Origin of the sequence: Vibrio sp. THAF64, assembly GCF_009363455.1 — a bacterium.
GTDB lineage: Bacteria > Pseudomonadota > Gammaproteobacteria > Enterobacterales > Vibrionaceae > Vibrio > Vibrio coralliilyticus.
This window is the reverse complement of sequence record NZ_CP045356.1, coordinates 173014-230684: the sequence shown is the minus strand read 5'-3', so window position 1 is coordinate 230684 and position 57671 is coordinate 173014. Positions and strand designations below refer to the sequence as shown.

Annotated in this window: 56 protein-coding genes (2 of these 56 only partly in view); 30 read left to right on the top strand and 26 right to left on the bottom strand. The window is 43.0% G+C overall.

The genetic code is table 11. From position 1 onward, the window contains the following. The 5 genes from FIU99_RS17570 to FIU99_RS17550 all read left to right on the top strand — a co-directional run. Positions 1-548: the 3' portion of a GNAT family N-acetyltransferase gene (locus tag FIU99_RS17570; RefSeq protein ID WP_006960936.1), read on the top strand. It extends 13 nt beyond the left edge of the window; the window shows 548 of its 561 coding nt (coding positions 14-561); the start codon falls outside the window, past its left edge; it ends in the stop codon at positions 546-548. A gap of 102 nt (positions 549-650) precedes the next feature. Continuing rightward, entirely contained in the window at positions 651-1769 is a 1119-nt protein-coding gene (locus FIU99_RS17565) for an efflux RND transporter periplasmic adaptor subunit (protein WP_006960937.1), read from the top strand. 10 nt (positions 1770-1779) lie between these two features. After that, positions 1780-4932 carry an efflux RND transporter permease subunit gene (locus FIU99_RS17560; RefSeq protein ID WP_006960938.1) on the top strand — a complete coding sequence of 1051 codons (3153 nt, stop codon included), beginning with the start codon at positions 1780-1782 and terminating at the stop codon, positions 4930-4932. A gap of 60 nt (positions 4933-4992) precedes the next feature. Beyond that, entirely contained in the window at positions 4993-5388 is a 396-nt protein-coding gene (locus FIU99_RS17555; RefSeq protein ID WP_006960939.1) for a VOC family protein, read from the top strand. A 9-nt stretch (positions 5389-5397) separates the two neighbouring features. Next, positions 5398-5616, top strand: coding sequence for a hypothetical protein (locus FIU99_RS17550; protein ID WP_006960940.1), 219 nt, complete (start codon positions 5398-5400; stop codon positions 5614-5616). A gap of 34 nt (positions 5617-5650) precedes the next feature. Here FIU99_RS17550 and FIU99_RS17545 read toward each other — a convergent pair whose 3' ends face one another. After that, complete coding sequence (locus FIU99_RS17545; RefSeq protein ID WP_006960941.1) at positions 5651-6958, bottom strand: D-serine ammonia-lyase; 1308 nt, start codon at positions 6956-6958, stop codon at positions 5651-5653. Positions 6959-7131: 173 nt separating this feature from the next. On the opposite strand from FIU99_RS17545, the gene dsdC reads away from it, so the two are divergent. Then, positions 7132-8073 carry a DNA-binding transcriptional regulator DsdC gene (gene dsdC, locus FIU99_RS17540; RefSeq protein WP_006960942.1) on the top strand — a complete coding sequence of 314 codons (942 nt, stop codon included), beginning with the start codon at positions 7132-7134 and terminating at the stop codon, positions 8071-8073. A 43-nt stretch (positions 8074-8116) separates the two neighbouring features. Here the strand turns inward: dsdC and FIU99_RS17535 are convergent, their stop codons facing one another. Further along, complete coding sequence (locus FIU99_RS17535) at positions 8117-9880, bottom strand: methyl-accepting chemotaxis protein (protein ID WP_031342383.1); 1764 nt, start codon at positions 9878-9880, stop codon at positions 8117-8119. Between the two features lie 139 nt (positions 9881-10019). Between FIU99_RS17535 and FIU99_RS17530 the strand changes: the two genes are divergently transcribed. Beyond that, complete coding sequence (locus tag FIU99_RS17530; protein WP_152472433.1) at positions 10020-10625, top strand: beta-phosphoglucomutase family hydrolase; 606 nt, start codon at positions 10020-10022, stop codon at positions 10623-10625. Between the two features lie 36 nt (positions 10626-10661). Here FIU99_RS17530 and FIU99_RS17525 read toward each other — a convergent pair whose 3' ends face one another. Continuing rightward, positions 10662-11966: an inosine/guanosine kinase gene (locus FIU99_RS17525; protein WP_152472432.1), complete on the bottom strand. Its 1305-nt coding sequence runs from the start codon at positions 11964-11966 to the stop codon at positions 10662-10664. A gap of 111 nt (positions 11967-12077) precedes the next feature. Beyond that, entirely contained in the window at positions 12078-12548 is a 471-nt protein-coding gene (locus FIU99_RS17520; protein ID WP_039952093.1) for a CreA family protein, read from the bottom strand. 147 nt (positions 12549-12695) lie between these two features. Here FIU99_RS17520 and FIU99_RS17515 point away from each other — a divergent pair, with 147 nt between their 5' ends. Together FIU99_RS17515 and FIU99_RS17510 are read left to right on the top strand one after the other, a co-directional pair. Next, positions 12696-13196 carry a hypothetical protein gene (locus FIU99_RS17515; protein ID WP_006960947.1) on the top strand — a complete coding sequence of 167 codons (501 nt, stop codon included), beginning with the start codon at positions 12696-12698 and terminating at the stop codon, positions 13194-13196. Between the two features lie 256 nt (positions 13197-13452). Beyond that, positions 13453-14100: an HAD-IA family hydrolase gene (locus FIU99_RS17510; protein WP_006960948.1), complete on the top strand. Its 648-nt coding sequence runs from the start codon at positions 13453-13455 to the stop codon at positions 14098-14100. A gap of 3 nt (positions 14101-14103) precedes the next feature. Here the strand turns inward: FIU99_RS17510 and FIU99_RS17505 are convergent, their stop codons facing one another. The 4 genes from FIU99_RS17505 to FIU99_RS17490 form a co-directional block, all read right to left on the bottom strand. Continuing rightward, positions 14104-14301, bottom strand: a complete 198-nt coding sequence (locus FIU99_RS17505) for a hypothetical protein (protein ID WP_006960949.1) — start codon at positions 14299-14301, stop codon at positions 14104-14106. 277 nt (positions 14302-14578) lie between these two features. Next, positions 14579-15205, bottom strand: a complete 627-nt coding sequence (locus FIU99_RS17500; RefSeq protein WP_006960950.1) for a bifunctional 4-hydroxy-2-oxoglutarate aldolase/2-dehydro-3-deoxy-phosphogluconate aldolase — start codon at positions 15203-15205, stop codon at positions 14579-14581. A 12-nt stretch (positions 15206-15217) separates the two neighbouring features. Beyond that, positions 15218-16168 carry a sugar kinase gene (locus FIU99_RS17495; RefSeq protein WP_006960951.1) on the bottom strand — a complete coding sequence of 317 codons (951 nt, stop codon included), beginning with the start codon at positions 16166-16168 and terminating at the stop codon, positions 15218-15220. 72 nt (positions 16169-16240) lie between these two features. Then, positions 16241-17680, bottom strand: coding sequence for a PTS transporter subunit EIIC (locus tag FIU99_RS17490; RefSeq protein WP_152472431.1), 1440 nt, complete (start codon positions 17678-17680; stop codon positions 16241-16243). Between the two features lie 264 nt (positions 17681-17944). On the opposite strand from FIU99_RS17490, the gene FIU99_RS17485 reads away from it, so the two are divergent. Continuing rightward, positions 17945-19144: an enolase C-terminal domain-like protein gene (locus tag FIU99_RS17485; RefSeq protein WP_152472430.1), complete on the top strand. Its 1200-nt coding sequence runs from the start codon at positions 17945-17947 to the stop codon at positions 19142-19144. A 13-nt stretch (positions 19145-19157) separates the two neighbouring features. Here the strand turns inward: FIU99_RS17485 and FIU99_RS17480 are convergent, their stop codons facing one another. The 3 genes from FIU99_RS17480 to torT all read right to left on the bottom strand — a co-directional run bounded on the left by FIU99_RS17480 (position 19158) and on the right by torT (position 21427). Beyond that, positions 19158-19871 (bottom strand): GntR family transcriptional regulator, encoded by a 714-nt coding sequence (locus FIU99_RS17480; protein WP_006960954.1) that lies wholly within the window; start codon positions 19869-19871, stop codon positions 19158-19160. Positions 19872-19983: 112 nt separating this feature from the next. Further along, a complete protein-coding gene (locus FIU99_RS17475; RefSeq protein WP_006960955.1) occupies positions 19984-20439 on the bottom strand; it encodes a methylglyoxal synthase in 456 nt (151 codons plus the stop codon). A 22-nt stretch (positions 20440-20461) separates the two neighbouring features. Next, the gene (gene torT / locus FIU99_RS17470; RefSeq protein ID WP_086026963.1) at positions 20462-21427 is read right to left on the bottom strand and encodes a TMAO reductase system periplasmic protein TorT; all 966 of its coding nucleotides are present in this window, start codon (positions 21425-21427) and stop codon (positions 20462-20464) included. 116 nt (positions 21428-21543) lie between these two features. Between torT and torS the strand changes: the two genes are divergently transcribed. Further along, complete coding sequence (gene torS, locus FIU99_RS17465; RefSeq protein WP_006960964.1) at positions 21544-24420, top strand: TMAO reductase system sensor histidine kinase/response regulator TorS; 2877 nt, start codon at positions 21544-21546, stop codon at positions 24418-24420. A gap of 8 nt (positions 24421-24428) precedes the next feature. Next, entirely contained in the window at positions 24429-24953 is a 525-nt protein-coding gene (locus FIU99_RS17460) for a GNAT family N-acetyltransferase (RefSeq protein WP_039952094.1), read from the top strand. A 3-nt stretch (positions 24954-24956) separates the two neighbouring features. Here FIU99_RS17460 and FIU99_RS17455 read toward each other — a convergent pair whose 3' ends face one another. Together FIU99_RS17455 and FIU99_RS17450 are read right to left on the bottom strand one after the other, a co-directional pair. Next, a complete protein-coding gene (locus FIU99_RS17455) occupies positions 24957-25586 on the bottom strand; it encodes a lysoplasmalogenase (RefSeq protein WP_006960966.1) in 630 nt (209 codons plus the stop codon). Positions 25587-25653: 67 nt separating this feature from the next. Further along, positions 25654-26802, bottom strand: a complete 1149-nt coding sequence (locus tag FIU99_RS17450; protein WP_006960967.1) for an iron-containing alcohol dehydrogenase — start codon at positions 26800-26802, stop codon at positions 25654-25656. Positions 26803-26989: 187 nt separating this feature from the next. Here FIU99_RS17450 and FIU99_RS17445 point away from each other — a divergent pair, with 187 nt between their 5' ends. Then, a complete protein-coding gene (locus tag FIU99_RS17445; protein ID WP_006960968.1) occupies positions 26990-27877 on the top strand; it encodes an AraC family transcriptional regulator N-terminal domain-containing protein in 888 nt (295 codons plus the stop codon). Between the two features lie 186 nt (positions 27878-28063). Here the strand turns inward: FIU99_RS17445 and glgC are convergent, their stop codons facing one another. From glgC to fruB, 5 genes are all read right to left on the bottom strand, one after another. After that, positions 28064-29281 carry a glucose-1-phosphate adenylyltransferase gene (gene glgC, locus FIU99_RS17440; protein ID WP_006960969.1) on the bottom strand — a complete coding sequence of 406 codons (1218 nt, stop codon included), beginning with the start codon at positions 29279-29281 and terminating at the stop codon, positions 28064-28066. Positions 29282-29436: 155 nt separating this feature from the next. Beyond that, positions 29437-31338, bottom strand: a complete 1902-nt coding sequence (locus FIU99_RS17435) for a diguanylate cyclase (RefSeq protein ID WP_152472429.1) — start codon at positions 31336-31338, stop codon at positions 29437-29439. Positions 31339-31564: 226 nt separating this feature from the next. After that, on the bottom strand, positions 31565-33301 hold the full coding sequence (fruA, locus tag FIU99_RS17430; RefSeq protein ID WP_006960971.1) for a PTS fructose transporter subunit IIBC: 1737 nt from the start codon (positions 33299-33301) through the stop codon (positions 31565-31567). Between the two features lie 17 nt (positions 33302-33318). Next, positions 33319-34269, bottom strand: a complete 951-nt coding sequence (gene pfkB, locus FIU99_RS17425) for a 1-phosphofructokinase (protein ID WP_006960972.1) — start codon at positions 34267-34269, stop codon at positions 33319-33321. Positions 34270-34278: 9 nt separating this feature from the next. Continuing rightward, positions 34279-35415 carry a fused PTS fructose transporter subunit IIA/HPr protein gene (gene fruB, locus FIU99_RS17420; RefSeq protein WP_006960973.1) on the bottom strand — a complete coding sequence of 379 codons (1137 nt, stop codon included), beginning with the start codon at positions 35413-35415 and terminating at the stop codon, positions 34279-34281. A 264-nt stretch (positions 35416-35679) separates the two neighbouring features. On the opposite strand from fruB, the gene cra reads away from it, so the two are divergent. Next, a complete protein-coding gene (cra, locus tag FIU99_RS17415; protein ID WP_152472428.1) occupies positions 35680-36660 on the top strand; it encodes a catabolite repressor/activator in 981 nt (326 codons plus the stop codon). Between the two features lie 45 nt (positions 36661-36705). Here the strand turns inward: cra and FIU99_RS17410 are convergent, their stop codons facing one another. Both FIU99_RS17410 and FIU99_RS17405 read right to left on the bottom strand, forming a co-directional pair. Beyond that, on the bottom strand, positions 36706-37224 hold the full coding sequence (locus FIU99_RS17410) for a hypothetical protein (RefSeq protein ID WP_006960975.1): 519 nt from the start codon (positions 37222-37224) through the stop codon (positions 36706-36708). Between the two features lie 97 nt (positions 37225-37321). After that, positions 37322-37690: a YgiW/YdeI family stress tolerance OB fold protein gene (locus FIU99_RS17405; RefSeq protein ID WP_006960977.1), complete on the bottom strand. Its 369-nt coding sequence runs from the start codon at positions 37688-37690 to the stop codon at positions 37322-37324. A gap of 170 nt (positions 37691-37860) precedes the next feature. Between FIU99_RS17405 and FIU99_RS17400 the strand changes: the two genes are divergently transcribed. From FIU99_RS17400 to modC, 4 genes are read left to right on the top strand one after another with little or no spacing between them, the layout of a single operon-like run. After that, positions 37861-39324, top strand: a complete 1464-nt coding sequence (locus tag FIU99_RS17400; RefSeq protein WP_006960979.1) for a cobyric acid synthase — start codon at positions 37861-37863, stop codon at positions 39322-39324. Between the two features lie 5 nt (positions 39325-39329). Continuing rightward, on the top strand, positions 39330-40076 hold the full coding sequence (gene modA / locus FIU99_RS17395) for a molybdate ABC transporter substrate-binding protein (RefSeq protein ID WP_039952096.1): 747 nt from the start codon (positions 39330-39332) through the stop codon (positions 40074-40076). 11 nt (positions 40077-40087) lie between these two features. Next, complete coding sequence (gene modB, locus FIU99_RS17390) at positions 40088-40780, top strand: molybdate ABC transporter permease subunit (protein ID WP_039952097.1); 693 nt, start codon at positions 40088-40090, stop codon at positions 40778-40780. Then, a complete protein-coding gene (gene modC, locus FIU99_RS17385) occupies positions 40777-41883 on the top strand; it encodes a molybdenum ABC transporter ATP-binding protein ModC (RefSeq protein WP_006960985.1) in 1107 nt (368 codons plus the stop codon). The genes modB and modC overlap by 4 nt, the downstream gene beginning before the upstream one ends. 39 nt (positions 41884-41922) lie before the next feature. Here the strand turns inward: modC and FIU99_RS17380 are convergent, their stop codons facing one another. Then, entirely contained in the window at positions 41923-42360 is a 438-nt protein-coding gene (locus tag FIU99_RS17380) for a DUF3069 domain-containing protein (RefSeq protein ID WP_006960986.1), read from the bottom strand. Between the two features lie 175 nt (positions 42361-42535). Between FIU99_RS17380 and FIU99_RS17375 the strand changes: the two genes are divergently transcribed. After that, the gene (locus FIU99_RS17375; protein ID WP_006960988.1) at positions 42536-43468 is read left to right on the top strand and encodes a diguanylate cyclase; all 933 of its coding nucleotides are present in this window, start codon (positions 42536-42538) and stop codon (positions 43466-43468) included. Positions 43469-43535: 67 nt separating this feature from the next. Here the strand turns inward: FIU99_RS17375 and FIU99_RS17370 are convergent, their stop codons facing one another. After that, on the bottom strand, positions 43536-44771 hold the full coding sequence (locus tag FIU99_RS17370) for a GGDEF domain-containing protein (RefSeq protein ID WP_006960990.1): 1236 nt from the start codon (positions 44769-44771) through the stop codon (positions 43536-43538). Between the two features lie 221 nt (positions 44772-44992). On the opposite strand from FIU99_RS17370, the gene FIU99_RS17365 reads away from it, so the two are divergent. From FIU99_RS17365 to FIU99_RS17320, 10 genes are all read left to right on the top strand, one after another. Further along, complete coding sequence (locus FIU99_RS17365; protein ID WP_006960991.1) at positions 44993-45364, top strand: late competence development ComFB family protein; 372 nt, start codon at positions 44993-44995, stop codon at positions 45362-45364. Between the two features lie 11 nt (positions 45365-45375). Next, positions 45376-45657 carry an HlyU family transcriptional regulator gene (locus tag FIU99_RS17360; protein ID WP_006960992.1) on the top strand — a complete coding sequence of 94 codons (282 nt, stop codon included), beginning with the start codon at positions 45376-45378 and terminating at the stop codon, positions 45655-45657. A 295-nt stretch (positions 45658-45952) separates the two neighbouring features. Further along, complete coding sequence (pntA, locus tag FIU99_RS17355) at positions 45953-47488, top strand: Re/Si-specific NAD(P)(+) transhydrogenase subunit alpha (protein WP_006960993.1); 1536 nt, start codon at positions 45953-45955, stop codon at positions 47486-47488. 12 nt (positions 47489-47500) lie between these two features. Continuing rightward, positions 47501-48877 carry a Re/Si-specific NAD(P)(+) transhydrogenase subunit beta gene (gene pntB / locus FIU99_RS17350; RefSeq protein ID WP_006960994.1) on the top strand — a complete coding sequence of 459 codons (1377 nt, stop codon included), beginning with the start codon at positions 47501-47503 and terminating at the stop codon, positions 48875-48877. 103 nt (positions 48878-48980) lie between these two features. After that, positions 48981-50480, top strand: coding sequence for a sensor histidine kinase VxrA (gene vxrA, locus FIU99_RS17345; protein WP_006960995.1), 1500 nt, complete (start codon positions 48981-48983; stop codon positions 50478-50480). Beyond that, complete coding sequence (gene vxrB, locus FIU99_RS17340; RefSeq protein WP_006960996.1) at positions 50455-51114, top strand: response regulator transcription factor VxrB; 660 nt, start codon at positions 50455-50457, stop codon at positions 51112-51114. The genes vxrA and vxrB overlap by 26 nt, the downstream gene beginning before the upstream one ends. Further along, positions 51114-51986: a DUF2861 family protein gene (locus FIU99_RS17335; protein WP_006960997.1), complete on the top strand. Its 873-nt coding sequence runs from the start codon at positions 51114-51116 to the stop codon at positions 51984-51986. Before vxrB ends, FIU99_RS17335 begins: the two co-directional genes overlap by 1 nt. Positions 51987-52045: 59 nt before the next feature. Next, positions 52046-53260: a conjugal transfer protein TraF gene (locus FIU99_RS17330; protein ID WP_019274601.1), complete on the top strand. Its 1215-nt coding sequence runs from the start codon at positions 52046-52048 to the stop codon at positions 53258-53260. Between the two features lie 66 nt (positions 53261-53326). Next, a complete protein-coding gene (locus tag FIU99_RS17325; protein WP_006960999.1) occupies positions 53327-53476 on the top strand; it encodes a YoaH family protein in 150 nt (49 codons plus the stop codon). A gap of 556 nt (positions 53477-54032) precedes the next feature. Beyond that, positions 54033-54506: a GNAT family N-acetyltransferase gene (locus tag FIU99_RS17320; RefSeq protein WP_050778631.1), complete on the top strand. Its 474-nt coding sequence runs from the start codon at positions 54033-54035 to the stop codon at positions 54504-54506. 34 nt (positions 54507-54540) lie between these two features. Here FIU99_RS17320 and FIU99_RS17315 read toward each other — a convergent pair whose 3' ends face one another. From FIU99_RS17315 to FIU99_RS17305, 3 genes are all read right to left on the bottom strand, one after another. Continuing rightward, positions 54541-55077 (bottom strand): hypothetical protein, encoded by a 537-nt coding sequence (locus FIU99_RS17315; RefSeq protein WP_080555939.1) that lies wholly within the window; start codon positions 55075-55077, stop codon positions 54541-54543. Between the two features lie 331 nt (positions 55078-55408). Next, on the bottom strand, positions 55409-55720 hold the full coding sequence (yciH, locus tag FIU99_RS17310) for a stress response translation initiation inhibitor YciH (RefSeq protein ID WP_006961002.1): 312 nt from the start codon (positions 55718-55720) through the stop codon (positions 55409-55411). Positions 55721-55726: 6 nt separating this feature from the next. Then, a complete protein-coding gene (locus FIU99_RS17305; protein WP_019277817.1) occupies positions 55727-56098 on the bottom strand; it encodes a DUF3319 domain-containing protein in 372 nt (123 codons plus the stop codon). A 99-nt stretch (positions 56099-56197) separates the two neighbouring features. Here FIU99_RS17305 and FIU99_RS17300 point away from each other — a divergent pair, with 99 nt between their 5' ends. Next, the gene (locus FIU99_RS17300; RefSeq protein WP_006961004.1) at positions 56198-57154 is read left to right on the top strand and encodes a tyrosine-type recombinase/integrase; all 957 of its coding nucleotides are present in this window, start codon (positions 56198-56200) and stop codon (positions 57152-57154) included. On the opposite strand, the gene FIU99_RS17295 is transcribed toward FIU99_RS17300, so the two are convergent. Next, positions 57151-57671, bottom strand: partial view of a D-alanine--D-alanine ligase gene (locus FIU99_RS17295; RefSeq protein ID WP_006961005.1) — the 3' portion only. It continues 469 nt past the right edge of the window; the window shows 521 of its 990 coding nt (coding positions 470-990); its start codon lies off the right edge, out of view — the gene reads right to left on this strand; its stop codon occupies positions 57151-57153. The two genes, FIU99_RS17300 and FIU99_RS17295, sit on opposite strands and share 4 nt — an antisense overlap.

Below are 57671 nucleotides of genomic sequence, written 5' to 3'. Positions count from 1 at the left end.
TAGCTGAATATAGCGACTACGAACGTATAGCCTCTCTACACACTCAAAGCTGGAAGAAATTCTATCAAGGCTTACTTGCCGCTGACTATCTTAAGCACGATGTTCAGGATGAACGACTAGCCATTTGGCAAACACGATTGATCAACCCTCCTTTTAATCAGCACGTTCTTTTGCTTGAAGAAGGTGGTCTGTTGTGTGGCTTTATCTGCGCTTTTGGCAATCACGACTTCGAAAAGGGCACCATCATCGATGCTTTACACATTGACGAGGCCTATCGTGGTAGAGGGTTGGGCGTCAAGCTAATTGCTGAAATGGCAAAGTGGATTGCACAGCATTTCCCCGACAATGGCGTATATTTGGAAGTAATTAAAGATAACCAGCAAGCGGTGAAGTTCTATGATCACATCGGTGGTCAACTTTTGCAGGAGCGAATGTGGAAAGCACCTTGCGGCAGTCAGGTTCCTGAATTGGTTTACGCTTGGAAATCTGGCGCTGATCTGCTCAAACGTATTAGCATTCACACTCAGACAGAAGTCGTAACAGATTGATACACTTAAGTCCGTTCTTCTGATAATTCTCGGACAATACCCACAAGATCGTTAGGTAGTTTGGCGTCAGCCTCTTTCTCAATTTACCTAACGGTCTATTTAATGAAAAAAACGTTATTATTCACCGCGTTATCTGGCGCGTTATTTCTTTCAGGATGTGGAGAGCAAAGTCAGGGACAGAAGAACATACCAGCGTCACTCGTTGTCGCTGAACAAGCCATCGTTATTCCTCATCAACAGAGTAAGTCTTACATTGGACGCGTTGAAGCTGTTGAAGACACGAACATCACCGCTCAGGTCACCGGTTATCTAAAATCGCGACATTTCGAAGAAGGACAGATGGTCGAGAAAGGCCAACTTCTATTCACTATCGAGCCTTCGTCTTTTGAAGCTCAAGTTGCCAGCGCTAAAGCGACATTAGCACAAGCGAAAGCCGAGCTGAAAAAAGCAGAGCTCGATTTCGAACGTGGCAAAAACTTGCTTCCTAAAGGTAGCATTTCTCAATCTGAATTCGACAATCTCAATGCTGCATTACTCGGAGCTCAAGCACAAGTTGAAGCAGGTAATGCTCAACTTAACCTAGCTGAAGTCAACTTATCTTACACCCAAATTCGCGCGCCTTTTGCAGGACGAATCAGTGAAAGCAAGCTGAGCACAGGTGATCTTGTCTCTCCTCAGTCAGGCGTTCTCACCACGTTGGTTAGCTTAGATCCTGTACATACCAGTTTCAGTGTCAGTGAGCGAGAGCGATTAGAAATGGGCATCGACAGAATTAAGGGAGATGGTTCAGCCGGTTCCGTAGAAGTTCAGGTTGTATTAGAAAACGGTCAGCCCTTTGAACATCTGGGGCGTCTCGACTTTCTTGGTAATCGCATAGATTTGAATACAGGCACCATAGCCATGCGTGCAGAAGTACCCAACCCAGAGTACCGACTGCTTCCAGGTCAGCATATTCGCGTTGAACTGAGGGAGAAGCAGTCTACTGACGTTGTCGTTATTCCTCGTCGCGCAGTTCAGACCGATCTGGAAGGTAACTTTGTCATGATCGTTGCCGAAGGCAATATCGCAGAGCGCCGTAATGTCGAATTAGGGCGTCAGATTGAAGAAGGCATCATTGTAACTAGTGGTGTGAACTCTGACGAGCAGGTCATCACGCAGGGACTGCAACGAGTGAGAAATGGTGTTCCAGTACGTTTCAACGAAAAAACAGACGTTGAGTAAAGGAGCTTAAATGTTAAGTCGTTTCTTTATCCAGCGCCCTAAGTTTGCGCTGGTCATCTCCATTATATTAACGCTTGCAGGGGCAATTTCACTTGCCGTTTTACCTGTGGCAGAGTATCCAAGAATCAGTCCTCCTTCTGTCAGTGTTTCCGCTTTTTATACTGGTGCGAGTGCAGAAGCGGTCGAACAGGCCATTGCTGACCCCATAGAAACGTCCGTCAACGGTGTCGAAGATATGATCTATATGTCGTCGAAAAGCGCCAATGATGGATCTTACAACCTAAATGTAACGTTTGACGTTGGTACCGATCCTGATATGGCTCAGGTCAACGTACAAAACCGAGTGGCTCAGATTGAGTCTAAACTTCCACAAGAAGTTCGTATGGTAGGCGTCACGGTCAAAAAACGTTCTCCGGACCTACTGATGGTTCTGAACTTCTATTCACCAAACGGGAAGTATAACGACCAGTTCCTCATTAACTACGTAAACCTGAATCTGAAAGACCAGCTGGCTCGTGTTAAGGGCATCAGTGAAGTAAACGTGCTGGGTGGCGGTGAGTTCGCGATGCGCGTCTGGCTTGATCCTGAAAAGATGGCGAACCTAAACCTGACAACCAGCGATGTTCATTCTGCCCTTGCGGAGCAGAACGTTCAGGTAGCGGCGGGGCGTGTGGGCTCAGCTCCATACAGCAGTGCGCAGGAAGTTCAGTTTAACCTTGTCACTAAAGGCAGGCTAGAAAGTGTCGATGAATTTGAAAACGTTGTACTTCGTGCTAACAGCGATGGCTCGACCATTTACCTCAAAGATGTTGCCCGCGTTGAACTAGGTAAGAAGTTTTACGACGGAACGGGTAAATTCCGAAGCCAAGATGCCTCTATCGTGACATTGTCACTTCAATCTGGCGCTAATGCGTTGGAAAGTGGTAAAGAAGTGATGGAACTGCTTGAAGATCTCAGTGTGAATTTCCCTGAAGGCCTGGCTTATGAAACTAGCTATGACACAACGGTCTTTGTTGCTGAATCCATTAAGGGCGTTGTTAAAACACTGGTAGAAGCGATATTGCTGGTTATTGCGGTCACCTATCTTTTCCTTGGTAGTGCCCGTGCGACGCTGATTCCTGTTATAGCTATCCCGGTATCTTTGATTGGTACATTTGCTTTCATGCAGCTGACCGGTTTTACGATAAATACAGTGACGCTGTTTGGTTTGATACTGGCAATTGGTATCGTGGTGGATGACGCTATTCTTGTCATCGAGAACGTCGATACGACAATGGCCAAAGATCCTTCGATAAGTCCGCGCAAAGCAACTCTGATTGCAATGAAAGAAGTGACGGGGCCTATCATTACCTCGACTCTGGTGCTACTTGCAGTGTTCTTGCCTGTTGCGATGTTGCCTGGGATCACTGGCATCATGTATCGCCAGTTTGCATTGACGATCTGTATTTCTGTGGTCATCTCGTCTATCAACGCCTTAACGCTTTCACCAGCACTTTGTTCGTTAGTGCTGAAGCAAGGAGGTGGAAACACCGCACGTTGGTTCAAGGCGTTTAACGGAGGGCTTGAGCGCGTCACGAATCGCTATGGCCAAGTGGCGGGATATTTGGTTAAGAAATCCCTGTTGCTAGTCGTATTCTTCGTTGTCGCTGTGGCGGCGGTGAGTTTTTTCGCAAAAACAACTTCTACAGCTTTTGTACCTCAAGAAGATAAAGGCATCTTGCTGGTTAACGTCCAATTACCTGACTCTGCGTCTTTATCACGTACAGAAGCAACGACTGCCCAACTGGCTAAGATGATTGAGCAAGAGCCGGGTATTGATGGCATCACAGTAGCAAATGGCTATTCGCTTCTAACCGGCGCGGCTTCGTCGAATGGTGCGACTCTATTTATCAAACTCCATGACTGGGAAACCCGAAACGGATTTGAAGGAGAACACTCAGCATCGGCGATTGCCAACCGAATCAACGGTCGGTCGATGATGCAACTGCCCCAAGCTGTCGTATTCGCGATGGGCCCTCCAGCTGTTCCAGGTATGGGCGCCGCATCGGGTTTCGAGTTTGTACTGGAAGATACATTGGGCCGAAGCCGTAGCGATTTAGCTGTAGTGATGAATCAAGTCATCGAAGAAGCGAACAAGCAACCGGAAATTGCCCGTAGCTTTAGTACGTTCCGAGCGAACGTGCCTCACTACTATGTCGATATTGATCGTGAGAAAGCGCAGCAGTTAGGCATACCACTATCTAGCATCTTCCAAACGCTACAGGGTAACTTGGGCTCCTTGTACGTCAACGACTTTACCATGTTTGGTAAGAACTTCCGTGTAACAATGCAGGCTGATGCTGAACATCGCACCGGAATGGAAGATCTTGAACGTTTCCATGTGCGTTCGTCGGCAGGAGAGATGATTCCCCTCAGTACTTTGGTTAGTTACGAACAGATCTTCGAACCTGACGTAGCTTGGCGATACAATATGTACCGCAGTGCAATTATTCAGGGGCAGCCTGCACCTGGCTATTCAAGTGGTGATGCGCTCGAAGCAATGGAGCGTGTAGCTGCAGAAATATTGCCGCAAGGTTATCAGTATGAATGGACTGGTATGGCATATCAGGAAGTGCTTGCAGGCAACCAAGCGATTTTCGCTTTCGCCTTGGCATTAATATTTATCTACCTGTTCATGGTAGCGCAGTATGAAAGTTGGAGTATTCCACTAGCGATCATTCTTGTAGTTCCGATAGCAACATTGGGCTCATTTTTAGCCTTGAACCTAACAGGAACGCCACTCAACTTGTACGCGCAGATTGGTTTAGTGCTCTTGATAGCTCTCGCAGCCAAGAACGCGATCCTCATTGTTGAGTTTGCGAAAGTTGAGCGTGAGGATAAAGATGCCGCTATTAATGATGCCGCTGTAAAAGGGGGTAAGCTGCGCTTCCGTGCCGTAAATATGACTTCTTGGTCGTTTATTTTGGGTATCTTCCCATTGATATTTGCAGCAGGAGCTGGGCACGTAAGCCAGAACTCATTGGGTATTTCACTGATTGGCGGTTTACTGTGTGTGCTACTTGCAGGAACATTCCTGATTCCTGGCTTCTACGCACTGGTGCAGCGTCAACGTGAGAAAATTCATGGCGGTAGCACTAAACTGATTCCGTTAGATGACGACTAATCGAACTTAATGCGATAATCCCCTCAGCTCTTTAAGCGAGGGGATTTTTTCTAGGACGATATGAAAAGTCAGAAAATTGGTTACATGGCATTGGTGGTGGATGAGTATGATGAAGCCATCGAGTTTTATACTAAAAGGCTTGGTTTTGAGTTAGTTGAAGACACAAATCTAGGCGTAGGTAAGCGGTGGGTCTTGGTTTCTCCACCTGGTTCCGACGGTAGCTGTTTGCTGTTGGCTAAAGCAAGCAATGAAAAGCAACTTTCTAGGGTTGGGAATCAAACGGGTGGGCGAGTCTTCCTATTTCTTCATACCGATGACTTCTGGCGCGACTACAAGGATATGCAGAAAAATGGCATAGAGTTTTGCGAGGAGCCACGAGTAGAAGAATACGGCACTGTCGTTGTGTTTAAAGACCTATATGGAAACAAATGGGATCTTCTTCAATTGAAGAAGTAGGGAGAGGTAATGCGAATTCTATTTGACGTTTTTGGAACCAAGATGTCCGTTGAACGTCGTAATGATGAGTGGATTCTGTATCGAGAATCTGAAACAGGAATGCGAGTAAAAATTTACGACGTTTATATTCCTTCAGAGCTAGCTGAGAATGAGCTGCTCACGTTTCTTGACGACATGTACCATGAACATGCAACCGCTACCCAGACCAAAGTGCTTCGGCTCAAGTAAAAAGCTCTGTTTAACAGAGCTTTTTATGGGTAGTTTATTTAGCCAGATATTTGTCCATTTCCTCAGTCGGCACCATTCCGCCTCCCGTTGCCCAGACCAGATGAGTCGAGTTTTCAAGCTGTTTGTCGGAAAGGTCAAGCCGAGTTAAATATTCTTTATCTTCTGAGACGATAACCGGCCCTTTCATCCCAGCCAATGCAGAGGGCTCAAGCTTAATGTCTTCTGTCTGGTTCAGCCTTCTAAGGTGGGAAAACAAGGTTTCATCTGAAACCGTGTAATAGCCGTCGATCATGCGCTCCATCGCTCTACCTACAAAGCCAGATGCTCTACCAACTGCCAAACCGTCCGCTGCCGTGAAATTATCCAGCCCAATTTCCTGAACTGAAATTTCATCATGTAAGCCGGTATGGACACCTAACATCATGCAAGGTGAGTGTGTGGGCTCGGCAAAAAGACAATGTACGTGATCCCCAAATGCTAGTTTCAGTCCAAAAGCAACACCTCCCGGACCGCCTCCTACGCCACAAGGTAGGTAAACAAACAGGGGGTGGTCTTCATCAACCTGGATGTTCATTTCTTCAAACTGCGCTTTGACCCTCTCGCCAGCAACCGAATATCCGAGAAAAAGTGTTTTTGAGTTTTCATCATCAATAAAAAAGCAGTTCGGGTCTTGTTCTGCTTCAAGGCGCCCCTGCTCAACGGCAACACCATAATCACTATCATATTCTTGAACGATGACACCATGCTCCCGGAGTTTGGCTTTTTTCCACTCCCTAGCATCGGATGACATATGTACAGTGACGTTAAACCCAAGTTTTGCGCTCATAATACCAATGGATAATCCAAGATTACCCGTTGACCCAACTGCGATGCTAAATTGGGAGAAGAACGTTCTTAGCTCAGGAGTATTGAGCTTTTGATAGTTGTCGGCTTTGTTTAACAGCCCATGTTCAAACGCAATTTTTTCCGCGTGGGTCAGAACTTCATAAATCCCACCACGCGCTTTAATAGAACCGGAAATAGGTAGTTGACTGTCCATCTTAAGTAGCAACTGGCCCGCAATTTTGGTGTCGTATTCGGCCTCTAAAGCTGATTTCATCGAAGAAATCTCACAAATTGGTGATTCAATGATGCCTTTGCTGGCTTTGGTCTGAGGGAATACGTGTGCCACAAATGGTGCAAAACGGTTTAAGCGTGAGGACGCATCATCGACATCTGATTTATCCAATCCTACGTACGGAAGGGCAATTTCAGTCGTTGTAACGGAAGGATTGAACCAACTCGTTTCTTTTAGCTTAGTGAGCGTATCAATTAGTGGGTACTGCTCTATAAGATGGCGCATAATCTGTTATTGGCTTAAGAGTGATGGTTTGATTAAACCTTTGTTCAACAAGACTAGCAAATGATCAATAATCACTTATGGTTGAATTTATTTCACTCAAAATAAGAAAGAGTTATCGGTTTAGTTAGTTTAAGATAAAATTATTCACTTTAAGCAAAGCCAACATTAACAGAATGAAGATTGATACAAGCACGCGCATCAATACCCAATTGAACGGAATTCAGCTTTCTAAGCTTTATACATTCGAAGTCGCCGCACGTTTGGGCTCTTTCGCTTTGGCTGCGCATGAGCTTTGTTTAACACCTAGTGCAGTCTCTCATCAGATAAGCAAATTGGAGAATGAGCTAAAGCTTCAGTTGTTTGAACGTCAGCATCGTAAGGTCACGCTGACTGCTGATGGTGAGCAATTATTTACGTCTGTGACGTTAGCCTTGTCTCAATTGAATAGCAGTATTGAACAGGTAAAAAGTGGTCATATTTCGGGTGGTTTGACTATTTATGCTAGACCTTCCTTTGCACATGACTGGTTGGCTCCAAGGTTGCACGATTTCTGCGAACAGTACCCGTCAATCGACATCAAACTAATCACGGGAAACGACACGCTTGATTTAAATCGGCATGGTATTGATCTCGCTATCTACTATAGCAATGTGACCCCAGACGCCAGTTGGAGCTTAAAGCTAAATGAAGAGCATGTGATCCCAGTTTGCTCGCCACATTATGCTAATCAATACGCTCTAAACGATGAGACTCGTGATCTCTCACATTGCACGCTATTGCATGACAATCAGGCATGGCACATTCACTCTCAGCTCGATGAATGGAAATATTGGCATGAACATTACGCTGAGTTTGATATACAAAATTGTCGGTCAGTCGGATTTGATCAGTCGACTCTTGCAGTAAGTGCAGCAAAACATGGGGCAGGGATTGCGATGGGGAGATGGAGTTTGGTGAAGGAAGACATAGAGCGAGGAGACCTTGTGATGCCTTTTCCTAACCGATTGATTAAATCAGGTTATTATTATTACCTTATTGGAGTGCAAAGAACGATATCTGCCAAGCAGAAGTGTTTTGCGGATTGGATCTCCCGCCAGCTACAAATATGCAAATAAAAAAGCGCTTTGTTTAAAAGCGCTTTTTACCTGTTGTCTAATTCTACTTTGATGTTTGGAATTCTGCTACGGCTTGGTCCATCTCACTCGCTTGCAAAGAAACTTTGTCGACTTCATTCAGGCAGTTTTGAGCAGAGTGCATGTTCCCTTCGGAGATGCTATTAAGCTCTGTAATCGACTCACTTACTTGGTTCATAACGATGCCTTGCTCTTCAATCGCAGAAGCTATTCTTTCCGAGTTAGCTTGAATATTGGTCATGTCAGTAATGATCTGACCTAAGCTTTCATCCAATGTTTCTGAAGCTCCTAGTGTTTGTTGTCCTTGCTCGTTACATTGATCTATATTGGTCACAACTGTTGCCATTTGGGTCTGGATAGCGGTGACGACTTTTGTAATTTCTTCAGTAGATTGATGTGTTCTACTTGCAAGCGCGCGAACCTCGTCGGCAACAACCGCAAAGCCTCGTCCTTGTTCACCAGCACGCGCCGCCTCGATAGCAGCATTAAGCGCTAATAAGTTGGTTTGCTCTGCAATACCTTGGATGATATTAACCGCATCACCAATTTTATCTACATGATCGTTTAAGGAGCTGATTGAACCTTGGCTATCAGACAGAATCGACGATAACTGGCCGATGTTTTTAACCGTTTCTTCTACAACTTCTCGGCCATGTTGAGCGTTGACAGAAGCCTGTTGAACGCCTTCGACCGCCACTGCAGTGCTTTCTGAAATTTCATTAATGGTCGATACCATTTCTTGTACAGAAGTCGCCATTGTCGATGTGTGATCAGCTTGTACGTGGAACTGCTCAATAACACTCTGTAACTCGTTGTGCATACTTTGAGTACTTTGTGAAAGTTCAGAAGACTTGGATTGCGTACCAGAAATAAGTGCTTCTAGTTTGTCCAGTAATCGGTTGAAGTAATTACCAATGGATACGAGTTCATTTTTTCCTGAAAGTTGAGAGCGAAGGGCAACATTATTTGAGCGAGCGATTTCCTGAATTATGGAAAGTAGGGCTGCGACTTGTAGGTTAATCGAACGAGAAATTTGGAAGATAAAGCCGAGAATAAACACCACGACAGCAATACTGACGCCTTGTTTGATTAACGTTAGCTCTTTTCTGGTAATTTCACTTTGTTCATCGAGTGCTGCTGCGAATGTTTTAAACTGTGTTTCTACTGCATGGGACAACCCGCGAGCATCTCCGAGTAAACCTTCGTTATATTTGAGACCGATAGTTTTCTTCTGAGCAACAACTTGATTAGCTGCAGCGATTAACTGGCTCGCATTGCCCGGTAATAATTGGGCTTGGACTTCACCCTTAGCAACGTTTTTGTCGAATTCGAACAGGTTAACTAATTGTTCGCTGGATAGTGAAGGTTTGAGTTCTTTCAATTCTGTGTTGTATTTTCCAAGGAGCTTCTCTTCTGGTTTTAGTCCAAGTGCATCAAAAGCATTAACGAGGTTGGTAAACCCACTTTGATACTTCAAGATATCTTGCCTGACCTGGGAGCTTGAAGGCAGATCATTATCATCCAAAACAGGAGCTAGTTCAGACTCGAGATCAAGAAAGATATCCATATTCTTGTTGAACTTATCAAGGTACTTCATGTCCTTCCTAAGAAGGAAATCCTTTTCATTTCTCCTTAGATTAAGAAGGCGAATTTCCAGCTTCGCTACAAGTAGATTAGCGTTATTAAGTTGATTGGTGGTTTGGGCGAAATGAGAGGTTGTTAAGAGTAATGATACAACCCCTAAAATGGCGACTGCACCTAATGAATACAGTTTATTCTTGATATTCATGAGACTACCTGAGTTAATTGAGCGGTTAGTTTTATTTACTTCTTTTTGAAGAGTAGTTGCTATTTATAGATATATCAATTGATCTGGTCTGGCCAGAAAAATATGGATACTAACAATGTTAAAGGTGGGAAATATCAGAATGTTGAAACAATTGGAGCGATATCAAGGTTTAATCTTTGATATGGACGGAACCTTAATAGATACCATGCCGTCACACCTAAAAGCATGGGAGATAACGGCCACTGAATTTGGATTTCCTTTTACACAAGAATGGCTTCATAGCTTAGGTGGTATGCCAAGCTATAAAATAGCGGCGGAAGTCAATAAGAAGCATGGTTTAGCACTGGACCCTATGGCTGTTTCTGCTTTCAAGATGAAGGCGTTCAGTGAGCTGGAGAATTTTGGATTACCTATTGAGTCTACTAACGAAGTTCTCGAGCATTTTTATGGTAAAAAGAAAATCGCGGTAGGAACGGGGAGCCAACGCGAAAGCGCAATGCGGTTACTGTCAGAAAGCCAAATCCTCGATAAGCTGGATACTGTCGTGACGGCGACAGATGTTAAACACCACAAACCGAATCCAGATACGTTTTTGATTGCAGCTCAAGAGCTTAACTTATTGCCAAGTGAATGCGTGGTTTTTGAAGATACAGAGCTAGGTAAACAAGCCGCACACTCAGCGAAAATGGACTGCGTCATGGTAGAAAGCAGTGGGTTGGTTTTCTATCCGTGCCCACAAGAATAAGGAAAGAGCCGCATAAATGCGGCTCTTTTTCGTTTGTTATCTGTCCCAATACGTTTCTTCGAGGCTGTCTTCACGTTCAGGCAGTGCACGTGTTAAACGAGGTGAATGCTGGGTCAACACTTCGTAGCTTACGCGGTTCGCGTACTTACAGATCTGAGACAAAGAAGAATATGTCAGATAAGGCTGATCATGCTTCGATGAGTTTGGCACGTTTACTTGGTGGTGGCTATTAGCCGCCATATCATGTAAAAGTGCCGACAGTGCCGCGTCTCCAGCGCCGTTGGTATTCTTGATTTCTAGTGGTCCACCTAGGTATGGGCCAATATGAGAATATACTTTTACAGGTTTCGCACAGTCGCTTTTACGCATCGCTCGGCTAAATTCGTACTTATTGAACTCTGGAATGTTACCTGGTAGTAGAGGGAGCTCAGTGGTACGCTTGACGGAATCTTCTGTATAGCCCGCCATATATAAACCTACTGGGCCAGACGTACACAATACAAGATCAACCCATTCCAGTGCTTTATCTGCTGCAAGGAGAGGATCTTTTTCATCGGTGAGGGCTTCACCTTCTTCTTCGTTCATTGCAACGATAGAAATGTTTTCTTTAATGTAGTTTTGCCACCATTCCGCATTGCCTTCAATGACCCACTTTGTACCAAGAGTCAGTACAACAGGTACGTTTTTAGATTTAGCAATTTCGATCGCTCGCGCAACGGCTTGCGGCATTGGATCTTCTGGGTTACCACGCATCAGGTATGAAGACACAACTAAAGCGGATGCTTTATCAAATACGTCTTCAGGAATACTATCCGGACGCAGTTTGTTCATGTGACCTTCATTAATAGCAAACGTGCGCTCGCCATTTTCTGATATTAGTGTGTAACAGCGACCGATAGAGCCTTCTACCATTTGGAGATGGTTTAGGTTCATACGAGAAGAAGTACGGCATAGATAGCGGTATGCAAAAGAGCCTACTTCAATATTCTTAGACATTACGCCCAGCAACACAGATTTGCTGTCAGCTAATACTGAGTAGTTGTGAAGTGTGTTACCAATCGTATCACCAGGGTATTGGTGAGTAATGAGTTCACGCTTTACCAGCTCTTCATACAATGCGTCCGCTTTGCTCTCTTCTAAGACCAGAGAATGTCCCTTACTCAAGTCGTACTTAGCTAGGAAGTCATCGTCTACGCGAGCTTCGATATCAACAATTGTTTGGCCAACGCCGACAATGATAGGTCGGTAAAGCTTTGGAGTTTGCTTCATTTGGTTGACAAGTGGATCACGAGCGTGAGTAGGGAAGTAGTGCTTAGATTTGCGCTGTCCAGGAAACTTCATTTTTAGAATGGGGTTGGAAATTTTCGCGCATCATATCACATCAATGTAAGATTGCTTTCATTTTTATTACATAAAAAAGAGCCAAACTGGTACGTTTGGCTCTTTTTTCAACTACTTTTCAGCGGTATGGATGCCATAGGCTTTAGTACCCCATAGTGGCACCGTCGAAAGGCTGTGTTTGAAGCTACCCGATGTCTCTTTAGTAGAATAAGACAGGTACATCAGAGTTTGGTTTTCCGAGTCGAAAATCCGACGAACTTTCATACTTTTAAAGAAAATACTTTTAGACTTTTTAAATACAACTTCGCCATTTTTTGACTTATCAATTGCCGCGATCATTTCCGGTGTGATTTCACCCGTTTGACGACAAGAAATAGAGCTATCACTTGGGTCTGCCAAGCTGAAGTCAGCCTCAATGGAAGCGATATGGCATGTAACCCCCGTAACAACGGGATCTTTGAGGTGATTGAGCTTGATGTCTTTCATGGTGAATAAACCCAGGCTGACATCGCCAACTTCGTTATTGTCACAGGCGGTTAAGCCGAGAGCTAAAAGAGATATGGTCGCAACTTTCCTTAACATGGTGTTATTTGTCCCAATGATGAAATTCCGTTAGTCAATTGAGCTAGTTTGACACAGAAATCGCCAGATATCCTTAAAATACTTGAGACATCAGATCGTTATCGCTAAGCTTCACGGTAATCCCGTTAGAAAGCAGCGTTTACTGATATGAGCAATAGTGCGATTTCGATTGTTGAAACTAAAAACCAATGGCTAAGCCAGCATATTGATGTTGAGTTTCCAACTAAAGAAAGCTTAGCGGGTCGACAGCTATATTTAGCGAAAAGCCAAGATAGTCAGTTTGAAAGATTGGTAGGCCTTCCTGAGCCAAGTACAATATTTTCAGAGCAAGACATCTTTAAAGTCGATTTTCATCGCCTCACCGTCATGTTCTCTCTGCTTCAGTCTAAAAGGTGGGAAGAACAGAATGAGCAAGAGTTAATCGTTGAGTTTTTAAGTCAGATAATTTTCTCTGAACCTTGTGATCTTTATGTCGGTTTTCAAAATGGAGAACCGTCCGCCGCTGCAATCATTACTAAAAATGGCAAAGAGCTCTTAGTTTCTGACGTTGTCAACTTATCTGGTAACAACGATGAGTTTGTAGCTTCCTTGTTAACGCATTCAACGTTAGAAGCAACAAATTGCGAAGCGATATATATTGAGTCTTAACTTCACTTTCCTGTAGCCTCTAGTGTTTTCTAAAAATCTATAATAGCTAACCAGTGTTGCGCCATCTCGCCTAGTCCAGTTCTGAAGCTATTTATGTCATTAGTATTAAATTCATGTAATTAGGGCATAAATTAGTGACAAGCTCGGGGTTTTTACCATGAATTAAGTTACATTTATTTGAAGTGTTAACCCCATCATTTCAATCTCTATAGCGTGGAATAGTATTTTACTTAGTACGTTAAGAAAGGAAGGCGGAATGGGTAAACCTCAAACTCAATGTGTGATATTTGATTGCGACGGTACTCTAGTCGATAGCGAACGGTTGTGCTGTCAGGCTTTATGCGATGTCTTTAATCGTTATGATGTCCACCTGTCGTTAGATATGGCGATAGAGCACTTTGAGGGAGGTAAGCTTGCCGATATTCTTACCGATATGCGAGACCGGCTTGGTCTTTCAGTTTCTCTTGATGAACTTGAGCCAGTTTACCGCGAAGTGCTCGAGCAACTGTTTGAAGCTCACTTGAAGCCAATGGACGGCGTGTTTGATGTCATTAAATACCTTGAAGCAAGGGGAATCGAGTATTGCGTTGCGTCTAATGGCCCAAAAAACAAAATAGAAAAAACATTACGAATCACCGGATTACTGCCTTACTTCAAAGGCAAAATTTTCTCAGCATTTGATACCAATAGTTGGAAACCTGAACCTGATTTAGTGAAGTACAGTGCAATGAATATGGGCTTTACACTTAACGAATGCATCTATGTAGACGATACACCAAAAGGTCTCGAAGCGGGAGTTCGCGCTGGTGTTAAAACCGTCCATTTAGTTGGTCTTAACGATAAAATACATTCGGAAAAAGTTGTGAGGATTAAAGGTCTGAGAGATCTAGAAGCTCTAATCTAACCGTTAAATTGCATATTGATTAACACTGATGTGTTTGGTCAATTTTGGAGTCACAATAGGCTGTGTGACTACTACCTGCTTAATATCTTCGAAAAATGTACCACATTGAGCACATAACATACTGTCTGTTTCTGACAGAAGGTATTCCTCACTACCACATAGCGGGCAACACAGTACTTGTTCGTCTTGGTTTGATTCCATGAATGCTCCCGCAGCAAAAAGGACCAAAATTCTGAGCCCTATTAAGTCTTTTTAGTTATTGTTAATCAGCTTAATAGCTAGATTATCTGTATGCAATGCTATTCTAGTTGAACAATCTCTTGAATATGCTCGGTTTAAGAGATTTTCATTAACTATGAGAGTGAATTCATAAAATTGACCGCGTTGGTCAGCGAATATGGGTAGAACAGGGTTGAAGCTATAGGTATTTGGAAATGGCACGCTCCATAATTGGAGCGTGCAAATGAGTATCAATGCTCTATTTAACTAATTGAACTGCCTCACGTGTAAGTCTGGCGAGCTCATCCCAGTTTTTCTCTTCAACAAGCTTTTTGTCGACCATCCATGTACCACCACAAGCTAAGACCCTTGGAATCGAAAGATAGTCTTGGATATTGTTAGTATTAATACCACCTGTAGGCATAAGGCTTACATCAGAATACGGAGCAAGCAAAGCTTTCACCATGTTCACGCCACCTGAAGCTTCCGCTGGGAAAAACTTCAGTGTCGTAAGGCCCATTTCTAGAGCCGCTTCAATGGTACTTGGGTTATTTACACCCGGTATAATATCGATTCCAATTTCCTGGCAAGCCTTTACGGTATTAGGATTAAATCCTGGTGAGACAATAAAAGTTGCACCTGCTTCCTTAGCGGCAATAGCCTGTTCTCTATTTAATACGGTGCCTGCGCCGATCAGCATCTCGGGTTGAGATTCTCTTAGTAAACGTATTGCTTCAATAGCGGCGTCTGATCGAAACGTAATTTCAGCTGCTGGTAACCCGTTGTCTGCCAGTACTTTTCCTAGAGGGACAATATCTTTTGCATCTTCAATAGCGATTACTGGAATGACTTTGAGTTTTTTTAATTGTTCGTTGATAAGTGACATCGTTTTACCTTATTAAATGAGTGCGAGCTGGGTGTGCTTAGGGTCAATAATAGCTCCCCGATGCTGGATAACAATGCTCGCCAATTTGTTACCCATTTTACATGCTTGTTCTAATTTTGAACCATTTAAATAAGCCGCTAAGAACGCGCCATTGAATGAGTCGCCTGCTGACGTTGTATCAACAACATTCTTAACTGGTGTAGTTGTGATACTCTGGGTTTTCTTACCGTTTTGAGACAAAAGACAGCCTTCGCTCCCAAGTTTTACGACTACGTTTTTAATGCCTTGATCTTTTAATCGCATCATTGTTTCTTCAGAGTTTTTGTCGCCCCACAGAGCTTGTTCATCTTCATAAGTAACAATCGCCGTATCGGTAATAGAATACATCGCGTTATAAGCTGACATTACTGATTGGTTTTGGTCATTTGGCCAAAGTGCAGGGCGGAAATTACTGTCAAAACATAATTCAACGCCCTTTACTTTCAACTCCTTGAGTAAGCAGAGTAATTTATGCCTGTCTTGCTCCGGTAGTATCGCAAGTGTTATACCACTGATATATACCATGTCGACATCAACAAGCTGCGACGCGATAGATTCAAAGTGAGGGTGCTGAATCAGCCAACGCGCCGCAGAGTCATTACGCCAATACATAAATGTACGTTCGCCTTCTTCGTCTAGTTGGATCAAGTAAAGGCCGGGTGTTTTGTTTTCACAGGTCAACACATACTCAGTATTAATCCCTTCTTTCTTCCATGCGTCTACCATACCTTGGCTGATGGAATCGGTACCTACAGCGGTAACGTAAGATACTTTCGCCGATTCGCCTGATGTAAAAGCTCTCTGAGCGCGATTTAGATAGATAGCTGTGTTAAGCGTATCTCCACCATAGGCTTGTTGCATGTTTCCAAATGGTGATCCGTTAAGCTCAATCATACATTCCCCGATAATGGCGATATGTTTCATGTAGGAGTCCTCATATTGAGATAAAGAAAGCCGCAAGTGAGGGACAAGCGGCTTGTTTTCAGGAGATAACGCTTATTTAGCTTCTATTTTCACGAATGCCATCGTTAACGCAAAAGACAGAATAAACACGCCACATACACCGAGAATGGCTTGGATGAAGTTCTGTGTTCCGCCAGACAAGTATGCCGGAAGACTGAAAACAGACGACAAGATATAGCTAGTTAGGTGGGTATCAAGAGTTACTGATATTGCACCAAAGATGCCAGCAGCTAAGCTCGCCATAAACAGGGCCTTAGTATAATTCGTCAATACACCAAACAGAGCTGGCTCGGTGATACCAAGAATAGCGGTTACCCCGGAACTAGCTGTAATTGAAGAGTTTTCTTTAGAAACGAACTTACGCTGCTTGTACCACACCGCAAACGTAGCACCAGCAATAGCAAGGTTACCAAGACACATGATCGGCATGAGCAGGTCTTTACCATAAAGTGCGAAGTTGTTTAAGCTGATTGGCGTCATGCTATGGTGGATACCAAATACTATGGTAATTGGACGCGTAATCCCAAAAACAAAGCCAGTTAAAGTCGGTGAAATTTCTAGTAATGAACTCACGATCCACCCAGCTCCATTGCTCAACCAAATACCTAGAGGTCCAACAAAAGAGAGTGTGAGTGTTGATGTGATAGCAAACGCTAATAGGGGGGTGATAACAGGCTTAGCCGCTGATGGAACAATACTGTCAACAAGTGGTGTAACTTTTGAAAGCAACCATACTGCCAAGATCACAGGAACTATCGCTCCGCCATAGTTTAGCAATTCAATAGGGACAGCCCCTAAAACCGTTAATTCAGTTGGTATGTTTGCTTCTTTTAACGCAGCGGCTTTTTCTATTAGCTTCGGTGACAGCATTGCAGCTGCCACAGCAACAGCGATGTATTCGTTAACACGAAACATTTTCGCGGCCGAGAAAGAGACCAAAATAGGTAGAAAGAAGAATACGGCTACAGAAATAGATCGAAAGAAGAAAACGGTATCGGAGTTTTCTGAGATCACCTCAGTCGCTATAAGGCCTGAAAGTAAACCCATAAGCATACCAGCCCCCGCAATTGCAGGAACAATCGGACCAAAGATGCCTGCTACTATACGCATTGCGCCTTGGAAAAGTTTGCCATCTTCTTTAGTAGAACCAGCGCTATTAGAGTCCGAACTAGGTTGGCTTGTGGGAAGGGCTTTAAACCATTTCTCAACGTCTACGCCAATAATAACCTGAACTTGGCCTTGCTTAATTACTACGCCTTTGACGCCTTGCAGCGACTTCAGTGTGTTTTCCTTCACTAGAGACTCGTCTTTTAGCTTAAAACGCAGGCGAGTCATACAGTGTGTAGAATCAGTTATGTTGGTTGTTCCACCAAGGGATTCAATCAGATACTGTACTTTCTCTTTGATACTACTCGTTTTATTAGGGCCAATATTGCTTGGATCTAATGCACCTACAGATTCATCTATCTTCATATACGACTACCGCTATTAATTAATCTACTTGATTGGGACTCATACTATAGATATTAGTCTGTCTTCCAAATGGCTGAAACTGAGAGTTTTGTCACAATTAAAGTCAAGTTGAATCAAATTCTAATTATTTTTTCCAATTGGTCTGTTTTTCATTGAAAACTATAACAATTAACGAACCAATTATTTTTTTAATAATATTAGGGCTTGAAAACGAAAAATTTAAATTGTTATATAAGGAAAATTCTGAGTAAGAGTCGTTTAATCGTGAACACAACAATTATCACTGATGTAGAATGCATCATTACAAAACCAGATAGACATAATTTAATTACCGTTATAGTTCATACTAATAATGGTACAGTAGGTTATGGGTGTGCAACATTTCAGCAACGTCCTTTAGCTGTTAAGACTATGGTTGATGAATATTTAAAACCATTACTTATAGGTAAAGATGCTAACAATATTGAAGACTTGTGGCAGATGATGATGGTAAATGCATATTGGCGGAATGGCCCTGTGATTAATAACGCGGTATCAGGAGTTGATATGGCCTTATGGGACATTAAAGCCAAGCAAGCAAAAATGCCACTTCACCAATTGTTCGGTGGAAAATCACGTGATGCGATTGCGGTGTACACACATGCAACCAGTGACTCTATGGAAGGTTTATACGAGTCGATCGATAACTATTTGAAACAGGGTTATCGACACATACGTTGCCAGTTAGGCTTTTATGGCGGTGTTCCTGAGGCATTACATACCACACAAAACCCAACTGTTGGTTCATACTATGATCAAGACCAATACGTAGAGAACACTGTCACCATGTTTAAATTACTTCGTGAAAAATATGGAAACCAATTCCATATTCTTCATGATGTGCACGAACGATTATTTCCCAACCAAGCGGTTCAGTTTGCTAAAGACGTAGAAAAATACAAACCCTATTTTATAGAAGATATCCTTCCACCTAATCAAACCGAATGGCTGGATAATATCCGTAGCCAAACATCAGTTTCTCTTGGCCTAGGCGAGTTATTTAACAATCCTGAAGAGTGGAAATCTCTAATTATTAATCGTCGGATAGATTTTATTCGCTGCCACGTATCTCAAATTGGTGGTATTACTCCAGCGTTGAAACTTGGTCACCTATGTCAGACATTTGGAGTAAGGATTGCGTGGCACTGCCCGCCAGACATGACACCTATAGGCGCTGCAGTCAATATGCATCTAAACGTTCATCTACACAATGCTGCTATTCAGGAACATGTCGAATATAAAGAAAATACGCGCAAAGTTTTTCCTGGTGCGAGTGAACCTAAAAATGGCTACCTTTATGCATCTGAGTTGAGCGGCATAGGCGTTGAAATCGATACAGAAGTTGCTGCCGATTTCCCAGTGACTTATAGGCCCCATGAGTGGACGCAGAGCCGTCTACCAGATGGTACTATCCACACACCTTAAAAAAATAGCCGCTTTAGCGGCTATTTTTTTCTCTAAATTCAATGTCTTCAGTATTGAAAGGGGTATGGTAAGTACATTGGTAATCGATATCGATAACATTGCTGACAATAAACACTTCACCGGACTTTAAAAAACCGCGATTGGTAATGTTCATTGCAGCAGTGGATCGTTTACAGCCAAATAGTTTGGCGTCCTCAGCAGAGATGTTTATCGCTCGATAAGTGGTGAGATACTTTTCAATCTTTAGCCCAAGCTCTATGGCATGCTTTTGTAGAGAATGTTCTACAATCTCATCACTCATTTTGGGGAACATTTTCACAGGTATTTTAGTTTCTTCAATCTGAGTGACTTTACCATCAATTAACCTTAGCCTTTTTAAATTCCATATATAATCATTGTCATCAAGTAGAAATGCTTGTTTTTCTTGGCTGTCGGTTAATCTTTTGTTTATCTTTATTTTCTTATAAGAAATTTCATTGAAACGTTTTTCAGTAATAGAGTTATATATTAGCGGGCTGCTGTCCAAGTTTTTGTATATGTAAATTCCTGAACCAGATTTTATATATATAATACCAATTGATTGAAGCTTTTCTAAAGCCTTTCTAATGGTAAATCTAGATACGTTATAAGATTCAGATAATTCTCTTTCAGTAGGTAATTTCTCGGATATTAATTTTTGAGAAATTTTACTAATAATATCTTGAACAACAAATTCATATTTCTTCATCGATTACATTTCCGGAATATGAAGCCAACGAATACTGTTAATTTTAACACAACTGGGCAGGCTTTTATTTGAGTGGGAGGACTTAATGATACAAAGCCCTCCTAAGAAAACTTTATGTTCGATCTGCAAGATAAGCTTCGTAATCTGGGATTTCGATGTCGACTTCGGATTCAATTAAGTCAGACTCGATTAGGAAGTTTGCCGTTGCGCGGTTAGTGGCGACTGGGATGTTCCATACACTGGCGATACGGAGTAGGGCTTTTACATCAGGGTCATGCGGTACAGCATTGAGTGGATCCCAGAAGAAGATAAGCATATCGATTTTTCCTTCCGAAATCAGAGCGCCAAGTTGTTGGTCACCGCCCATCGGTCCGGAAATCATGCTCTTTATCGCTAGGCCTGTTTCTTTACTCAGCATGGAGCCTGTTGTGCCGGTCGCGTACAGAAAATGGCGCTGAAGCTTTTCTTTGTGCTCAGTAACCCAGCGAAGTAGCTCTGGTTTACAGTTGTCATGCGCAACAAGAGCAACATGTTTGTGTGCAGGCATAGTGCGAGTTGTTTTCTGCATTCTAGATTGTTCCCTAATATTTCTAATTATTTACGTAAAATGTTGGTCGATACTCTGATGGAGACAAAGAATCCGATATCACCTGAGGTTTTAAGTTTTCAGGTGTCAATGCCTCAATGATTGGAGCTTCACTTTTCTCGTAAGGTTCACCTTTCAGATAGCTTACCGCTTGTTTTACAGATAATCGACCTTGTTTAACCATTTTGTCAGTAGGCGCAAATTCTACGCGATTTCTCAGCAGGCCGCGGTAAACGCCGTGACTGAGGTAAGTTGAAATTAGTCCTATCTGATCCGTTTTTCCTGCTGTCCTTAATTCGCTGATCGCCGCTTCAATCGCTACAGCACTGCCAACTATATAATCTAGGTCTTCACGCTCGATTGATTGCTGTACAAGGTTTCGCTGAAGCTCTTTGTCATTATCTGCCCAGTAGGTTTCAACAATCTGAATATCACTGTCTTCAATAGCACTGAGAAAGCCACGGATAACAGGCTTAGTTCCACCACTAGAATCCGGACCTGGGAGTAAAACAATATTTTTAGTCCCAGAACCTCGGGGGTGTTTATCCTTCAAATACTGCCCCGTGTAATAACCCATCCAATACCAATCGACGCCAACTTCGCCTTTGAGCTGTTCTCTTGAATGGCTACCCAAAATCAGTTCATTAACACTCGCAAAAACAGGAATATCAACTGCGAATTGGCGCAAATTGTTCATGTATAGATCAGGGGCGACTGTGCCCAAGATAATGGCGTCCGCTTTCCATCGCTGGCAGTTCTGAAGTTGTTCTTTTTGTTTAATCTGATTTGGGTATCCGCCGGCTTCAAACACTTTTAAATCAACCCCTAGCTTTTTAGCCTCGTCTACCATGCCATAGTTAACAGAAAGCCAATAAGAGTCTTTAAGGTGGGGGTAAAGCGCGCACAGTCTTAGAGGTGCTTCAGCGGCAGACAAAGAAGTCGGTAAGAAGGAGTATACCGCAATGGCCATTACAAACAGTCGTTTTAGGGAGAAAGCTGGAAGCATGATGTATATCGTTGGTATTCGTTACATAAACACTGCAAAATATAGCGTATTCCCACAGTGCAAAGAAGTGTATTTACTTAATGTTACTTGCTAAAGCCAGTATTGGTCGGAAGTTGTTGTTTGCTTTTCTCGCAATGGCGCTGTTAGTACTCATTTCCGCGTTGATTGGTGTGTTCGGCTTCTCCTCGGTCGCCAAGACCGAAAGGAATGTTGTGAATTCCGCAATCCCTTCAATGATTGAAGCTAGACAAGTGTCTGAACTGAGTTCACGAATCATAGCTTCTGTGCAAACTCTCTCAAATTCTAAATCCGAACTTCAGCGCCAAAAGGCGGGTAAAGAGTTGTTTTCTCAGCTGGAAAGTTTACTTCAACATATCAAACAGCTCGGTTCAGATTCTTTTGATTCCAAACTATTAAGCACACTGGAAGCTGACGTTCAAACCGTAATCGATACTTTGGTCGAGCTGGGTATCGTTGTAGAGAAGAAACTGGTTCTTGAAAAAGAATTAAGCACGCGGACAGTGGAACTTCGTGAGCAAGCATCTGAACTAGAAGAGTTGACGCGTACGCAGGTTTCCAATACTAGTACTATTGCCATTGCGAATGTCACCCATATTTACGATTTGATAGAAAATGCCCAAACGTCCCAAGCATACCAAGCTTTAGACACGCTCGTTGAAGTGGATTTAGATCTAGCAGAAAGGCTGCACGAATTACACTTACTTGCATTTAAAATGCTTAACCACATTGAAGAAGCGCGCACAATTTCGGATATCGATCGTATCCATACGGTTAGAGAAGAGTTTGTCAGTAACCTTGAGATCATGAAACGCCGAGTGCGAGCGGTAGAAGATCCAACACGTTCGATACAAATGGCTGAACTATTAACGCAATTGGAAAAAGGTGAGGTCGTCTTTGACGTTTTGCATCAACGCTACCAAAACGAACGAGCATCACAACAGCTAATGCAGGACACACTGATACAATTTTCAGCTTTGAATACGACCGTAAACAAATTGGTCGATGATTCAAACCAAGCTACGACACGAGCAGTGGACAAGCTCAAAACGACATTAAATTATGCTCAACTCAGTCTGACGATCATTACGGTATTGGGTATGCTGATCGTCATTTTGATCGTTTGGAAAGTGGTTTATGTATCTGTACTTAAACGCTTAGCAGAATATTCGTCGGCTTTGTCGTCTATTGCGCAGGGGCAACTGAATGTCGATATCACAGTGAAAGGCAATGATGAATTAGCCCATATGGGCCAAGCTATCATTACAGCAAGAAACACGGCTCAATCATTAAAAGTGGTCGCAGAAAGTGAAGCAAAAGCGAAGCGAGAGTTGCAAGAGCATAAAGAACATCTTGAAGAGCTTGTTACAGAGCGTACCCACCAATTGCAAGATACTAACAAACGCCTAAATCACGAAGTACTCAACCATGCGAAAGCGCGCCGACAAGCAGAGCAAGCGAGCCGAGCAAAAACTGCGTTCTTAGCAACAATGAGCCATGAAATTCGCACACCAATGAACGGGGTGCTTGGTACAGCTAGATTGCTTAAAGAGACTGGGTTGAACTCGAAACAAGGCCATTTTGTGGATGTGATCAATCGTAGCGGTACCACATTACTTGCGATCCTGAATGATGTGCTTGATTATTCGAAGATTGAAGCGGGCCACCTAGAAATACGGCCAGTGGACTTCAACCTTTTTGACATGGTGAAAGACGTTCAGCAGTTGCTTGATGGCAGAGCTAAAGAAAAAAACATCGAAATCAGTACCTTGATAGAAAGCGATGTCAGTCAGTTTTTATATGGTGACGTAACTCGTATTAGCCAAGTGTTAACCAATCTAGTCGGCAATGCTGTTAAATTTACAGAGCAAGGCCACGTTGATATTTACGTAACCTATGATCCTGGCCAAGACGGTCAGGTGTTGTTCGAAGTTTCTGATACTGGCATAGGTATCAGTCAGGAAGAGCAAGAGACTTTGTTCGATGCGTTTACTCAGGCTTCTGGTGGTATGAGTAGCAAAGGTGGCACGGGCCTTGGTCTCGCTATTAGCAAACGTATTGTCGAAGCCATGGGAGGATTCCTGCAGCTCGAATCTGAAGTAGGACAGGGGAGCCGATTCAGTTTTAGTGTTCCTTTGTCCCAAGGCAGCAAGGTTCAATCTAAAGATCTTAATGTTGGCTCAACGCTAAAAGCGAAAGTACTGCTGGTGGAAGATAACCCAGTTAATTGCCTAGTAGCGGAAGGATTTTTAGAAAGTCTAGGTCACGAAGTCACGACGGCGAATGATGGCAATTCCGCTGAGGAGATTTATTCTCAGCATGATTTTGATATCGCTTTGCTTGATATCAACCTCCCTGACTGCAATGGCGTAGAGCTGTTAGATAAATTGAAACGAATTAAAAGTGACAATGTCACTCCAGTGATTGCAATTTCAGCTCACGTTTACGATGAAGAAGTGCAAAGCTACCTTGCTGCAGGGTTCGATGGCTACCTGCCTAAACCTTTAGATAAAGATGCACTTTGTCATATGATTAACTCCAGTCTGCAAGGTCACTCGCTGTTACTTGAGCAATCGGATCTTGCGCCAAGTTACCCGCCCGTGACCTCACGCATCATCGATATAAGCGTTGTCAGTAAAGATTCTCTCATTCTTGGGAACGAAAAAATGAAAGAAATCATCACCCTGTTTGATAAGAGTGCTGACGAAACATTGAATCTTATGCAAACAGCCGCTGAGCAAGATGACCCGAATCAAATAAAACAACTCGCACACAAGTTGAAAGGTTCAGCAGGAAGCTTGGGTCTGCTAGCATTGTTTGACGCTTGTTTGGGTATAGAGAAATCTCAGCAGCCAGTTAGTGATTATTTGGCGGATAAAGATCAGCTTTTATCGCTGATAGAAAGCTCAAAACAAGCGTTGAATCAATTGGTTGACTAGGTAGAACTATGATAGAAATTTCATCTCCTCGACTTTCGATGCGTCAGATTACAGAAACAGATTGGCCACTTTTCTTACGCTTACACCAAGAAGAAGAAGTGATTCGTTACGCGTTTGACCAACCTGAACTTGATGACATTCGCCAACGATTTGAATCGAGATTACCTGTGTGGGAGTGGGGAAGCGGACATTGGCTATGCCTTGTTATTAGAGATAGCCAAAACAATCAGCCCATAGGCGTAACAGGTTTGTGCATTGAAGATGAATCTGATGATTCTGTAGAAATAGGCTATTTACTGCTTCCAGAGTTTCATGGAAAAGGTATAGGGACAGAGTCTTTACTGGCATTAATCGCTCACGTAAAGAGCTCTCTACCTGCGGTAAAGAATATTAACGCTATCGTGACTGATGGTAACGTAGCTTCGTGCAAAGTGCTTGAAAAGGCAGGATTTGAGTTAGTAGAAAGGGAAGAAAACGCGTATCGAATTGGTGGCAAACTCTATGATGATTTGATTTATCGTTTCCACTTATAATTCTTAAGCTCTGTAGGCAACGACAGATAATGTCAGCAACAATTGTGCGGTGTAGTAGGTAATCATAATCACATGACGCGAGAAAGCTGAACTGGATCGGAATCGGTCTACGGCTAACACAATGTCTGAGGTTATAAAAATCAACGCGCCCATGACAGCAAACGCTGCTGACTGTGCATGATCCACTCGCCAATACTCAATCGCAGCCCAAGCCATCCCGAGAATACCTAATGAATAGAAGGCTACAGGAAGCTTCATGTTTCCGAGCGTGGGGAGCAGTAGTAAGAAAACAATAATACCAACCGATAAAAGTAGTAGTGGTAGCCACCAATTTATCAATCCATCGAGTTGAGTATAAAAAGCGAGAGAGTAGATAAAGTGTACCAGTAGGAAAACCGTTAACCCTTGGACAAATCTATCTTTCGGTTGCATGAGTAGTAGGTCGCCAACAACAGAAACAAGTAATCCTACTGCCATCCATAAAGCGTATTGACCAACCACCTCATACAGTGAGATTGACACAATAGCCATGAGTAAAATTGGTAAAGTTTTGGTGGCATAAAACAGCCACCGAGGGCCACGCTCAATACTCCAGACATGTACAGCACACAGTGTTAGGATCAGCAGCCACATTTCTCTTTTCACCCATATAAAAAAAGCAGCAATATTGCTGCTTTTTAGCGTACTAACAGGGTGTTAACTAAGCAATAGCCTGAGTCAATATTTCGCGGCTTTCCTTTAGAGTGATCGCTTGATTTTCACCTAATGCTTTCATGCCATGAAGTTCTAACTGACTCACTACCGAGTCAATCGCGCTTTGTTTATCACTGCCATGCTCAGTTAACTGTGTTGAGACTGTCATTGTCTGGTAGAAACTTTCTATTGCATCGATGGTACGCTCGGCTAGGTCATCCCCCAGTTCTAGACCAAATACATTCACGCCCATTTGTTCCAGTTTGGCACGTTTGTGAACCAATTGGTTGCGAAGAAGAGAAGGCTGTACGATGGCCAGAGAGCGAGCGTGGTCCACACCCCAAAGCGCAGTCAGCTCGTGGCCGATCATGTGAGTCGCCCAGTCTTGCGGTACACCGCTGCCGATGAGACCATTCAGAGCCTGGTTTGCTGACCACATTAGATTTGCACGCCATGCGTCATCGTCACGATTGTCAAAGTCTTCACCGAGCTTCTTAAGAGTGCGAAGTAGAGTCTCTGCATATCCATCTTGAACCATTGCGCCATGTTTTGTAGTCAGGTATTGCTCACATACGTGTACCCAAGCATCAACAATACCGTTGATTAGTTGCTTTTCAGGCAGAGTCTTCATCACATCCGGGTCCATAACCGCAAATTTTGGCTGTACAAATGGGCTAAGGAACGCGAGCTTATCCTGCGTTTCAGCTTTTGTAATCACAGCACCCATATTGGATTCGGAGCCAGTTGCTGGAAGTGTTAATACTGCGCCAAGTGGTGTTGCTTCAGAAACTTGATGCTTGCCCGTTAGGATATCCCAGCCGTCACCATCATACTTGGCAGCCGCCGCAATGTATTTAGAGCCATCAATAACAGAACCGCCACCAACAGCAAGGATGAAGTTAATGCCTTGCTCTTTAACAATCGCGACCGCTTTATCAAGTGTTTCTTTTGTTGGGTTTGGTTCAACGCCTGAAAACTCAACCCATTGATGACCGTTCAGTGCCTCAGAAACCTGATCATAAACGCCGTTACGTTTAATAGAACCTCCGCCGTAAATGACAAGAACTTTATCTTGCGGTTGAATCGATGATTGAATGGCACTGATTTGACCTTGACCAAACAGAATCTGGGTAGGGTTAGCGTAAGTAAATTGCATTGTCATTCCTCTTGCTTCAGTTGAACGCCTGATAGGGCAGACTGATCTTGTGTCCCGAGCTTGGAAACACTTCATTGTTTGAATGCATAATAGTACTGAAAAGTCGTTTTAAAAATATCGAATCCTCTGTTTATGTTGCCTATTCCTACTTTTTGTATATTCTTATTGAAAATTGACAGGAGGTGATATGACACTCGCCCGATTAATGCAGCAGTATGTTGATACCCATAATCTGAATGACCTCGAAGGGGTAAGAAAGACCGATCTTGATGGAGTTTGGTTTTATCGCAGTAGCACTGGAAACACTCGCCAGCCTTTTATTTATCAGTCTGGTGTGATTGTGTTGGGGCAAGGAAACAAGATTATTCATATTGGCAGTGAGCCGGTAAAGTATGGGCCAAATGACTACTTAGTCGTTGGTGTGCCTATGCCTTTAGAGTGTGAGGCGTTCCCAACAAATGGCGAGCCGCTTCTTGGGTTAACTGTCGATATTGACCCTCAGATGTTACATCGTCACGTTAATAAGCTTGAATCACTTGGATATGCTCCTCACAAAGAGCAACCACATTACACCTGTGGTTTGCGTTCTGTCAGTATGGAAGATTCTATGCTGGATACCTGCAAACGAATCATGCGCGCGTTGTGTAATCCAATTGAGCTATCACTGTTAGGTGAATCTCTCAAAGAAGAGTTGGCCTATCGTGCCTTGACTAGTAGTGAAGGGCATGTGTTGTTTGATTTAGCCCACCATGAAGGTCAATATGCTCGCGTCGCCAAAGCTTTGGATAAAGTCCATAGAAGCTATAGCGAAACACTCTCTGTACAACACCTTGCTGAAGAGGCCAACATGAGTATGTCTGCCTTCCACAGCGCTTTTCGTCAGATCACACTTGAATCACCTATTCAGTACATTAAAAAGGTGCGTTTAAACAAAGCGAAAGAACTCATCCAGCTAGAAGGTAAGAAAGTGAATGATGCAGCAAGACTAGTTGGTTATAACAGTGTTTCTCAATTCTCGCGTGAGTACAAAAGACACTTTAATGAAACACCGACAGGATTAAAGCTGGTGAGTTGAAAACACAAAAGAGGAAAAGGACAGTTAAATAATTACTGTTTTTTTATCAAACCAGTAACAGCATAATTCCTCGAGTAAACAAAACAACATACAAGTTTTTGATTTACATACCCCTATAGGAGATCTAGTCAGTCTCTTAAATCAGCCCTCTTAAACTCGATGAGATTAAGAGGGCTATTTTTTAACTTAAGAAAATTGATAGTTCTCAGGAACAACGACAACACCTTTTTCCGAAACATGGAACCGTTTGGCGTCTTCAATTTTGTTAATTCCAATTTGAGTGTATGGTGGAACCTTAACGTGTTTATCAATAATACAGTTGACTAACTGGCTTCCTTCTCCAACTTCAACATCATCAAAAAGAATACTGTCGACCACAGTAGCGCTGTCGTTAATTCGAACATTGGGTGATACCACGGAATGCTGAACAGACCCACCCGAATTAATTACGCCATTCGCAATGATTGAATTAATAAAAATCCCTTCATTTCCAGTTGCAGAAGAAACAGTGCGGGCAGGAGGGCATTGCGCTTCATAAGTTCTTACTGCCCAATCAGGCTGATAAAGGTTCATGGGCGGAACCGGCTCAAGCAAATCCATATTGGCTTCATAAAACGAATCTAGTGTTCCAACGTCTCGCCAGTAGCAATCTTTCGCTACTCGACCTTTATCATTACAAAAATCGTAAGCGTAAACCGACTCTGTCTTGATAAGTTTAGGAATAATGTCTTTACCAAAGTCATGACTTGAGTCAGGACATTCAGCATCGTCATCGAGTGCGGCTCTTAATACATCCATATCAAAGATGTAGATTCCCATGGATGCCAAACTGCGATCAGGTTTGCCAGGAATCGATGGTGGGTCGAGAGGCTTTTCAACAAATGAAGTAATTAGGCCGTTGTCATCAGTATCCATGACACCAAATTGAGTGGCCTCATCACGGCTTACATCCATGCAAGCGATGGTGAGCTTGGCATTATTTTGCTTATGTTCTTCGAGCATTGCAGCGTAATCCATTCGATAGATGTGATCGCCAGACAAAACAACAACATACTTTGCATCACTGCGGGAAAGTAGCCATAAATTGTGGTAGATGGCATCGGCAGTACCTTCATACCATTTACCGCCTCCTCTCATTTGCGGCGGAACTACAGAAATGAACTCGCCAAGTTCCGGATTGAATATCGACCAACCATCACGTAAATGCTTTTGAAGTGAGTGGGATTTGTATTGGGTAAGAACGAGAATTTTTCTAAGGCCGGAGTGTAGGCAATTGGTGAGTGTAAAATCTATGATTCGATACTTGCCTCCAAATGGAACGGCTGGCTTTGCTCTATCGTCAGTCAAAGGGCTCAATCTCGAACCCATCCCACCTGCTAGGACTACCGCTAGTGTATCTTGCATGCCTTTCTCCCTGAAATAGTGCGTTTATGTGCTTTCAGAAAGACTACTTCAAGTTTCAAGCCAATATTCAACTTGTTGAGTTTTCGCGCTCTGCCAACGATTCGTATTAAAAAAATGCACCACCCATTGCACCAACAAAATGCATTGCACCAAAGTTAGGCAACAGTACCCATCTCTTCAGAGTCAAGAATCGATACACAATTTCTACCCAATGACTTAGATTCATACAATGCCACGTCAGCACGCTTGTAGGTATTTTCGACAGAACCATCCATATCAGTTACCCCAACACTGACCGTAATTTGCTCGTCGTGTTGAAGCGATACCGATGTGCGCAGGCGGTTTGTGACGATTTCCGCTTCTTGAATGCGAGTGTGGGGCATAATGATCGCAAACTCTTCGCCACCGATTCGTGCAATGAAGTCTGTTTCTCGAAGATGATCACTTAAGACTGTTCCGACAGATTTAATAATTTTATCGCCTTCATCGTGACCCAATCTATCATTTACACGCTTGAAGTGGTCGATATCGACAATAGCAAAACAAGTAGGTTCAGCATGGCTATAGCGCTTACTTTTTGCACATTGCGCCGCCATTTCTTGATCAAACTTACGTCTATTCCATAAACCAGTCATAGAGTCTTTCTCACTCATCTCTCTCAGGCGATTTTCGAGTTCTTTACGGTGAGAGATGTCGACAAAAGAGGCAACATAAAACTGAATTACCCCATTGTTGTCGGTCACTGTCTGAATACGCAGTATCTCGGTAATATGAGAACCATCGCGACGCTTGTTAACGACTTCGCCTTCCCACAAGCCTTCTTTTTCTAAAATCTTCCACATATTAATGTAGAACTCTTGTTCATGTTTATTAGCAGCAAAGAAAGAAGGCTGCTTTCCTTTGACCTCTTCAAAGGTATAACCACTGACTCGAGTAAACTCTTCATTCGTCTTAATAATTCGGTTCTGACGATCGGTGATCAGCATAGCTGACATACCATTCATTGCAGCACGGGCAATTTGGCTTTCCAGACTATTTTTGGTGTGATTGTAATTCCACGTAACAAAACTGAACGCGATGAGTAAAATGATCATGTATACAGAAGCGGCTTGAATTGAGAGTTCAGTCTTACGCTCAAGGTAAAGCTGAGCCGCGTCGTACTGAGAGACTTCAGCGACGAGGATAAAGTGCAGTGGTCTATCAAGGGTATTGAGTTCTGCTTTAACGTAAGATAACCATTTGCCTTGTTCAAATAGGGTCCCATGCTCATTGAATTGAAGTTGGCGCCACAACTTAGGGTAGAGCTTACTTAATTTAAACTCTGAGTTTTCTTTCGCAATGTGGCCCATTATGTTTGTCATGTTTTTAGCCATGACGTAATAGCCATCAGAATTGAAGACATCCGGTAAATCGTCATTCACTTTGTTATACGCTAAGCGTTGATACAAATAGTCAAAGTCAAGATTTGCAATAAAGTAGCCACGACGCTCTGAATGAATGTCGATGGGGACGATTACCCTTAAACTGGGTGTAAGCGGCTGGGCAATTTGATTATTTTCTCGCTCTAAATCAATACCAAAAGTTCCGACCGTATTTACAGGCAGGTTTTGAGCGAACTTGAAATAATCCCGATGGAATTTGTTTTGTAAGAACTCTTCAGGAACAACAACACTCGCGCGTTGACCATGATTAATTCGCACCAACTCTTGGCCATGGTTGTCCAAATAGCGAAGTTGCGAAAAGTAGCCTTGAGTACGGGCTACTAACAGCCAAAAGTCCTGTAATGCCCCGCGATTCATATCGTTTGGCTCCAACACCGCACGATGGAAGATGCCATTACTCGAAAGGAATTTTACGGATTTAAGAATTTTAGAAGAGTGCGATTTTAATTCAGAGCGCGCATATTCTAGTTTTGTTTGTGTCAGGCGATCGACTTGTTGACGAGCATCTTCTTCGACCTTAGAAAGCTCGTTCGCAAAATAAAGTGTTGGCACGAAGGCTAGGGTGATGAATACAAGCATGAACTGCATGAGAATGCGGGAATTTATCTTGAACATTTCGCCCCAATGACGCCACAAATTTACTTAATAATACTGTGAATAATTATATGAGCTTTTATTGATTTTACTGTGAGCAGTGTGGAATATCCCACGATATTGATTCAGATGCTGGGCAATATGATGCATTGATTAATGGTAAGTATTTAAAAATTCGGGAATAAAAAAGCCCTACTCAATGAGTAGGGCTTGAGCCAAGTCGATTGGGGGAGACTGGCTTACAAGTTTAAGCGGCAGCGGTTTCTGCTTTACCTTGATTTGAACGATTCTTCAAAAATGCATAACCAAAGCCAGTGAGTGCAGTACCTGCCGTAATGGCAACTAGATACATCAGAACAGGAGTTATAGCGTTAGGAATAAGCAATACAAACAAACCACCATGAGGAGCCATCAGTTTTGCGCCAAACAACATTGAAAGGGCACCTGTTAATGCGCCACCTGCCATACAGGCTGGGATAACACGCATCGGATCTTTCGCTGCAAAAGGAATAGCGCCTTCAGAGATAAAGCAAAGCCCTAATACGAAGGAAGCTTTACCTGCTTCACGTTCACTCGGCTCAAACTTATCTCGCGCTAAGAATGTGGCCAGCCCCATACCCAAGGCAGGTACCATACCAGCCGCCATGATCGCTGCCATAGGAGCGTAAGTTTGAGATGCAAGCAAGCCAACACCAAACGTGTACGCGGCTTTGTTTATCGGACCACCAAGGTCAAAACACATCATTGCACCTAAGATAACGCCAAGTAGTACCGCGTTAGCAGAACCCATGTTATTCAAGAACTCTGTCATCGCAGCCATAATGCCAGAAACCGGACCACCAACGATGTAGATCATTACTAGGCCAGTGAACAAACTTGCAACAAAAGGAATGATCAGAATCGGCTTCAGTGCTTCCATCGATTGAGGAAGTTGGACTTTGTCGGCGATGAGCTTCGCTGAGTAACCAGCAATAAAACCAGCTGCGATCCCGCCAAGGAAGCCGGCACCCGTTGAACTGGCAAGCATGCCACCAATTAAGCCTGGTGCAAGACCTGGGCGATCGGCAATTGAGAATGCAATAAAACCAGCAAGCACTGGAATCATCAGAGCAAAGGCAGAACCTCCACCAATGGTCATGAGCGCCGCGGCAAGCGTACCTTCTTCTTTAAATGCTTCAATACCAAATACGAATGAAAGCGCGATGATCAAACCGCCAGCAACAACGACAGGCAACATATGCGAAACACCTGTCATCAGATGCTTATAGACACCTTTTTTCTCTTCAACTGTCGCAGACTCGCCAGAACCTGTATGCTGGTAAATAGTGGCTTCAGAGAAGGCTTTATTTAGCTCTTGCTCAGTCTTTTTAAGTGCTGGCCCCGTCTTAGTGCGGTACATAGGTTTGCCATTGAAGCGATCAAGTGGCACTTCAATATCCGCAGCGATGATAACCAGATCAGCGTCAGAAATGTCAGCCTCAGTCAGTTGGTTTTTCGCACCGACTGAGCCGCGAGTTTCGACTTTGATTTGGTGGCCCTGACGTTTAGCTTCATCTTCTAGTGCTTCGGCAGCCATGAAGGTGTGAGCCACGCCTGTAGGGCAGGCAGTAATAGCGACAATCTTCTTAGTGGAAACGTTTGTAGACAATGCTACAGACTGAACACTCTCAACATTTAACTCGGTTGCATTGCTAACCGCGTGTTGAAGAAAATCCGCCGGGTTTTCGGTGACTTCATTGATAGAGGCTTGATACACCTTTTTACCAACAAAACGCGACGTGTCGACAGGAGTATTGGTTGCAATGACCACTACATCTGCTTTAGCAATATCTTCCGCGTTTAGTGTGTAACCAGCTAATACGCTGGACTGGCATTCTATTTTGGCGCTGAACTTGAGTTGATTAGCGGCTTTTTCTAAAAGCCCGGCAGCTATGATGCTATTTGCAACCCCGCTAGGGCAAGCTGTAATAATTGCAATATTCATAATCTCGACCTTTGTCCTTAAGCTTTCTGATCAGAGAGCAGGTTGATTTTGATTTGTTCTTGTAGGGTATGTACTTGTTTAATATCTGGGACGCCAACGCCGACTTGGCTCACAGCCAAGGCTGAAAGTGCGGTAGCGAAAGACAAGAGTTCAGTTTTCGTCATCGATTTCATGTGGCCCCAGCACAAACCGGCAACCAGCGTATCGCCTGCACCCACGGTGCTGACGACGTCCATTCTAGGCGGCTGAGCTTGAATCCATTGATTCTGGTTTAACCACATTACGCCTTCAGCGCCCATGGAAACGACCACGTTTTCTATTCCGCGCTGACTTAGGTTTTCAGCAACTTCCTGACACTCAAAGGCAGAAGTTAATGTTTTTCCAGCATAGTCAGACAGCTCTTCATCATTAGGCTTAATCAACCAAGGGGCGGATTCGATACCAGCTTTTAGCGCCTCTCGGCTCGAATCAAACAAGACTTTTTTGCCTTTTTTCTCAAGGAAGGAAACCCATGAAGCGCAACGCTGTGGAGTGACGCCTTTTGGCAGACTTCCTGCCAGCACAAAGTAGTCGTGGTGCTCAGCAAGTTCTTCTAGTTTGGCTTCAAATTGACTCAGTGCCGCTTCGTCGATGCTGATACCTGGAAAATTGATGTCACTTACGCTGCCATTCTCTTCGACAAGTTTGACGTTGATACGTGTAGCACCGCAGACTCTAATGAACTGGTCATTAGCGCCCATCTCTTCAAACAGCTGACAGAACATTTCCTGATTGTCTTTGCCAAGAAAGCCAGTCACTGTAACTTCTGCACCTAAATCGGATAGCACTCTAGCAACGTTTACACCTTTGCCTGCGGCGTGGAGTGAACTCTGATTAACTAAGCTAACGGAACCCTGTTTAAGAGTTGATAAACTGCCTGTAAGGTCAAGTGCCGGATTCAACGTGATGGTAACGACTTTGTTCGTCATAATGATTCCTTAGCTCTCGCCCAGGCCAGCGTCGATGGCTGCACCAATAGACGCAAGAGCTTGCTGTGCATCTGCACCATCCGCAGTAAACTGAAGTTGATGACCCTTTTTGACACCTAAAGCGATCACCTTCATCAAGCTTTTAGCGTTAACCGTAGAACCATCACCATCAAGGTTGGCAACTTTGATGGTTGATTCGAATTTTTTGGCTTCAGCGACAAGCATTGCGCCAGGTCTTGCATGCAAGCCATGGGCATTTCGAATAACAAAGACAGCGCTGTTATCGCTCCCTTCACTGGAAGGGAGCTCGGTTTCATTTGACTTAAATAAGTTGAGCAATTGATCTGTCGTCGCGTCGGTGAGTACGTTTTGCTTACCTTCGAAAACAATTTGGCTAAGAGTATCCAACTGGGATTTATGACTATCGTTACACGCAGCAAACGCGATAAGTGCTTTGACTTCTTTGCCTTCATACTCACAATGGTTGGCTGTTGAAACAAAAGCCATTCCAGTGCGCATAACGGCTTTATCTGAACTTGCGAGCCAAACTCCACGGCCAAGATGGGTTGGGGCAGTAGTGACTAGGCTGGCAACAAACTCGCTATCAGCACAACCAGTATTTTTGAGCAATCCACCCGCAACTGCTGACATCTGAACCATATCGCTGGCAGGGAAGTTGAGTTGAATGAGAGACGGATCAAAATCAATCTCCAATTGCGTTTCTCCATTCAGAAGCGCAATAATTTCATCTTCAGTTTTTGCTTGTTTAAGCTTGGCTTCAATGCCATCTGCAGATAGCACTTTTGTGAGTTGCTTCAATATCCCCAAGTGCTCATCAGACTTGGCGGCGATTCCAATCGCAACGTAAGCAGTGTTGCCATCCCCCCAATCAACACCTTCAGGAAAGTGGGCAATAGACACGCCCGTTGTTTTAACCAATGCACGGGTATCGGTAGTACCGTGAGGAATAGCAATACCGTTGCCTAGGAAAGTAGAGTTTTGGTTTTCTCTGTTCAGCATACCCTCGACGTAGCCATTCTCGACCAAACCCTTACTCGTCAGTGCTTCAGCAAGAAATGTAATTGCACTTTTCTTATCAGAGAAAGATTGCTGCAGCGAAATATCTTTTGTTGTTAACTTGAGCATAAGCGCCTCAATTCGTTTATTTATCCAATTCAGTAGCATTCAATGCATAGCTGAATCGTTTCAGCAAATTATTAAAAAAATTCAGCAAACCAAAAACAATAGATTTTCATTTGCTGTGTTATTCAAAATTCGAATCGTTATCAAATTTTCAATTTTGCTGAATCCTTTCAGCTTTTATGCTGAATCGTTTCAGTTTATAATGCAAATATTGTCAGGATCATCATTAAGGATTTTTGATCCAATGCACAGAATATGTAGGTTCATATGACACTAGATGAAATAGCCAAACTGGCTGGAGTATCCAAAACGACCGCCAGTTATGTCATCAACGGCAAGGCGCAAAAGTATCGAATCAGTGAGAAAACACAGAAGAAGGTGATGGCAGTTGTAGATGAGCACAATTACCGTCCTGATCTTGCTGCAAGTACTTTGAGAGCGGGGCAGAGCCGTTCGTTTGGTTTAATTATTCCTGACTTAGAAAACACCAGTTATGCTCGGTTAGCCAAACTGCTAGAACAGAACTCCCGCGCGGCCGGATACCAAATATTGATTGCATGCTCGGATGATGAGCCCTCAACAGAAAAAAGCGTTGTTCAAGCTTTAGTAAGCCGCAAAGTTGATGCGCTTTTTGTTGCGAGTGCCATTCCTGAAGCCAGTGACTTTTATCGAGATTTACAAGAGAAAGGCACACCCGTTATCGCAATTGACCGTCCGTTGGATGATGAACACTTTTCTTGTGTCATCAGTGAAGATTTTGGCGCGGCATTTGAACTTACGTCCTCAATAATTAGTGACGGCGTAACTAAAGTGGGTCTAATCGGTGCTTTGCCTGAACTAAACATTTCCCGAGAGCGTGAGCTTGGCTTTCGTTCAGTTGCACAGAGAGGTGACTTAGAAACGGTAGTGGGTTATGGCGAACACTTCAATAGAGAAGATGGCCGCAAAGTGTTGGAAGGTTGGATCGCTGATGGAAATCTTCCTCAAGCAATCATCACGACATCATACACCTTGCTAGAGGGTGTACTTGACGTTTTATTGGATAAGCCTGAAGTAATGGAACAAGTTAAGTTATCCACCTTTGGTGACAATCGCCTGCTGGACTTCTTACCTGTTAAAATCAACTCATTACCTCAACAGTTTGAGCTAATAGCCGATAGTGCTCTCGCACTGGCACTAAATGCAACGGCTAAGCGTTATCAACCAGGTGTTGAGCTTGTGCCTAGAAAGATTATTGTCAGGCAATAAAAAGCCCGGCTACTCGCTGGGCTTTGGGAATTGAAAGTCGTGGTGTTAGTACTGGAAGCGTACTGACATAGTAATCTGAGGACCATATAGGCCATTGTTACGTGTTTCAGCAGATAGTGACAGTTGCTCCGTTGAGTGGAAGCGTACACCTGCATGGAACACAGAGCTGTCATCATTGCGGCCAATTCTACCTGTTGCCTCAATCTGATCGGCAAGCCACATGCGGAAGCCAATGTTTACTTCTGCCACAGTATCTGTTTCACCGCCTGCTTCCTCAGTAAATTTCGTCTGATGTACAAGTAATTGACCATAAACGTCAGCAAACTGACTAATTGGTCCATTAAAGCCGATACCACCTGCCAAATCGTAGTCGTTGTCGAACTGCGTGTCTGCTCTCAGAATAAAGTGAGAGTTATCAGTGAAGAGTGTGCTGAATTCAACGCCGCTCATTTCAGGGTTCACCGCTGTACGCACTTCAAAGAAATTATAATTAAAGTTGTTCGCATTTGCCGCGCCAGCGAAACCAGCACAAATTAGCGCACTGGTTAGGATGATCTTTTTCAAGGGTAGTACTCCGACTAGCATCAAGTTTTTGACTATAAAAAAGGCTTGCAATAAGCAAGCCAAATATTAACGCAGTGGGAGTTAAATTACTTTATCTTTAAAGTAGTTGAATACGATCAACTTCAATTTCTGGAGTATTTCCGCCTTCAAACTCACCGAAGATACGCAGGTTTGTTGTTGCATCTATGGCTTGGTTCAGGTGGATATCATCATCAATCTCGATTTGAATTTCGCTCTTACCATCAGAAAACACAAAGGTGTCTCCTTTAATTTGGCGTACGATGTTGCCATCAATAACAACATTCTTCTCAGTAAACATGTTGCTCTCAGCAATTAGGGAATCGACTGTTGTCAGGTCAACGGGGCCATTAAACTGGATGCCTGACGCCGATTGGCCTTCTTTTGCGAATACTAGAGTAGGTGAAAGTACTAGAGCAGCAGCGGTAGCCAAAATAACTTTTTTCATGATGTTTCCTTTTTAGACAGGTTTCGTTGTTGATGGTGCTATTAAGCCATAGCTATTTTGAATAACCTCTGAGGAGAGTATTCATATTCGATTCATTTATTGAGTCAACAAACCTAAAGAGGCTATGATTAGACAATACTCAGTAAAAAGACTCGAAAAATTAATAGATTATGCAACCAGCATTACAAGCATTGATGGTTCAGGGCACGACATCCGATGCCGGAAAAAGTGTATTAGTGGCAGCTTTATGCCGTGTATTGGCCAGAAAAGGAGTCAGAGTTGCACCTTTCAAGCCCCAAAATATGGCGCTCAACAGTGCGGTCACATCAGATGGCGGTGAAATTGGTCGTGCTCAAGCAGTACAAGCCAGTGCCGCGAATGTTGAAACTTCAGTACATATGAATCCAGTCCTACTCAAACCCAATTCGGATACTGGGGCTCAGGTAATCCTGCAAGGCAAAGCTCTCAGTAACATGGAAGCTGTGGGATATCAAAACTACAAGCAAATTGCTTTACCTACCGTGCTTGAGTCTTTTTCAATACTCCAAGAGCAATTTGAATCTGTCATGATTGAGGGAGCCGGTAGTCCAGCGGAAATTAACTTACGTGAAAATGACATTGCGAATATGGGGTTTGCTGAAGAGGCAGATGTTCCCGTCATCATCATTGCTGATATTGACCGCGGGGGTGTTTTTGCGCATTTGGTTGGCACCCTAGATTTACTTTCGCCATCAGAGCAAAACCGAGTGATTGGTTTCGTTATTAATCGATTTCGCGGCGACATATCGTTGCTTCAGTCAGGGTTAGATTGGCTTGAAGAAAAAACAGGCAAGCCAGTCCTTGGCGTTTTGCCTTATCTTCACGGCTTTGACCTTGAAGCAGAGGATGCCATAAATAATCAACAAAATACTGGTGAGTCGGTCAAGCTAAACGTCGTCGTCCCCGTACTCACCAGAATCAGCAATCACACCGATTTTGATGTGCTAAGGCAAAATCCAGACATTAACTTTCGCTATGTAGGTAAAGGTCAAAAGCTTGATAAAGCAGATTTGATAATTCTACCAGGCACCAAATCCGTGAGAGCCGATCTCGACTATTTACGAAGCCAAGGTTGGGATAAAGATATCGCCCGACACTTAAGATTAGGTGGAAAGGTGATAGGAATTTGTGGCGGGTACCAGATGTTAGGACGTCATATTAGCGATCCTTTAGGCGTAGAAAGCGTTGCTGGTGAATCACAAGGCCTCGATTATTTACCTGTTTCCACAGAGTTAACCAAAGAAAAAGCACTGACAATCGTATCCGGAGTGCTGGAGTTGAATAATCAAACTGCACCAGTGAAAGGGTATGAAATTCATGTCGGTAGAACATTAGGGAATGGCAGTTCTCCAGTCTCCTTAGAATCCGGTTCAGCAGATGGTGCTATCAGTGACTGTAATCAAATCTTTGGGACTTATTTACATGGTATTTTGGATACCCCACAAGCGTTAGCATTGATTTGTCAGTGGGCGGGGGCGGAAAGTATTGCTTCTATTGACCATCAACAGAATCAAGAAAATGCAATCAACCGAATAGCCGATGCTGTCGAACAACACATGAAGCTAGACTTAATCTGGCCGGAACTTTATACCTGATATCGATGAAATTATTTACTCAGCGACTCTTTTGCACCTTTTTGACTTTCATTTTCTCTGCGACAGTTCATGCCTCAGTGAACGTTTATGCTGCGTCGTCCATGACTAATGTGATTAAAGCATTAGCTGAGAAATACCAAGCAGAAACAGGCGTAAAAGTTACGCCCGTTTTCGCAGGTTCTTCTTCTCTTGCACGGCAAATATTGAGTGGGGCGCCTGCTGATCTCTATATATCAGCCAATACTAAATGGAGTGATTATCTAGTTCAACAAGGAGTAATTAATGGTGACGCTGTCACATATATTGCTCATAATCAGTTAGTCGTGATCTCACCGAAGGCCGATGCAGCACCACTGGAGTTAGAGAGCCTAGAACAATGGTCAAAACGCTTGTCAGGTCAAAGACTAGCGATTGGTCAAACCAATTCCGTGCCTGCAGGAGTGTATGCCAAAGAAGCCCTTGAGTCGCTTGGCTTATGGGGTGGTTTAAATGGGCAACTCGCCCCCGTCAACAATGTAAGAGTTGCACTTACTTTAGTTGAACGTGGCGAAACACCACTTGGGATTGTTTATAAGACGGACGCGCTAGTGAGTGATAAAGTAAAAGTCATTGGTACGTTTCCGGCTTCGAGCCACACGGCTATTACGTACCCCATGGCAGAGCTGAACGACAAGCAAACTACCAAGGACTTTGCTGCCTTTATAGAAAGCGCCCAAGCTCAGGCAGTGTTTAAACAAAACGGATTTAACTAGGATTATCTTCATTGCTTTCTGATTACGAATATCAGGCGCTAATGCTTAGCCTGAAAGTAGCGTTTTATACTATCTGTTGGCTGATTCCTATCGGGATCGGATTTGGTTGGTTGCTGGCTAAAAAGCAGTTTATCGGTAAAAGCTGGCTCGACAGTTTAATTCACCTTCCTTTGGTACTTCCTCCTGTTGTTATAGGTTATTTACTCCTCATTTCAATGGGACGCCAAGGTTTTATTGGCCAATGGTTGTATGAATATTTCGGATTGGTCTTCTCTTTTAGCTGGAAAGGGGCTGTACTTGCGTGCGTGATCGTTGCTCTACCTTTGATGGTTCGCTCAATTCGCCTCAGCTTAGAGAGTGTGGATCCTAAACTTGAGCAAGCAGCCGCGACCCTTGGTGCCTCTCCGCTTAAAATATTCTTTACTATCACATTACCGCTGACAATTCCCGGAATCATCACAGGGACGATGCTTTCATTCGCACGTAGCCTCGGGGAGTTCGGAGCAACAATCAGCTTTGTGTCGAATATTCCGGGTGAAACGCAGACAATCCCCTTGGCGATGTTTACTTTTATTGAAACTCCCGGAGCAGAGCTCGAAACGATGCGTTTATGCATTATCTCCATTGTCATTGCCTTAGCCTCATTACTTGGCTCAGAAGTCCTGACTCGTCATTGTGCTAGAAGACTGGGGACACAGCGATGAGTGATATTCGAATTCAGTTTAAACAAACATTAGGCGAGCAGAAGTTTGATATCGATGTTTCAGTGCCAGAAAAAGGCATTACCGCAATTTTTGGTCGTTCCGGAGCAGGTAAAACTTCACTTATAGACGTGATTGCAGGCTTGAGAACACCTGATCAAGGTGAGATTACTGTCTCAGGAAAAACTCTTTATAGCTCGCAATCAAAAATAAACGTTGCTGCCCATAAACGCCGGGTAGGTTACGTTTTTCAGGAATCGAGGTTATTCCCACATTATCGGGTCAAAGGCAATCTTGTGTATGGTGTGCGTGAATTGGATCAACAGCATTTTGACAAGGTAATCAAATTATTGGCGTTAGAACCTCTTCTTAAACGATACCCGATACAGCTATCCGGGGGAGAGAAACAACGCGTAGCAATCGGTCGAGCACTACTTTCTAAACCAGAAATACTCTTGATGGATGAACCTCTGGCATCTCTAGATATTCCGCGTAAGCGCGAAGTATTGCCATTTTTAGAGCAGCTTGCCAGTGAGATTGAAATTCCTATCATTTATGTTTCGCATAGCCTCAATGAAGTTGTACGCTTGGCAAACCACATTGTTGTTATCGATGATGGCAAAGTGGTAACTTCAGGTAACCTAGAAGATGTTTGGTCATCTAGAGCTATGAGGCCATGGCAATCCTTCTCGGACCAAAGTTCATTGTTTGAAGGCACTGTTGTTCAACACAACACAAACTATGCTCTGTCTAAAGTGAAACTGGCGGATAATGTGTGTATTTGGGTGCAGCGTTTAGAAATTGCGCCAGAAGCGAAAGTGAGACTGCAGGTGAGAGCGAGTGATGTGTCGATCGCCTTGGATAAGCCTAAAAAGAGTTCAATTCGGAATATTCTCAAAGCGAAGATTGCTCAAATTCAAAGCCATTCTCAAGGCACAAATCGACAGAGCGTATCGGTTAAATTAGAACTCAGTGAAAACTGCTATTTATGGGCGACGATCACCGCTTGGGCTAAGGACGAGCTGGAACTCCAAGAAGGGATGGTAGTCTTTGCCCAGATTAAAGGGGTAAGTGTGACACAAAGAGATGTGGTATTGAGCCATTAAAAAACGCCGCGTAATGCGGCGTTTTTTTTGTTAATTGACTTATTTTACAAATACATCAGTAAAGTCACGCTTTAGCACAGGGTCACGACGTGCTTTCTTAATCTGCTTAACCATATCTTTCACACAGTTGTGAAGAACTTGATCTAGTAGCTGTGCGCGGTATTCTTCTTTCTGCTCATCAGTCATATCTTCAGGTAGTTTAAGCGTAGGAAACTCTTCCATTACATTAATACCTGCAAACGCCTGACTTACAGAGATAAGAGCATGGAACTGCTCAAAGTTATCAAGAACATTTTGAGCACTCTTTGGCAGCTCATCCCAAGCTTCTCGAACGGCTTCCTCTGACACTTCATGAATAGAAGTTACCATGAAGTGCATTGCTTCAGGAACGCCATCAAATTCAATCACTTGACGAAGTTCTGCTGAAACAGTCGAAAGGTCGACTTTAGGTTGTTCTGTTTGATTAGCGTCAGACATTAGTTTTATCTCATAAATTGTACGTGTTTAACGGCGCTATCCTAAAAAATCCTCATTAAATGTCAACCATAGTGGAGGAATTGTCGCCCTTAGAGTATTCTTTTCTATAACCAGCTGATTTTTAGGCCAGTTTACATACAAAAAGGTAGAACAAGTGGAACTATCTGGATCTTCGATGAAAATTCTTCTAGTCGATGACGTGCAAATGGAGCGCATGCAGTTGGCTATTCGTTTAAAGCAGCTGGGCCATACCGTAGAAATGGCAGCTTCCGGTGAACAAGCTCTAGAAATGTATCCCTCATTTGAGCCTGAACTTATCTTACTCGATATTTCCATGCCTGAAATGGATGGTTTTGAAGTATCTCAGCGAATCCGTGCTAACTACAAAGAATGGATACCAATCATTTTCCTTAGTAGCCACGATGAACCTGCCATGATAGCTCATGCAATTGAAGCAGGCGGTGACGATTACCTTACTAAACCGGTAGATAAGCTTGTTCTTTCCTCTAAGCTTATTGCAATGCAACGAATTGCATTTATGCGTCGTGAGCTCAACCAAAAAACTGCCGAGTTGGCAAAAGCTAATAAAGAGTTAGAAAAACTCGCGAGTGAAGATGGACTTACAAAAGTTAAAAATCGCCGCTACATTGATGAAAAATTAAAAGAGATGATTGCGGTTCATGGTCGCCATGGATTGCCTTTAAGTTTAATACTACTCGATGTCGACCACTTTAAGTTATACAACGACAACTATGGTCACATAGAAGGGGATAAATGCCTTGTTGAAATTGCCCAGTCCCTCACATCACTGTTTTCTCGAAGCGGAGAAATAGTAGGTCGTTATGGTGGCGAAGAGTTTGTCGTAGTGCTAGGGCACACCGATGCTGAACATGCAAAGAAGCACGCCATGCGAGTTCAATCAACACTAGAAGCTCTCGCTATCAAACACGAGTATAGCTCCACAGCAGAATATGTGACGGTGTCACAGGGTGTGTGTGGTTTTAACCCTACTGGAAAAGAGACACCTGACGAAATGTACTCGAAAGCTGACGAGGGGCTCTATCGCTCTAAAAGTGAAGGCCGAAATCGCTTTACGTACATAGATTGACCATCTGTTATAGACTATAAAAAAGGTTCAGCTTATAGGCTGAACCTTTTTTTATTTTTACCAGAAGTCAGGCCGATTCAATACGGTTACGCCCAGCACGCTTTGCTTTATATAAAGCGGCGTCAGCGCACTTCATGACCTCAGAAACACTATCAGCATTCTCATGGTCAGCCACACCAATACTAATCGTTACATTTACATGATCGTGTGAGTTAGATTTACGACGTTTTTTAGCGCCAGATTTATCGTCTTTTGGTCGAGACTTCTCATTGCGAACCACCATTTCATATTCTTCAATCGAAGAACGCAAGAGCTCAAGGTGATCTAGGGCCTCATCGACGTCTTTGTTCTTAAACAACACCGTGAACTCTTCGCCGCCGTAACGGTAGACTTTAGCTCGGCCACCGACTCTCTGCATTTTACTGGCGACAAGCTTCAGAACATCGTCACCAGTTTCATGTCCGTAAGTGTCATTAAATGATTTGAAGTGATCAATGTCGAGCATTGCTATTGTGTAACGTTTTCCTAAATGACGCAGATCTGACTCTAACGCGAGTCGCCCTGGTATATCTGTCAACCGATCTTTAAATGCGAGCTCATAACTTGCCGAAAGCATATAAATCAGTAACAAGAACCCAGAGAGGGTAAACATGGTGCTGGAAACATACTGAACGTGGAAAAATGTAAACGTCACGGAAGAGAGTGTGATCGCAGAATACACGACCACATCAATAATACGATTAACCCGAAGAACAACAATCGCACTCAACAATATTGCACCAACCGAATACAAAACGAGAATTAACGGCAGTCGCGAAACGCTGGGCTCAGAGTAAAGAAATGTCTCGTCGAAATTTTGGAATCCGCCTTCATAAAAGTAGGCAAGAATAAGGTAACACCAAATAGCAATAAGTGACAATGTCACAATATAGACAATGAACGCTCGGCTTAAAACACCTCTTTCCTTGTATGGATAGACTAATGCACAAGCAATAGGGACTACAAATGCAAGCAGAGAAAGCTCAAGAAGGGTTGAGCCAGTAGAGAGCGAGCTTTGCAGATATTCTTGTATGTACCAATAAACAACAAGCATGGTCAGCGCAACCATAGCAATACGACATTGTTTAAACGCGTGACCTAAGCCAATGACACAGAAGAATAAAAAATAAGGGAGATTAGAAGTAATACCTAAGTTTGCTTGCGTTAGATTGATGACATTGTTCATACCAAAGCCGATCATTGCTAACAGCAGCACCGGAAACGTCAAACGAAACCAATTTGTTGTCACCAAAGAAAACGACATCTATCTAGCCTAGCCTTATTAATTAACTTCTTAATATACAAGTCTTAGAATACTTTGATTTGATGATTTTCCAAGCTTTTTACTAAACTAATGAATGAAAAGTGAGTGTTAGTATGAACAATGGTCAAAAAGTGATGAGAAAGCACCCTTAAATCGATTTTGTGTTTTATAGTTAACTGATACTCATAAGAAAAGTCTGAATCTTAAAGGAGTTAAGATTTATGCAAATTAGTGTTGATGTTCACAACTACATGGAGACCCTTGTAGGTCAGGTGTTAGCTGACAGTCAGTACACTGATAGGTTTGATCATGAACAGCTCGCAGATTTAGCCTGCTTAGCACTAAGTCAGCTCAGACCTGTTTATATCCGCCACGATATCGACTTTCTGTCTGCGTTATCCGAAGATCGCTTGGTTGTCCTTAAAAGATACTCAGAGACTGCTGTCGAAGCGGCTCTGACAATGATAGTTGACGATAGAAGAAGAAATCGTAAAGATGAAGTTCCTATCATGTTCAGCAAACCACGATTCGATGACGATACAGAACTCGAATGGTTTGAAAAACCTCTGGTTATGAATAAACAAATTACCTAAAGGAGTACTAGGTGGGACTATTTTCTCGTTTGTTTGGTGGCGGTAGTAAAGAGCAAGCTAAAATCGAAGTTGAACCGGTGGAATACAAGGGTTTTCTTATCTATCAAGAGGCCCAGCCGGAAGGTGGGCAATATCGCATTGCTGGCCGGATAACAAAAGAATTAGAAGGGCAAACTCAAGAACATAGGTTTATCCGTTCAGATGTACTGGCATCCGAGTCCGATGCTAATGAATTCATGCTAAAAAAAGCACAAATGTTCATCGATCAGATGGGTGATAATATTTTTAGTTAGTCTTTTCCTAGTTGACGAGCGTCATAAATTTAAGAGCCATTAGTCGTTATGCTGATGGCTCTTTTATTTTGTGTATTGCATCTATTTGTTTGATTTAATGACAATTAATGGTAACTGGTACGACCTCTCATTTTAAAATGAAAGCGTTGTTTCATTACCTCGTAATACTCGAAGTGCTTCATTACCAACGGTTATATGTAATGATATTTTGTATTTTTGTTACAAAGTGCTTGAAGTTAATGAAACCGTTAGATAAAAACAATTAATCATTGTTGCCAGTAGTCAAGGAATAGCTATGCAAATTGGTGTGCCAAAAGAAATACTCGCGGGTGAAACGCGAGTGGCTGCCTCGCCCAAGTCGGTAGAGCAGCTGTTAAAGTTAGGATTCGATGTAAATGTCGAATCTAGTGCAGGGGAACTTGCAAGTTTTGATGATTCTTCTTTTCAATCATCAGGTGCAAGCATTGTTACCAAGGAAGAGGTGTGGCAGTCAGACCTCATTCTTAAAGTCAACGCACCAAGTGACGATGAAATCGCTCTAATTAAAGAAGGAGCAACACTAGTTAGCTTCATCTGGCCAGCTCAAAACCCAGAGTTAATGGAAAAGCTATCCAGTAAGAACATCAATGTTATGGCGATGGACTCTGTTCCACGCATCTCGCGTGCGCAAGCTCTCGATGCTCTTTCTTCAATGGCAAATATCGCAGGTTATCGCGCTGTTGTAGAAGCAGCTCACGAGTTTGGTCGTTTCTTTACGGGTCAGATCACAGCTGCGGGTAAGGTTCCACCAGCGAAAGTTTTGGTTGCGGGGGCTGGTGTTGCAGGCCTTGCAGCAATCGGGGCTGCTGGTAGCTTAGGCGCAATAGTTCGAGCATTTGACGTTCGACCTGAGGTTAAAGAGCAAGTCCAATCTATGGGTGCCGAGTTCCTTGAAGTCGATTTCAAAGAAGACTCTGGCGCAGGTGATGGCTACGCGAAAGAAATGTCTGATGAGTTCAACAAGAAAGCGGAAGAGCTTTACGCTGAACAGGCCAAAGACGTTGATATCATCATTACGACTGCACTCATCCCTGGTCGTCCAGCTCCTAAGCTGATCACCAAAGAGATGGTGGATAGCATGAAAGCGGGTAGTGTAGTTGTCGATCTTGCTGCTGCCAATGGCGGTAACTGCGAATACACTCAAGCAGACAAAGTCATTACAACTGCGAATGGCGTTAAGATCGTCGGTTACACCGATATGGTTGGTCGCCTTCCAACTCAATCTTCACAGCTTTACGCAACTAACTTAGTCAACTTGTTGAAACTGCTATGTAAAGAAAAAGATGGCAACATTGACATCGATTTCGAAGATGTCGTATTACGTGGCGTGACCGTTATTAAAGAAGGTGAAGTCACTTGGCCTGCACCACCAATTAAAGTATCGGCTCAGCCTGAGCAAAAACCAGCAGAACCAGTAAAAGCAGAAGAAAAAGTCGAAGAACCCGTTTCTCCGGTTAAGAAACTGGCTGCTCTAGCGGTTGGTGTTGGTGCATTTGCATGGATAGCTTCCGTTGCTCCAGCAGCATTTCTTTCTCACTTTACCGTCTTCGTTCTAGCATGTGTTGTAGGCTACTACGTAGTCTGGAACGTTACCCATGCGCTCCACACTCCTCTTATGTCTGTAACTAATGCAATCTCAGGCATTATCGTGGTAGGTGCGCTGCTACAGATTGGGCAGGGCAATGGTGTGGTTTCCTTCCTGGCGTTTATCGCTGTTTTAATTGCAAGCATAAATATATTTGGTGGCTTTACTGTTACCAAACGCATGCTTGAAATGTTCCGTAAAGATTAAGGAGTAACGAGAATGTCTGCAGGATTAGTACAAGCAGCTTATATTGTTGCTGCATTATTCTTTATTTTAAGTCTGGCTGGTTTATCTAAGCAGGAATCTGCCAAGTCTGGTAACTATTACGGCATCGCCGGTATGACGATCGCTTTGATCGCAACGATCTTTGGCCCTGAATCTCAAGGTTTTGTTTGGATCGTTATCGCAATGGCGATTGGTGGCACTATTGGTATCCACTACGCGAAGAAAGTGGAAATGACCGAAATGCCTGAATTGGTCGCTATTCTTCACAGTTTTGTGGGTATGGCAGCCGTGCTTGTTGGTTACAACAGCTATCTAGATGCACCAGAAGCGGCAACCCACGCTGAGCATGTAATTCATCTCGTTGAAGTCTTCCTCGGCGTATTCATCGGTGCAGTTACCTTTACAGGTTCTGTTGTCGCATTTGGTAAGCTACGCGGTATCGTTTCTTCGTCACCTTTGAATCTTCCACACAAACACAAGCTAAATCTAGCAGCCGTTGTTGTTTCTACATTGCTGATGCTACATTTCGTCAATGCCGACGGAAGCATGTTTGCGCTTATTGTGATGACATTGATTGCATTTGCATTTGGCTACCACCTAGTGGCATCAATTGGTGGTGCGGATATGCCAGTCGTCGTATCAATGCTTAACTCTTACTCAGGTTGGGCAGCCGCAGCAGCTGGTTTCATGCTTGCAAACGATCTACTCATCGTTACAGGTGCTTTGGTTGGTTCTTCCGGTGCGATCCTTTCGTACATCATGTGTAAAGCAATGAACCGTTCCTTTGTTAGTGTTATCGCAGGCGGCTTTGGTCAGGAAATTTCAATTTCGAGTGATGTAGACCATGGTGAGCACCGCGAATCAACGGCAGATGAAGTCGCTGACATGCTGAAAAACTCTAAGTCAGTCATCATCACACCAGGATACGGCATGGCTGTGGCTCAAGCGCAGTACCCAGTGCACGAAATCACTGAGAAGTTAAGAGCGAAAGGCGTTGAAGTACGATTCGGTATTCACCCTGTCGCGGGTCGACTACCAGGGCACATGAACGTGCTGTTGGCAGAGGCAAAAGTGCCTTACGATATCGTTCTAGAAATGGATGAGATCAACGAAGACTTTGAAGAAACTGATACAGTTCTGGTCATCGGTGCGAACGATACTGTTAACCCAGCAGCGCAAGAAGATCCAAACAGCCCAATTGCGGGTATGCCCGTACTAGAAGTTTGGAATGCGAAGAACGTAGTGGTATTTAAACGTTCAATGAACACGGGTTACGCTGGAGTTCAAAACCCATTATTCTTCAAAGACAATACGCAGATGCTATTTGGCGATGCGAAAGAGAGTGTAGACGCTATTTCGAAAGCCCTGTAACATGATTTAACTAAGTAAGAAGCCAGCAATTGCTGGCTTCTTTTGTTTTCTGAGTAGCATTATTGACACCAATATTACATTTGAAATTTATATTTTTGCGATAATGCTTTACTCTAAATCTAACCTACTGATTTATAGATTTTTTGCATTGATAAAAACGGCTTTCAATATATTAACAGTATGTACGGCAATCTTTAGCTTCAGTGCTAGCGCAAATTCGCTGCCGGAGCGAATCGATAAGTTTGTTGATTCGTTTAGCAAGGACCAATTCAGTGCATCTTACGATATTCGTATTATGCAGTCGGATTACCCGACTCGTTTAATTACGCCAGATTCAATGCTGCCTCAGACGTCGTCATATCCATTGCGTGATATTCAACGTCTTTATCAACTTGCACAAAACTGTACCGGAAAACTGCCTCTCAGCCCCTTAATTACTGAACCTCTCGTATTTACGAGAGCCGTGTGTAAAGGGACAAAACTGAGTGAGAAGTGGTTTGCCCGCAGTGGATTAATTCATCCGGGCGGCGGTACTTATGCAAAGCGTTATGTAACTCTGCACCCTGAAAGGCAGGAACAGCTGCAGCAGTACATGCATATAAAAGAGCGTCCGTTGGCACCAAGAGCCACATTGCTTGGTCGCCTACAACGCATGAACGAAGAAACGATTCTCGCCTTGCTTTCGGGTTCAAGCATGTTTCTTGAACAAGGTGAAATGTGGCTTCGCCAAAATGACAGTTACTTAGTATTTCCAGAGAGTGTATGGAAAACAAATGCAGACGATGCAGGGCTAAGCGTTCAGTTAAAAAGTGAATCAAACAGCTGTTTCGTACAACGAGGCAACCTGTGTTGGGACGTAGAGGACCACTCCCAGATATTGAGAATCAGCATGGTGGTGCTGGTAATAGCCAATATTTTGCTGGTACTCGGTTGGTCTGTATATCGCTGGAACACCAAAAGACAAGAGATGAAGAGCAGAATGTTGATTCTTCAGATACTCACACATGAACTTAGGACCCCGATCGCGAGTCTATCTTTAACAGTGGAAGGATTTCGCCGTGAATTCGAGAAACTTCCGGAGTCTGTTTATGACGAGTTCAGAAGGCTGTGTGAAGACTCTCGTCGTTTAAGACAGCTGGCAGAAGCCAGCAAAGACTATCTACAGTCAGACAATAAGCCACTGGCGACGGAATGGGTACCGTCCGTCAAAGAGTGGTTAGAGTTTAAAGTAGAAGAAGAATTTCATGGAAAGATTGAGTTTACGATCAATGGAGACGTAGCAGCAAAGCTCAATGTCTATTGGTTGGGAACTTGTATCGATAACCTGATCCGCAATGCCACAAAATACGGCGTTGCCCCGATAGTGCTGGATGTCAGCACTGATAACAATTTGATTACCGTTAAGGTTATAGACCAAGGCGAGCTCACTCAAAAAGATTGGCGACAATTACGTAAGCCTTTTGTTAGCAAAGCTGGTCTTGGTTTAGGCTTAACTATCGTTGAATCTATGGTTGGAAGAATGGGCGGAAAAATGTCCCTTATAGGTCCACCTACAACGTTTATATTGGAGATACCTTGTGAAACAGACACTGCTTCTTGTTGAAGACGACAAAAATCTGGCCGATGGCCTGTTAGTAAGCCTGGAACAAGCAGGATATGAGTGTTTTCACGCTGAAATGATTGCTGATGTAGAGCAATATTGGGAAAAGGCTGACTTAGTAATTCTTGACCGTCAGTTACCAGATGGTGACTCAGTGGAGCACCTAGTTGGATGGAAAGCGATTAAAGATGTGCCTGTCATTCTGCTAACGGCGCTAGTAACAGTCAAAGACAAGGTAACAGGCCTTGATGCGGGAGCGAATGATTACCTGACAAAACCATTTGCTGAAGCAGAGCTGTTCGCCCGTATTCGTGCTCAGCTACGCGCACCTGAATCTGATGCGCAGGATGACAGCAAGGTCAAAACTCAGCACCTTGTTATCGATAAAGCCACTCGTGAAGTCTTCTACAAAGACGAATCGATTACTTTAACAAGAACCGAGTTTGACTTGTTACTGTTTTTGGCAAGTAACCTCGGACGAGTCTTTACCCGTGACGAACTACTCGATCACGTATGGGGCTATAACCATTTCCCAACAACCCGTACCGTTGATACTCACGTGCTTCAACTCCGTCAGAAGTTACCTGGGCTTGAGATTGAAACGCTACGTGGCGTTGGTTACAAAATGAAAGCCTGATGAAAATCAAAGCCTTACTAATAGGCGTGCTACTCAGCACGCCTGCTACAGCCGCTAACATTCCTTGGTTTGAGAGTAATTCACCTCTTACACAAGCTCACAGGTACCTGCTCAATGATGATTTACCGGCGATGTTTTCGTCGTTGGTAGAAGTTTGGCAGCAGGAAAAGAATAGGGCGATCTCACCTCATTTAAACGAACTATTTCAGCAATCTCTGCAAGTTGATTGCGGCAAGGGCCTAGATTCAAAACCACTTCCTGATTGGATCAAGGGAGTGACTGTGCGTGCTATAGAAACACAAAGTCCTGGTCGAGATTCCTACCGAGCACTTATCGAAGTTGCCTCCCGAAAAGATGTTGCTGATATTTCCTTAACCCGTTGGGTACAAAAAAGTATTTCGACAGACAATTCATTTGCCGCACTTGCGGAAACTGACGACGAAGTAAAATCATACGTCAAACGCTATAACCTCAATAGCAAGATTCCAATGGGTTTATACCGGCTAGATGTAACGGCGAAAGACCAAACATCTTGGAGCTCTTGGTTAGTCTTTGGAGAACCGAAAGCCAAAGTAACTATACGTTGGCAGTCTAAAGATCAATGGCGAGTTGAACGCAACGCATTGTTAAACTCTCATTGTCCACTACCTAAACTCGACACGGCACTTTATGACTACGTTGATGGCCAATATAACAAAGTGTGGGGTGCAACCTATGAATCTGATTATCCAACTGCATTAGAGCCCAATCCCGTCGATCCTGGCCGATACGTTTTAGCAGTTTCGATGACCCACCAAAGATGGCAAGGCCCAATAATTGTTGAACAGTCCCAAATAATTAGTAAAACATACGACGTTTCTATAGAGGAATAATTAAAGTTAGGACACAATAGGGCGATATAAACACAAGGGATCAAAAAGTTTATATCGATATGAAAAATTCAATAAAAATCTTATCGTTGTCTATCGCGTTGGCTTCCACAAGCTCATACGCAGCCACCTATGCAATCGAAGCACGAGGCGACGCAATGGGTGGAGTTGGGGTTGTTTCTGCAAACTTCTTAACAGCGCCTTTTTACAACCCGGCAATTACAGCGATTTATCGACGCAATGACGATGTAGGGATGATCATTCCTTCATTTGGCTTAGCTTACAATGATGAGCACGAGATGGTTGATGGCTTAGATCAAGCCGCAGACATTATTAACAGTGCAGTAAGCAGCAGTAGTATCTCTTCAGAAGATGCGGCACGTCTGCAAACCACTCTTGATGGTTTAGAAAATGATATTGCGAAACTCGAAATAGGTGGCGTAGTCGCTTTTGCTATTCCAAACAGTTTTATTGCAGCCAATCTTTTCGGCAAAGCTTATGCCGAGTCATTTGCTCAAACCGATATCTACACCGGTGCTAATACAGGTAACAGTGACTTAAACACCGCTGTTAACGCAGAGCTCAGCGCAGTCAACGCTGTTGCTATTGGGGTAACTGAAGTTGGCATTTCTTTGGCCAAGTATCAAACCTTCCTCGGCCAACACATTTCATTCGGCGTCTCTCCAAAAATACAGCGCGTATACACCTATGTTTATAGCGCGAACCTAAATAATTACGATATCAAAGACGTACGAGACAATGGCACTGGCGAAACCATGTTCAACATGGATGCTGGTTTCCTTTGGTTCCACGGACCTTTACGCGTTGGTGTGTCAGCGATGAACTTAGTTTCTCGCGATATCATGACGCAGGAACTTCCGGCTCAAACTCTTACATCAAGTATTGATGGAAGTCAGTCTAGAACTATTCCTGCAACTTCTTACGCCTATCAGATGAAACCACAATACACAGTTGGTGTCGGGCTAGTCGCGGATTACGCAACATTAAGCGTCGATTACGATATCAATGAAGACGAACGCTACACGAACTTCAATGATAATACTCAATATGTCAGAGTCGGCGGTGAAATCGATATTATGCGTCAACTTAAGTTAAGGGCAGGGTGGCGACGTAATCTCGCCTACGACAATCTAGACGACACAATCACTGCTGGTATTGGCTTATCACCGTTAAACCTTTTCCAGATGGATATTGGTGCAAGTTATACCAACGAGAATTCAATGGGCGCTTATATAAACTTCTTGGGAAGTTACTAGAAGCTCTGGCGATACGCATTGAATCGTAATATAGTCGGCTCCTAATTTTTGTTAGGAGCCTTTTTTATGCTAGATGATTTTCCGCCTCTTTCTCATGAGGAACAACAGAAAGCTGTCGAAAAAATCCAAGAACTGATGGCGCAGGGAATAAGCACCGCGGAAGCCATTAAAATCGTCGCAGAGGAAATCAGGAAGAAAACCTCCCAGAACGACTAATGAAAATGAATCGAGAATAAGAGAGCAGGAGACTGCTCTCTTTTTTTATGTCTGAAGCAAATATTTCGCCTAAATGCATCACTTAATTCTCAACAAAAAACAAGATCGAAAGCCAGCCACAAACAAAACAAAAGAGTAGGAAGTTAAACATTTTCCTTGATATACAACCACTTATGACAGAGTTATATCCTTGCCAAATAAAGACTTAAAAGTTAGATGTAATTATATTACAGGACTTTGTAGTATGTCTGTAAGCGCTCACTATGATGCCAGATATTATTTTGTTTGGTGATACTGTCACAAGGGAGTGAATTGTGAATTAGATATGTGAAAGTTAACGATCAAGCAATGCAGAACTACCATTTGTACTCTGTAAGTAACAGTGTTTGTAGCTAGTAAGCTTTTACGTTGCCTTAATCAACCAAGGTACATTCAATATCTAGTATTGTGACAATGTCACATGTTGTTGCTCAGATATGTTTAATGGAGAGTTGTAATCTCTTTCAATTGTTGATTTGATGGTTCCGATTAGATTTCAAATTTCGAAGGTAAAGTTTTGGCTATCTACATTAAGAAAGCGGGAGTGGAATACTCTAAATCAATTAGTGAGCTTATTACGCCACTTACGGACAAATATGTTTGCCCAACATGCGAAGAGTCATTTCGAACTGTACTGTTAGATTCGATGGCACCGGATAAGATCCGTGAATACCAAGAAAGCGATTATCGATATCACGTCGCTGAAAAAAGCGATGGTACTATAGTCGGAGTGATCGGCATGCGTGAAGAAACACACCTCTACCATTTGTTTGTCTCTGACGACTATCAAGGCCAGGGGCTATCGCGAAAATTATGGAAAACCGCTATGTCAGATGCAAAAACAAGAGTCGAAGTAACGTCTTTTACTGTTAACTCAGCAGTTAATGCCGAACATGTTTATCTGAATTTTGGCTTCAAACGTATTAACGGTGTAAGAAACCGCGGCGGCATGGTGGACATTCCAATGAAACTCACTCTTGAGTCAAATTAGCCAGATCAAATAAGGTGTCCAATGACCCCAGAATCTATAACTTCATTTCGACCGTTGTAGACTCTACGATCACTTCATTTTCGTATCGCTTTAAAGGGCTCATCACAGAGTTGTGATTGTAGATAGCGCGGTATTGAGCAAGCTTCTTTCTTAAGGGCACGTAAATCAAATGGTTATTAACGCTCTCGACTTGAAAACCCAATAACAAGTTCAGCTCATAAGAAATTGAGTATTTGCCATTTTCCAATGGGACTAGTTTGAACCAAGAGTTACAATCGACTGCCTGTTGATTGATCTCATTAATAACGCCTTGACTCAGGTTTTCATATTCACCGTTATTTTCACAAAGGCGGAACCTCATTTCTATTGGCTCAGCATCAACGTTCAATACAATTTTTCTATCGACTTCATCTTTACGCGTATAAGTAAAGCTTATCTTTTTTCCTTTTGCGTTTGGCTCGCCAATCACATGCTCATACTCAACATTCTCTATGAAATTTGGTTGTAGTTGAGGAGTGTTGCTACAGCCTACAAAAAGAAGCGTAACGAATATAGTGAGGAGCTTTTTCACAGAGAAACCATTAGAACAACTTAGAAACTAGGACGCATTCTCTCATAAGTGCATTGCTTCATACTAGTTTTAGACACTAAATCAATAATATTGAATAGGTGAGATTTATTGGCCATGTGTCTGAATATCAAACTCTAACAACGTACATATTGCTTACACCATTAGTGCGCATTATGTAGGTTATGTTAAATAATATACACAAAATAGAAAGCGCCTGTTTGAGCGCTCTCTTCTGTTATCTGGTAATTCTCAAATTCAACATAATTGGATTTACCATAAAATACCTAATAATCAGTTAGTTTAATCAAAGATTATCCAAACTGTTATTAGATCAGCCACCGGCTAGTTTTACAGTAAGGCCTTTCTTTTCAAGGTGCGCTTTAATTTTGTCTCGAGCGTCACCTTGTATTTCTATATTGCCATCTTTCACTGAGCCACCACATCCACAAACCTTTTTTAGCTCAGCAGCAAGTAATTTAAGCGGCGCGTCATCAAGATCTAACCCAGAAACAATACAAACACCTTTGCCTTTTCGACCTTTAGTTTGGCGTTGGATACGCACGATCCCATCACCTTTAGGTCTCTGGGCTTTTTCTTCTTCAGGTTTAATACGACCAACATCTGTGGAATAAACAAGACTCATGAATAACTACTTCTTCTGTTCGGCTTTTTGCTTAGCCAGCAAGTATGCCTCTATATGCTTCTGAATGGCAAGCTTTCCACCTTTAATTAACTTGCCATTGAAGAAACAATACCAAGTGTTAACTTCACCGGTATCATTTTTAATGGTATAGCCATGAAAGTTTTCTTGTGATGGAGAACCCTCAGCCTGTTTTTTATTGCCTAAAGAACCAAACTCTTTTGGATCTATAATAGTGGCAGTATCACAAAACCAATCAATGCTCTTTTTTACTGCAGGCATACTTCCAGATAAAACATGATTTTTAATCTGAACTTGCCATACGTCGGTAGAACTTCCAGCAGTTTTTAGGGTGAACCCTCGATATGTCGCAGCAGCCATAATATTTTTTATTCTATTAATCAGTTAATTTAATAATAATTGTATATTGCCCTTAATCAAGTATCCTGAATAAGGATAATATCGTTATAGTGCGCTTCGATGAAAAAAAACATTAGAGCAATCACAGATTTAGCTACAAGAAATCGATTCATTAGACAGTTTACTCAATGTGTGACCATAGACACAATGAACTCACTGACAGGCAGTCAGTATTCGAATAACTCTTTGTTAGCATTAACAAAAGACTGGAATCTTTTCTCCGAGTATTGCCAGAAGAAATCTGTTAATGCTCTACCCGCTTCTACCGCTGCCGTGCGCTTGTTTCTTGAAAGGGAATCAAGGCAAAGAAAATATTCCACCTTAAGGCGTTACGTGGTAACAATATCACTTGTGCATAGAGTGCTAGAAATGAGTGACCCAACCGCACACTCTTCCGTCCAACAATCTCTAGCCGCATTAAGGATTGAAAAGTCTGGTGACGCCCATCCTACTGTCCCGTTTGAACGAAAGCATCTTGAAGCGTTGACCCAAAAACTGGATAACAAGCCTTCTTTAAAGGTAGTTCGAGATCTTGCGATTTATCATCTTATGTTCGAATGTATGCTGAAACGTAGTGAGCTTAAAAAGATGTCACCAGCCGACATCGAGAAAAATAGTGAAGGTTTAACAGTTCACGTCGGTTGCTCTAGCTACCCGCTTTCCCAGCATGGCCAAAAGTATTTATTGCGATGGCTAAGCAAACTTCCCGTTCAAAATCCTTACTTATTCAGTGCGATAGATAAGCATGGGAATATTGGTGTTGAACCATTGAATGATTCTTCCATTTATAGAATTTTGCGTGCTGCGAGCGACAAACTAAAACTAAACGTTAAGTTTTCTGGTCAATCGTTAAGAGTTGGCGCAGTAAAAGAATTGTCTCGTAAGGGAGTGAAAGCCATTGATATTCAGCATTATGGTCGATGGCTTAGCCCTGCGATGCCTTATCAGTATTTGGGAAATAAGGTCACCGCAGAAACTGAAATGATGGTGTTTAAACGCTTTAAGCCGTGGTATTAAAGTGAGCTCTTGACGCAATCAGCAAGAAATTCTGAGAACTTTAGCCCACTATGCTCAACCATTTTCGGGAACATCGAAATTGGTGTCATTCCTGGGAAGGTGTTCACTTCATTCAAGTACACATTTCCTTCTGGAGTTAAAAAGAAATCAATTCGAGACAAGTGACGTAGTCTCATTTGTTTGAACACTTTCTCAGAAGCTTGTTGGATAATAAGTCGTTGATCGTCTGTAAGATTCGACGCTTCAACATCTGTTGTCGAATGACTATCTGCACTGTATTTCTCTTCGTATGAATAGAACGTGTCTTCTGGAGCTTTAATTTCTCCCGGTGGCGTCACATGCAATTGGCCTTTATATTCATACGCTGCAACCTCTAACTCGCGGGGCTTTACTGCTTTTTCGACTAAGACTTGATCTGAATATCCAAACGCATCATTGATTGCTTTTTGCAGTTGATCTTTTTCTGTCACTTTATAGCAGCCAACAGAAGAACCCTGTCTTGCTGCTTTAACGAATA

Bases quoted from the DNA above. Each gene is read 5' to 3' on its own strand.
- FIU99_RS17565 (WP_006960937.1), top strand. From the start codon at position 651: ATGAAAAAAACGTTATTATTCACCGCGTTATCTGGCGCGTTATTTCTT.
- FIU99_RS17560 (WP_006960938.1), top strand. From the start codon at position 1,780: ATGTTAAGTCGTTTCTTTATCCAGCGCCCTAAGTTTGCGCTGGTCATC.
- FIU99_RS17555 (WP_006960939.1), top strand. From the start codon at position 4,993: ATGAAAAGTCAGAAAATTGGTTACATGGCATTGGTGGTGGATGAGTAT.
- FIU99_RS17550 (WP_006960940.1), top strand. From the start codon at position 5,398: ATGCGAATTCTATTTGACGTTTTTGGAACCAAGATGTCCGTTGAACGT.
- FIU99_RS17545 (WP_006960941.1), bottom strand. From the start codon at position 6,958: ATGCGCCATCTTATAGAGCAGTACCCACTAATTGATACGCTCACTAAG.
- dsdC (WP_006960942.1), top strand. From the start codon at position 7,132: ATGAAGATTGATACAAGCACGCGCATCAATACCCAATTGAACGGAATT.
- FIU99_RS17535 (WP_031342383.1), bottom strand. From the start codon at position 9,880: ATGAATATCAAGAATAAACTGTATTCATTAGGTGCAGTCGCCATTTTA.
- FIU99_RS17530 (WP_152472433.1), top strand. From the start codon at position 10,020: ATGTTGAAACAATTGGAGCGATATCAAGGTTTAATCTTTGATATGGAC.
- FIU99_RS17525 (WP_152472432.1), bottom strand. From the start codon at position 11,966: ATGAAGTTTCCTGGACAGCGCAAATCTAAGCACTACTTCCCTACTCAC.
- FIU99_RS17520 (WP_039952093.1), bottom strand. From the start codon at position 12,548: ATGTTAAGGAAAGTTGCGACCATATCTCTTTTAGCTCTCGGCTTAACC.
- FIU99_RS17515 (WP_006960947.1), top strand. From the start codon at position 12,696: ATGAGCAATAGTGCGATTTCGATTGTTGAAACTAAAAACCAATGGCTA.
- FIU99_RS17510 (WP_006960948.1), top strand. From the start codon at position 13,453: ATGGGTAAACCTCAAACTCAATGTGTGATATTTGATTGCGACGGTACT.
- FIU99_RS17505 (WP_006960949.1), bottom strand. From the start codon at position 14,301: ATGGAATCAAACCAAGACGAACAAGTACTGTGTTGCCCGCTATGTGGT.
- FIU99_RS17500 (WP_006960950.1), bottom strand. From the start codon at position 15,205: ATGTCACTTATCAACGAACAATTAAAAAAACTCAAAGTCATTCCAGTA.
- FIU99_RS17495 (WP_006960951.1), bottom strand. From the start codon at position 16,168: ATGAAACATATCGCCATTATCGGGGAATGTATGATTGAGCTTAACGGA.
- FIU99_RS17490 (WP_152472431.1), bottom strand. From the start codon at position 17,680: ATGAAGATAGATGAATCTGTAGGTGCATTAGATCCAAGCAATATTGGC.
- FIU99_RS17480 (WP_006960954.1), bottom strand. From the start codon at position 19,871: ATGAAGAAATATGAATTTGTTGTTCAAGATATTATTAGTAAAATTTCT.
- FIU99_RS17475 (WP_006960955.1), bottom strand. From the start codon at position 20,439: ATGCAGAAAACAACTCGCACTATGCCTGCACACAAACATGTTGCTCTT.
- torT (WP_086026963.1), bottom strand. From the start codon at position 21,427: ATGGCCATTGCGGTATACTCCTTCTTACCGACTTCTTTGTCTGCCGCT.
- torS (WP_006960964.1), top strand. From the start codon at position 21,544: ATGTTACTTGCTAAAGCCAGTATTGGTCGGAAGTTGTTGTTTGCTTTT.
- FIU99_RS17460 (WP_039952094.1), top strand. From the start codon at position 24,429: ATGATAGAAATTTCATCTCCTCGACTTTCGATGCGTCAGATTACAGAA.
- FIU99_RS17455 (WP_006960966.1), bottom strand. From the start codon at position 25,586: ATGTGGCTGCTGATCCTAACACTGTGTGCTGTACATGTCTGGAGTATT.
- FIU99_RS17450 (WP_006960967.1), bottom strand. From the start codon at position 26,802: ATGCAATTTACTTACGCTAACCCTACCCAGATTCTGTTTGGTCAAGGT.
- FIU99_RS17445 (WP_006960968.1), top strand. From the start codon at position 26,990: ATGACACTCGCCCGATTAATGCAGCAGTATGTTGATACCCATAATCTG.
- glgC (WP_006960969.1), bottom strand. From the start codon at position 29,281: ATGCAAGATACACTAGCGGTAGTCCTAGCAGGTGGGATGGGTTCGAGA.
- FIU99_RS17435 (WP_152472429.1), bottom strand. From the start codon at position 31,338: ATGTTCAAGATAAATTCCCGCATTCTCATGCAGTTCATGCTTGTATTC.
- fruA (WP_006960971.1), bottom strand. From the start codon at position 33,301: ATGAATATTGCAATTATTACAGCTTGCCCTAGCGGGGTTGCAAATAGC.
- pfkB (WP_006960972.1), bottom strand. From the start codon at position 34,269: ATGACGAACAAAGTCGTTACCATCACGTTGAATCCGGCACTTGACCTT.
- fruB (WP_006960973.1), bottom strand. From the start codon at position 35,415: ATGCTCAAGTTAACAACAAAAGATATTTCGCTGCAGCAATCTTTCTCT.
- cra (WP_152472428.1), top strand. From the start codon at position 35,680: ATGACACTAGATGAAATAGCCAAACTGGCTGGAGTATCCAAAACGACC.
- FIU99_RS17405 (WP_006960977.1), bottom strand. From the start codon at position 37,690: ATGAAAAAAGTTATTTTGGCTACCGCTGCTGCTCTAGTACTTTCACCT.
- FIU99_RS17400 (WP_006960979.1), top strand. From the start codon at position 37,861: ATGCAACCAGCATTACAAGCATTGATGGTTCAGGGCACGACATCCGAT.
- modA (WP_039952096.1), top strand. From the start codon at position 39,330: ATGAAATTATTTACTCAGCGACTCTTTTGCACCTTTTTGACTTTCATT.
- modC (WP_006960985.1), top strand. From the start codon at position 40,777: ATGAGTGATATTCGAATTCAGTTTAAACAAACATTAGGCGAGCAGAAG.
- FIU99_RS17380 (WP_006960986.1), bottom strand. From the start codon at position 42,360: ATGTCTGACGCTAATCAAACAGAACAACCTAAAGTCGACCTTTCGACT.
- FIU99_RS17375 (WP_006960988.1), top strand. From the start codon at position 42,536: ATGAAAATTCTTCTAGTCGATGACGTGCAAATGGAGCGCATGCAGTTG.
- FIU99_RS17370 (WP_006960990.1), bottom strand. From the start codon at position 44,771: ATGTCGTTTTCTTTGGTGACAACAAATTGGTTTCGTTTGACGTTTCCG.
- FIU99_RS17365 (WP_006960991.1), top strand. From the start codon at position 44,993: ATGCAAATTAGTGTTGATGTTCACAACTACATGGAGACCCTTGTAGGT.
- pntA (WP_006960993.1), top strand. From the start codon at position 45,953: ATGCAAATTGGTGTGCCAAAAGAAATACTCGCGGGTGAAACGCGAGTG.
- pntB (WP_006960994.1), top strand. From the start codon at position 47,501: ATGTCTGCAGGATTAGTACAAGCAGCTTATATTGTTGCTGCATTATTC.
- vxrA (WP_006960995.1), top strand. From the start codon at position 48,981: ATGCTTTACTCTAAATCTAACCTACTGATTTATAGATTTTTTGCATTG.
- FIU99_RS17335 (WP_006960997.1), top strand. From the start codon at position 51,114: ATGAAAATCAAAGCCTTACTAATAGGCGTGCTACTCAGCACGCCTGCT.
- FIU99_RS17330 (WP_019274601.1), top strand. From the start codon at position 52,046: ATGAAAAATTCAATAAAAATCTTATCGTTGTCTATCGCGTTGGCTTCC.
- FIU99_RS17325 (WP_006960999.1), top strand. From the start codon at position 53,327: ATGCTAGATGATTTTCCGCCTCTTTCTCATGAGGAACAACAGAAAGCT.
- yciH (WP_006961002.1), bottom strand. From the start codon at position 55,720: ATGAGTCTTGTTTATTCCACAGATGTTGGTCGTATTAAACCTGAAGAA.
- FIU99_RS17305 (WP_019277817.1), bottom strand. From the start codon at position 56,098: ATGGCTGCTGCGACATATCGAGGGTTCACCCTAAAAACTGCTGGAAGT.
- FIU99_RS17300 (WP_006961004.1), top strand. From the start codon at position 56,198: ATGAAAAAAAACATTAGAGCAATCACAGATTTAGCTACAAGAAATCGA.